The 55,691-nt window shown below is 47.3% G+C and carries 43 protein-coding genes and 4 tRNA genes (1 of these 47 cut by a window edge); 21 read left to right on the top strand and 26 right to left on the bottom strand.

The genetic code is table 11. The features are described 5' to 3' along the window. From CAP50_RS02665 to CAP50_RS02620, 10 genes are all read right to left on the bottom strand, one after another. Positions 1 to 519, bottom strand: a 519-nt coding sequence (locus CAP50_RS02665) for a GTP-binding protein (RefSeq protein WP_153045423.1), incomplete at its 3' end; no start/stop codon positions are given. A 520-nt stretch (positions 520 to 1,039) separates the two neighbouring features. Next, positions 1,040 to 1,114, bottom strand: a tRNA-Thr gene (locus CAP50_RS02660). Between the two features lie 116 nt (positions 1,115 to 1,230). Next, positions 1,231 to 1,304, bottom strand: a tRNA-Gly gene (locus CAP50_RS02655). Positions 1,305 to 1,384: 80 nt separating this feature from the next. Continuing rightward, positions 1,385 to 1,468: transfer RNA gene (locus CAP50_RS02650), tRNA-Tyr, on the bottom strand. A 67-nt stretch (positions 1,469 to 1,535) separates the two neighbouring features. Next, positions 1,536 to 1,611 (bottom strand) — tRNA-Thr (locus CAP50_RS02645). Positions 1,612 to 1,803: 192 nt separating this feature from the next. Further along, positions 1,804 to 3,300, bottom strand: coding sequence for an anthranilate synthase component I family protein (locus tag CAP50_RS02640; protein WP_100748944.1), 1,497 nt, complete (start codon positions 3,298 to 3,300; stop codon positions 1,804 to 1,806). A gap of 251 nt (positions 3,301 to 3,551) precedes the next feature. Then, positions 3,552 to 4,448: an FHA domain-containing protein gene (locus CAP50_RS02635; protein ID WP_241900613.1), complete on the bottom strand. Its 897-nt coding sequence runs from the start codon at positions 4,446 to 4,448 to the stop codon at positions 3,552 to 3,554. Positions 4,449 to 4,551: 103 nt separating this feature from the next. Further along, complete coding sequence (locus tag CAP50_RS02630; protein ID WP_100748943.1) at positions 4,552 to 5,454, bottom strand: RsiV family protein; 903 nt, start codon at positions 5,452 to 5,454, stop codon at positions 4,552 to 4,554. Between the two features lie 381 nt (positions 5,455 to 5,835). Next, positions 5,836 to 7,431: a peptide chain release factor 3 gene (locus CAP50_RS02625; RefSeq protein ID WP_075102055.1), complete on the bottom strand. Its 1,596-nt coding sequence runs from the start codon at positions 7,429 to 7,431 to the stop codon at positions 5,836 to 5,838. Between the two features lie 187 nt (positions 7,432 to 7,618). Further along, a complete protein-coding gene (locus tag CAP50_RS02620; protein ID WP_075102054.1) occupies positions 7,619 to 8,515 on the bottom strand; it encodes a hypothetical protein in 897 nt (298 codons plus the stop codon). Between the two features lie 375 nt (positions 8,516 to 8,890). On the opposite strand from CAP50_RS02620, the gene CAP50_RS02615 reads away from it, so the two are divergent. The 5 genes from CAP50_RS02615 (at position 8,891) to CAP50_RS02595 (ending at position 15,783) form a co-directional block, all read left to right on the top strand. Then, positions 8,891 to 9,304: an organic hydroperoxide resistance protein gene (locus tag CAP50_RS02615; RefSeq protein ID WP_075102053.1), complete on the top strand. Its 414-nt coding sequence runs from the start codon at positions 8,891 to 8,893 to the stop codon at positions 9,302 to 9,304. A gap of 257 nt (positions 9,305 to 9,561) precedes the next feature. Next, positions 9,562 to 12,516: a DNA polymerase I gene (polA, locus tag CAP50_RS02610; protein WP_100748942.1), complete on the top strand. Its 2,955-nt coding sequence runs from the start codon at positions 9,562 to 9,564 to the stop codon at positions 12,514 to 12,516. Positions 12,517 to 12,818: 302 nt separating this feature from the next. Continuing rightward, positions 12,819 to 13,985 carry a hypothetical protein gene (locus tag CAP50_RS02605; RefSeq protein ID WP_193833349.1) on the top strand — a complete coding sequence of 389 codons (1,167 nt, stop codon included), beginning with the start codon at positions 12,819 to 12,821 and terminating at the stop codon, positions 13,983 to 13,985. Positions 13,986 to 14,246: 261 nt separating this feature from the next. Next, complete coding sequence (locus tag CAP50_RS02600; protein WP_100748941.1) at positions 14,247 to 14,789, top strand: hypothetical protein; 543 nt, start codon at positions 14,247 to 14,249, stop codon at positions 14,787 to 14,789. 205 nt (positions 14,790 to 14,994) lie between these two features. Next, the gene (locus CAP50_RS02595; RefSeq protein ID WP_100748940.1) at positions 14,995 to 15,783 is read left to right on the top strand and encodes an SDR family NAD(P)-dependent oxidoreductase; all 789 of its coding nucleotides are present in this window, start codon (positions 14,995 to 14,997) and stop codon (positions 15,781 to 15,783) included. 43 nt (positions 15,784 to 15,826) lie between these two features. Here the strand turns inward: CAP50_RS02595 and CAP50_RS02590 are convergent, their stop codons facing one another. Beyond that, the gene (locus tag CAP50_RS02590) at positions 15,827 to 17,116 is read right to left on the bottom strand and encodes a right-handed parallel beta-helix repeat-containing protein (protein WP_100748939.1); all 1,290 of its coding nucleotides are present in this window, start codon (positions 17,114 to 17,116) and stop codon (positions 15,827 to 15,829) included. A gap of 273 nt (positions 17,117 to 17,389) precedes the next feature. On the opposite strand from CAP50_RS02590, the gene CAP50_RS02585 reads away from it, so the two are divergent. Continuing rightward, positions 17,390 to 17,707, top strand: coding sequence for a hypothetical protein (locus CAP50_RS02585; RefSeq protein ID WP_100748938.1), 318 nt, complete (start codon positions 17,390 to 17,392; stop codon positions 17,705 to 17,707). Between the two features lie 121 nt (positions 17,708 to 17,828). Here CAP50_RS02585 and hemH read toward each other — a convergent pair whose 3' ends face one another. Next, positions 17,829 to 18,848 (bottom strand): ferrochelatase, encoded by a 1,020-nt coding sequence (gene hemH / locus CAP50_RS02580; protein WP_100748937.1) that lies wholly within the window; start codon positions 18,846 to 18,848, stop codon positions 17,829 to 17,831. Positions 18,849 to 19,217: 369 nt separating this feature from the next. Here hemH and metX point away from each other — a divergent pair, with 369 nt between their 5' ends. The 4 genes from metX (at position 19,218) to trhO (ending at position 23,485) form a co-directional block, all read left to right on the top strand. Further along, positions 19,218 to 20,540, top strand: a complete 1,323-nt coding sequence (gene metX, locus CAP50_RS02575) for a homoserine O-acetyltransferase MetX (protein WP_100748981.1) — start codon at positions 19,218 to 19,220, stop codon at positions 20,538 to 20,540. After that, on the top strand, positions 20,537 to 21,154 hold the full coding sequence (gene metW, locus CAP50_RS02570; protein WP_100748936.1) for a methionine biosynthesis protein MetW: 618 nt from the start codon (positions 20,537 to 20,539) through the stop codon (positions 21,152 to 21,154). The genes metX and metW overlap by 4 nt, the downstream gene beginning before the upstream one ends. Before the next feature lie 389 nt (positions 21,155 to 21,543). Continuing rightward, positions 21,544 to 22,125 (top strand): tetratricopeptide repeat protein, encoded by a 582-nt coding sequence (locus CAP50_RS02565; protein WP_100748935.1) that lies wholly within the window; start codon positions 21,544 to 21,546, stop codon positions 22,123 to 22,125. A 277-nt stretch (positions 22,126 to 22,402) separates the two neighbouring features. Further along, complete coding sequence (trhO, locus tag CAP50_RS02560) at positions 22,403 to 23,485, top strand: oxygen-dependent tRNA uridine(34) hydroxylase TrhO (RefSeq protein ID WP_100748934.1); 1,083 nt, start codon at positions 22,403 to 22,405, stop codon at positions 23,483 to 23,485. Between the two features lie 126 nt (positions 23,486 to 23,611). On the opposite strand, the gene serA is transcribed toward trhO, so the two are convergent. Further along, entirely contained in the window at positions 23,612 to 24,838 is a 1,227-nt protein-coding gene (gene serA / locus CAP50_RS02555) for a phosphoglycerate dehydrogenase (RefSeq protein ID WP_100748933.1), read from the bottom strand. A 318-nt stretch (positions 24,839 to 25,156) separates the two neighbouring features. Between serA and CAP50_RS02550 the strand changes: the two genes are divergently transcribed. Beyond that, on the top strand, positions 25,157 to 26,599 hold the full coding sequence (locus tag CAP50_RS02550) for an FAD-binding oxidoreductase (protein WP_100748932.1): 1,443 nt from the start codon (positions 25,157 to 25,159) through the stop codon (positions 26,597 to 26,599). A gap of 102 nt (positions 26,600 to 26,701) precedes the next feature. On the opposite strand, the gene CAP50_RS02545 is transcribed toward CAP50_RS02550, so the two are convergent. Further along, positions 26,702 to 27,331 (bottom strand): BLUF domain-containing protein, encoded by a 630-nt coding sequence (locus CAP50_RS02545; protein WP_241900612.1) that lies wholly within the window; start codon positions 27,329 to 27,331, stop codon positions 26,702 to 26,704. Positions 27,332 to 27,797: 466 nt separating this feature from the next. Between CAP50_RS02545 and CAP50_RS02540 the strand changes: the two genes are divergently transcribed. From CAP50_RS02540 to lspA, 4 genes are all read left to right on the top strand, one after another. Then, positions 27,798 to 29,435, top strand: a complete 1,638-nt coding sequence (locus CAP50_RS02540; protein WP_075102040.1) for a carbon-nitrogen hydrolase family protein — start codon at positions 27,798 to 27,800, stop codon at positions 29,433 to 29,435. Between the two features lie 252 nt (positions 29,436 to 29,687). Continuing rightward, a complete protein-coding gene (locus CAP50_RS02535) occupies positions 29,688 to 30,239 on the top strand; it encodes a protein disulfide oxidoreductase (protein WP_100748931.1) in 552 nt (183 codons plus the stop codon). A 421-nt stretch (positions 30,240 to 30,660) separates the two neighbouring features. Continuing rightward, positions 30,661 to 33,522 carry an isoleucine--tRNA ligase gene (gene ileS / locus CAP50_RS02530; protein ID WP_100748930.1) on the top strand — a complete coding sequence of 954 codons (2,862 nt, stop codon included), beginning with the start codon at positions 30,661 to 30,663 and terminating at the stop codon, positions 33,520 to 33,522. Further along, the gene (gene lspA / locus CAP50_RS02525) at positions 33,515 to 34,159 is read left to right on the top strand and encodes a signal peptidase II (RefSeq protein ID WP_100748929.1); all 645 of its coding nucleotides are present in this window, start codon (positions 33,515 to 33,517) and stop codon (positions 34,157 to 34,159) included. Before ileS ends, lspA begins: the two co-directional genes overlap by 8 nt. Positions 34,160 to 34,585: 426 nt before the next feature. Here the strand turns inward: lspA and CAP50_RS02520 are convergent, their stop codons facing one another. Further along, positions 34,586 to 35,269: a DUF1294 domain-containing protein gene (locus CAP50_RS02520; protein WP_100748928.1), complete on the bottom strand. Its 684-nt coding sequence runs from the start codon at positions 35,267 to 35,269 to the stop codon at positions 34,586 to 34,588. 125 nt (positions 35,270 to 35,394) lie between these two features. Here CAP50_RS02520 and fkpB point away from each other — a divergent pair, with 125 nt between their 5' ends. Both fkpB and CAP50_RS02510 read left to right on the top strand, forming a co-directional pair. Beyond that, complete coding sequence (gene fkpB, locus CAP50_RS02515) at positions 35,395 to 35,892, top strand: FKBP-type peptidyl-prolyl cis-trans isomerase (protein WP_075102068.1); 498 nt, start codon at positions 35,395 to 35,397, stop codon at positions 35,890 to 35,892. Positions 35,893 to 35,955: 63 nt separating this feature from the next. After that, on the top strand, positions 35,956 to 36,996 hold the full coding sequence (locus tag CAP50_RS02510; protein WP_100748927.1) for an aldo/keto reductase: 1,041 nt from the start codon (positions 35,956 to 35,958) through the stop codon (positions 36,994 to 36,996). A 121-nt stretch (positions 36,997 to 37,117) separates the two neighbouring features. On the opposite strand, the gene CAP50_RS02505 is transcribed toward CAP50_RS02510, so the two are convergent. Beyond that, positions 37,118 to 37,918 carry a lysophospholipid acyltransferase family protein gene (locus CAP50_RS02505; protein WP_100748926.1) on the bottom strand — a complete coding sequence of 267 codons (801 nt, stop codon included), beginning with the start codon at positions 37,916 to 37,918 and terminating at the stop codon, positions 37,118 to 37,120. Between the two features lie 333 nt (positions 37,919 to 38,251). Here CAP50_RS02505 and hflX point away from each other — a divergent pair, with 333 nt between their 5' ends. From hflX to CAP50_RS02485, 4 genes are all read left to right on the top strand, one after another. Continuing rightward, entirely contained in the window at positions 38,252 to 39,694 is a 1,443-nt protein-coding gene (gene hflX / locus CAP50_RS02500; RefSeq protein ID WP_100748925.1) for a ribosome rescue GTPase HflX, read from the top strand. A gap of 551 nt (positions 39,695 to 40,245) precedes the next feature. Next, on the top strand, positions 40,246 to 40,704 hold the full coding sequence (locus CAP50_RS02495) for a CidA/LrgA family protein (protein WP_100748924.1): 459 nt from the start codon (positions 40,246 to 40,248) through the stop codon (positions 40,702 to 40,704). 34 nt (positions 40,705 to 40,738) lie between these two features. Next, positions 40,739 to 41,428: an LrgB family protein gene (locus CAP50_RS02490; protein WP_075102031.1), complete on the top strand. Its 690-nt coding sequence runs from the start codon at positions 40,739 to 40,741 to the stop codon at positions 41,426 to 41,428. A 442-nt stretch (positions 41,429 to 41,870) separates the two neighbouring features. After that, on the top strand, positions 41,871 to 42,698 hold the full coding sequence (locus tag CAP50_RS02485; protein ID WP_100748979.1) for a lytic transglycosylase domain-containing protein: 828 nt from the start codon (positions 41,871 to 41,873) through the stop codon (positions 42,696 to 42,698). A gap of 133 nt (positions 42,699 to 42,831) precedes the next feature. Here the strand turns inward: CAP50_RS02485 and tsf are convergent, their stop codons facing one another. From tsf to CAP50_RS02430, 10 genes are all read right to left on the bottom strand, one after another. After that, positions 42,832 to 43,713, bottom strand: coding sequence for a translation elongation factor Ts (gene tsf / locus CAP50_RS02480; protein ID WP_075102030.1), 882 nt, complete (start codon positions 43,711 to 43,713; stop codon positions 42,832 to 42,834). 428 nt (positions 43,714 to 44,141) lie between these two features. Then, positions 44,142 to 44,921 (bottom strand): 30S ribosomal protein S2, encoded by a 780-nt coding sequence (gene rpsB, locus CAP50_RS02475; RefSeq protein ID WP_100748923.1) that lies wholly within the window; start codon positions 44,919 to 44,921, stop codon positions 44,142 to 44,144. 468 nt (positions 44,922 to 45,389) lie between these two features. After that, a complete protein-coding gene (locus CAP50_RS02465; protein ID WP_083608603.1) occupies positions 45,390 to 45,839 on the bottom strand; it encodes a chemotaxis protein CheX in 450 nt (149 codons plus the stop codon). 39 nt (positions 45,840 to 45,878) lie between these two features. Beyond that, positions 45,879 to 46,328, bottom strand: a complete 450-nt coding sequence (locus CAP50_RS02460) for a chemotaxis protein CheX (protein ID WP_075102027.1) — start codon at positions 46,326 to 46,328, stop codon at positions 45,879 to 45,881. A 29-nt stretch (positions 46,329 to 46,357) separates the two neighbouring features. Further along, positions 46,358 to 46,720, bottom strand: a complete 363-nt coding sequence (locus tag CAP50_RS02455; protein ID WP_075102026.1) for a response regulator — start codon at positions 46,718 to 46,720, stop codon at positions 46,358 to 46,360. Positions 46,721 to 46,779: 59 nt separating this feature from the next. Continuing rightward, a complete protein-coding gene (locus CAP50_RS02450; protein ID WP_100748921.1) occupies positions 46,780 to 49,017 on the bottom strand; it encodes an ATP-binding protein in 2,238 nt (745 codons plus the stop codon). A 12-nt stretch (positions 49,018 to 49,029) separates the two neighbouring features. Continuing rightward, the gene (locus tag CAP50_RS02445; protein ID WP_100748920.1) at positions 49,030 to 49,905 is read right to left on the bottom strand and encodes a substrate-binding periplasmic protein; all 876 of its coding nucleotides are present in this window, start codon (positions 49,903 to 49,905) and stop codon (positions 49,030 to 49,032) included. Between the two features lie 324 nt (positions 49,906 to 50,229). Then, positions 50,230 to 51,489 carry a multidrug effflux MFS transporter gene (locus CAP50_RS02440; protein WP_100748919.1) on the bottom strand — a complete coding sequence of 420 codons (1,260 nt, stop codon included), beginning with the start codon at positions 51,487 to 51,489 and terminating at the stop codon, positions 50,230 to 50,232. A gap of 301 nt (positions 51,490 to 51,790) precedes the next feature. Beyond that, a complete protein-coding gene (locus CAP50_RS02435; RefSeq protein WP_100748918.1) occupies positions 51,791 to 52,603 on the bottom strand; it encodes a crotonase/enoyl-CoA hydratase family protein in 813 nt (270 codons plus the stop codon). A 334-nt stretch (positions 52,604 to 52,937) separates the two neighbouring features. Next, positions 52,938 to 55,691 carry the 3' portion of an ATP-binding protein gene (locus tag CAP50_RS02430; protein WP_100748917.1) on the bottom strand. 672 nt of this gene lie beyond the right edge of the window, so 2,754 of the gene's 3,426 nt are visible here — the last part of the coding sequence; its start codon lies beyond the right edge, outside the window; the stop codon is at positions 52,938 to 52,940.

Here is a 55,691-nt window from a genome sequence, read left to right as displayed (position 1 = left end):
ACCTTTCATGATTGGGGTGTCGTCGCCTGGGAAGTCGTAGTCGTTTAGGAGTTCACGTACTTCCATTTCGACGAGCTCTAGCAATTCTTCGTCGTCTACTAGGTCACATTTGTTCATGAAGACGATGATGTATGGTACGCCTACCTGACGTGAAAGCAAGATGTGCTCACGAGTCTGTGGCATTGGGCCGTCAGTTGCTGATACAACTAGGATGGCGCCGTCCATTTGTGCGGCACCGGTGATCATGTTTTTGACATAATCGGCGTGACCTGGGCAGTCAACGTGGGCGTAGTGACGGGTTTCGGTGTCATATTCTACGTGTGAGGTGTTGATGGTGATGCCACGTGCTTTTTCTTCAGGCGCGCTATCGATGGCTGCGTAGTCTTTGGCCTCGCCGCCTGAGGTTTTTGCTGCTACGGTTGCGATAGCGGCAGTTAGGGTTGTTTTACCGTGGTCAACGTGTCCGATGGTGCCGACGTTGACGTGTGGCTTGTTGCGTTCAAACTTGGCCTTTGCCATGGGTAATTCCTCTTTTTTTGGTGAATCTTTATCAATAAAAGATCAGTGAATAGCTGTTTGACGGCTTTTGATGCATATTCAACCATCAAACCGTTGACGCTATGGCTTAACTACCAAAACGACCTTGCTTAACGTGTTATCGCAAACATAAGACTTTTCATTTGCTTATAAACAAGGTACGTTTCAATGCTTTATTCAAACTTGTTTTTATTCAATCTTACTTTTGATCACACTTATATGCTTGGCTATTATACTTACTTTTTGCGCGATTGCCCATCAAACAAGGTATCGCGATATGGCGGTTAAGTTACGATATCTTACGAGCCCCTAACCAATCTGCCAGCTGAAGCTTTACTGCTTTGTTAACCAATTGACAGCACTAAAAGGCAACACCTCAGTGTCACCTTTGAATTATAATCTGCCACACTAATTTTATAGTTTTCAATATTCTATAATTTCGATATCGACGTAAAGCTGTGTATTAAAGCTCAAAGCAAACACAAAAAGCTAAAACAATAAATGGAGCTCATATCGAGAATTGAACTCGAGACCTCTCCCTTACCAAGGGAGTGCTCTACCGCTGAGCTATATGAGCATATTTTTAATAACTACAGCAGAAATCTGTAGATTTACTAAAAAAAATATCACGATGCAGCGATAATAGCTGACTGTCGTGATGTATTATTGATAGTCTTTGCGATGGTGTATAAATGGAGCGGGTGGCGGGAATCGAACCCGCGTCATTAGCTTGGAAGGCTAAGGTGTTACCATTATACCACACCCGCAATTACTCTTGTTTTGGCTGACTCTAATAGAGAGTCTATCATAATAAGAGCTTGCTTGGCGCTATGACAAACTTAAAATATGGTGGTGGGAGAAGGATTCGAACCTTCGAAGCTTTCGCGACAGATTTACAGTCTGTTGGGTTTGACCGCTCCCCAATCCCACCTTAGGGTGCTTTGAACAAAAATGACTTTAAAACAAGGCAATTTTATAAAAAGCGACTTTGAAAGAGATGGTGCCGACTGCCGGGATCGAACTGGCGACCTACTGATTACAAGTCAGTTGCTCTACCAACTGAGCTAAGTCGGCTTGTTCTCTCAAAGTGGTGGCTATTCTATCAAATATTTTGAGAGACGCAAGCCCTTTTTTATTTTTTTTGCGATTAATTTCACATTAATTGTCAAGCAGTTGATTATGTTACTGTTTTTTTTGGCCGTAAAACCGCTTTTATCGCAGTCATAGCGTTTGTGCTTGTTTTACCGTTCGCTGCAAGCCTAGCCATTAGCGAATACGTAATCCATTACAGGCCATTTTCACGGCTTTGATCAGTATTTGGGCTTTTTGGTTGGTCTCCTCCCACATCGCATCTGCAGTAGCACCGTCATTCACACTTGCGCCTACTTGGATATGTATCTTGCCGCGGCGCATCACTGCTGTGCGCACCGCAATCGCAGTATCCATATTGCCATGCCAGCCCAAATAACCAACACAGCCGCCAAAGACGCTACGACGCACCGGCTCAATCTCATCGAGGATTTGCATCGCGCGGATTTTGGGTGCACCTGACAGTGAGCCTGCGGGAAAAGTGGCACACAGTACATCGAGCGCATCTTTGTCAGCAGCTATCGCGCCCTCAACATGAGAGGCCATCTGCATCACTTGCGAATAACGCTCGACAGCCATTTTTTGGCTGACCTCAACGCTGCCATCTTCACTGACGCGGCTAAGATCATCACGTGCTAAGTCAACGAGCATGCAGTGCTCGGCAACCGCTTGCTGGTCAGCGAGCAGCGCCGTCTCAAGTGCTAAATCGGCGGCGGCATCTTGGCCACGTTTGCGCATGCCAGCCAGCGGACGCACGCTGACACGGCCGTCCTCTACGCGAGATAGCATCTCAGGAGAGGCACCGATGATATCAAAACGCTTATGATCATCTAACGTGTAGCCATGCACTAAAAACAAATACGGCGATGGGTTTAAAAATCGCAGCGCACGATACACTGCCAGCGAGTTGCCTTTATAATCCGCGGTCAAGCGCTGGGCTGGCACCACTTGCTGCACATCCCCTGCCACAATGTAGTCTTTGATTTTATTGACATCCGCACTGTATTTATCCATGCCAGTATGCGATTTGAACTTAGGTGTGGGCATGATAGGGGCGTACAAGCTTGGCATCTCTGTCAGCTTGTCTTCTATTTTTTCTAGCTCACGAATGGCGTGGCTATAGCCATCATCGCTTCTGCAGTCAGCATAGACGATGATAGATAGGGTGTTTTCTAGCCTATCAAAGACTATCACATTCATCGATAGCATGAGCCACATGTCAGGCATGGTCATTGGGTTGGGCGCTTCACACTCTCCCATACTCGGCTCGATCACCCGTACCATATCGTAGCCGAAATACCCAACCAGACCACCGCTAAAGCTCGGCAGTGCCGGCATGTCTGTTGAAGTTGGCATTTGATACTCTGCCATCAGGGTACGAATATACTCAAATGGTTGGTCTACCATCTCCACGTCGATATGATCATTTTTTTTGACCGTCATCACCCCATCTATATATTGCACGATCAGATCACTACCCAGACCAATCATCGAATACCGTGCCCAACGCTCACCGCCTGCCACCGACTCAAACAAGTAGGCCGAACCGCTCAAATCACGTACTTTGGAAAACACTGAGACTGGCGTTTGGGCATCCATCAAGCGTTTTTTGATCAGTGGCGCATGGCTAAAACCACGGTCTTGAAAAGCTTGATATTCTTCAAAGGTCATCATAATGAAACTCTCTTAGCAAACGATTGGCAAAAGATAAGCATAGTAAAAAACGATAGTCACAATACAAATGCAAGATAGCGTCAACACTCTACTGAATGTTGACGCTATAAAAATGGCAGATTGGTGGCTTATTTTATTATCAGTGGCGTAGTAAGGATAACTGGTAGCCGCTAATTATATCAAAGCTCGCTGGGGTTATAGCGGCCCAAACGGACTGGCCAGTACTGCATTAAAATTAAACGCCATTAAAATTAAGCGCCGCCCATATTAAACAACCATAACGCCAACCCGATAATCAAAATTGCGATAAACACCCATACAAACCAGCCGCCGCTGGGCTTTTTCTCTAGTTGGCCGGCATTGGCAGGATTATTGATGGCTTGCTCCATGGCATTATTGCCTTCGGTACCAAGGTCGCGCTCCTGACCGAGATTGGCAGTCCCAGAAAACTGAGCGGTCGCCGCTTGCTTGGCGCGCAGTACCTCAGGATCCGCTTCTTCTTGTAGCGCAGTTTTGGTGGTTTTGTCATGCTCGTCAAGCAATGCTTCATCGGCGGTCTTATCTGCTGTAGTGGACGCTTTATGAGCCACTGGCTGTTCTGTGACAGGCTCTGTGATGGCCTCTTCTTTGATATCCGTAGGTGCAGACTGCGTCACCGGTGTGTCGTTGACCGGCTCTGTCTGCTCGGCCGCTGATAGCATCTCATCGATACCCGTTTCTTTGATGACGGGCGCTTCAGGGGTGCTCGCTGCGGCCATTTCGTCAGTTGATGCTGCTTGCTCTATCGTCTGAGCGGTCTCTTGCGTTCGTACAGGTGCACTGACCTGAAAGCGAAAACTGGCAAATCCCAAGGTGTCTTCTACTTGTAGCGGCGTTGACTTATTGCCTTCCAAGCGCTGATCATTGACAAACGTACCGTTGGATGAATCCAAGTCTTTTACGTAGAGCTGGCCGTCCAATACGCTAAGCACAGCATGATTACGCGAGACTTGCTTGCTACCTAGCACCACGTCATTGTCACTGCCACGGCCAACAGAGAGGCTGTCTGTGACGGTCAATGTCAAATCGCCCAACGCTTCGGTTAGGGCCTTGAGACGCCAACTGTCTGCATCTGCGGTGGTATGTGCATTATCTATATGGTTCATCATGCTATGACTCCTTATTTTTTATGAAATTTTACATGTAATGTATTCAGGTATCTCTCAGATTTGATCGCTGAACAGGCAAATGTGCCAGACACATCAACTATAACTATTTATTCGACAGGCACGCTGGTAAAAACTGCGGTTTGATAACCCCCTGAAGCTGGCTATAAGGGATGCTCAGCACTGGCATGCCATAAGCATAAGGCCCGATAGAATAATGCTGATAGCGAATATCGATGCCCTGGTCTGTCAACGTGACATTATTACTTAGGGTAAACGGCCAGCTTTTCTCATAGCTGGCAACATCCTCATCGACTGTCTTGACCCACTCTTTATAAGCGCTATAGGCTAAGGCATTAAAGCGAGGTTTTTTGTTGGGCTGTAGCATGTCTGCCAGCTGGATTGATTTTTTGGTTTGGTGATCAAATATCAGGTACTCACTATAGGGCATGCCGTGAGCGCCGCCCGTAAAGACGTATGAGTTTATCTCAAACAGCTCAAAATCATTGACGTGACCTAAGTATTCTGGCGTGACCATAAGGCTGTAGACAAACACGCTGTCTGCTGGCACCTCCGCAAACTGTGAGGCCACAAATTCATCAAGCGCTGCCTTGACATCGTCAGGCGTTTTTACCACTCGTGCGCCTGACTCGCTAGATTTGCTATTGACCACCAGCGCATCAATACGGGCGTTGACAACATCATTTATCCAAGCATGGTTGCTTTGTAGATACTGGACCTCTATCGTTGGACAATTGTCACGCTTGGCGCACTTATCTTGTAGCGGTTTTGGTAACTGGTAATCCAGATAGTCACGCTCACTGATTAAGCTGGCAGCAAAGCTCGGCATGGCAAGCGACCCTACCAACACGCCCGTCGCTACTACACGCCACAAACTCGCTTGTAAAGGCTCTGTCTGCAAAGTTGTCTTTTGCAAAGGCAGCCGCGCCGCTATCAGCGAGCGAATGCTATGGGCGCAAGTTACGATAGAACCAGACACGGTGTTCATATAGCCTCTTTTTATACCTATTATTTTTATCTATCAAGCTTTGAAGATATCAGCTTTTACAGTGTCAGCTTTTAAAACATCCTAAAACTCAAGCTATCTAAAATAGCAGTATTCAAAACCAAGCTGCCAAAGCGCTCTGCTTCTCGGCAGGCTTTTATTAATGACATCTTATAAACTGACACGCTACTTGATATTTTATCGTAACCATACCGATATATTGTAGGAACACTGTTTGTGTTTTTGAGGTGTTAGCGCATGACCTGTGTGCTATGTCAGCCCGTTAGGTCAGAGGCAAATAAATAAAAAAGACACGAAAGTCGTGCCTTTTTATGATTGTCAGTCGCACCGCTTTAGATGGCAAGCGCGGTGCGACAGCGTGTATTAGTGCTCGCGGGTATTACTAAACGTCACCTCTGGATAGCGGTCTTGCATGAGCTGCAAATTTACGCGTGATGGCGCTAAATAGGTCAAATAACCACCGCCATCTATCGATAGCTGATCATGGGCTTTTTTCTTAAACTTCGCCAGCGCCGCCTCATCATCACAATGAATCCAGCGTACCGTCGCAATAGAGACAGGCTCAAAGATACATTGTACCTTGTATTCTTCTTTCAGACGATGGGCCACCACCTCAAACTGTAGGACACCGACCGCGCCCAAAATCAAATCGTTATTGATCTGCGGCATAAATACCTGCGTAGCACCTTCCTCGCTCAGCTGCTGCAGGCCTTTTTGTAGCGCTTTGGATTTGAGCGGATCTTTTAATACCACACGGCGAAACAGCTCAGGAGCAAAATGCGGAATCCCCGTAAAGTTCAACTCCTCGCCTTCGGTGAAGCTATCACCGATAGAGATCGTCCCGTGGTTGTGTAGACCGATAATATCACCCGGATACGCCTCTTCTAGCGCTTCACGGTCACCCGCTAAAAAGGTTAAGGCGTCAGCAATACGCACGTCTTTTCCTAGGCGCACGTGCTTCATTTTCATGCCTTTTTCGTATTTACCTGAGCAGACACGCAAAAACGCGATGCGGTCACGGTGGCGCGGGTCCATATTGGCCTGAATTTTAAAGACAAAACCACTAAACGCCGTTTCGGTCGCAGCCACTTCGCGCTCATGCGTCGGGTGCGCTTTGGGCGGCGGCGCATACTTCACCAAAGTATCAAGCACCATATTGACGCCAAAGTTGCCCAGCGCGGTACCAAACAACACAGGGGTCATCTCGCCTTTTAAAAACGCTGCAACATCGAAGTCTTCGAGCGCCATTTGTACCAGCTCAAGCGACTCCTCAAAAGCATCAAACATCAGCTTGCCCAAACGCTCACGGATATCAGGATAATCATAGCCTTCGCGGGTTTCTGCCACGCTCATATCACCGCCATGGCCTTTTTCGTACAGATAGGTTTTGTTTTCGGCCAGATGATAGACCCCAACAAAATCTTGTCCCATACCGATCGGCCAAGTAACAGGAATGCATTTAATTTTTAAAACGTCTTCGATTTCACTGAGCAGCTCAAGCGGCTCGCGAATCTGACGATCGAGCTTGTTGACAAATGAGATGATGGGGGTGTCGCGCATACGGCAGACTTCCATCAGCTTGATGGTACGCTCTTCGACACCCTTAGCACCATCGACCATCATCAGCGCGCTGTCTACGGCGGTCAGAGTACGATAAGTATCTTCTGAGAAGTCGGCGTGACCTGGGGTGTCTAGTAGATTGACCATATGGTCTTTGTAAGGAAACTGCATGACGGAGGTGGTGATAGAGATGCCACGCTCTTGCTCCATGCTCATCCAGTCAGAGGTCGCATGACGGTCGGTTTTACGGCCTTTGACCTCACCCACTACCTGAATGGCTTGTCCCCATAGGAGCAGCTTTTCGGTCATGGTGGTCTTACCCGCATCAGGGTGCGAGATAATGGCGAAGGTGCGTCGCTTGGCAACTTCTTGATTTAGTTTTTTTGGGTCTACGCTCATAATGTTCGGCTTCAGCAGTTGGGTCATTTAGAGATTAGTCTAAATAAATAGGGTAAATATGAGCGTATTGTAACGGATTTAGCGCCAGACTGCAGAATTAGCGCATAAAAAACACGCTCTATGATAGCCCAATAGAGCGTGCGACCTTGGAGGTTACGATGTTTTTGGCCTAAATTATGGGCTTTTTTTAATAATAGCGTTTGATTTCTTGCTCTAAAAAGTCAGCCGCTACGTCATTGACCAACGTGCAATCGACTACGCCGCTCAAAGGATCATTATTTGAGTCATTAACCCCACTCGCCACATGCTCAGCATTATACACCCGACCTTTATATTCTACACCGTTATAAGTCGCAACGATTTGCTGGTCATCATTATAAGCTTGCACGCTTGCTAAAGGGTATTGTTTATTAAACCCAAGGCTGGTTCTAGTGATCTTCTTGCTGTAGCCGTCACCAATTTGATTTTCAATAAACTCTATCCACGAGTCGATATTTTTATAACCTGTTATACCCTTTTCATTAAAATAGACAAACTCACGTTCACTATTTGTCATAGGTGTAAAGCATTGTGCGTTCTTAGGAAAAGAAACTTTACTGCTTATTCTCGAATAATTATATAAGTCTGTTAGTACGCCAGCTCGCTTACCTGTGACTTTATCCACACTGTAACTGTCCGCTCTGACACCATATAAATCATATTCTTTATAATCAATAGTAAACATTGATTTATTATTACTGTTTTTCTGGTAAATAGGACGACTAACTATATTACCATCAACACTAATGTCTTTATCGGCTATGGTACCTTCAAATCTATTGGCTAACACTATCGAGCTCTCTAAGTTATCGACGTCAGGCTGGGCAATACCAACAATATTGATTGGCTGTACCTGACGTTCGCCATTTCGGTAAGTTGTATCGATACGCGTAATCGCATTTGACTGACTCTCAAAACTACTCACTGTGAGGTTATTATTCCCCGAACCATACACACCATCGTCTTCGCCGCAGCCAGCCATCGTCAGCGCCAACACAGACAATACGCTGGGAATCACCATCCATTTTTTTATAGAGTTGCTCATTACATAGTATCCTTGTCATGGTCAGGTCGGTTGCCATTTGTTGTCATCTATACTGAGGACCAAACAGCGATATTGATGTGATCAGTTTACCTCAATACCCTCATTATTTATATATCAACGCTGTTTTGTTATGCGCACACTGTTTGTAGATTTACAAACTTGTTATATATGTTTACGCCTGACCCATTGTGCGCATCAAATAGCTTGCTACCATGGATAAAAACAATACGAGCTTACCAGCCTTTATTCGACGCTCGCACCTACAATCGTATTTATATAAGTCTTTAATACATAAGTTTCTAAATCAATTTTAATACAATAGTCTCTAAATCAATAAAGCTCACCACGAGCGACAAAACCAACAAAGGATGTGTTATGAAAACGTTATACTCTACCAAAGGTACCACCACTGGCGGCCGTGCAGGTTCAGCCAGTCTCGCTGATAGCGATCTGAGTATCAATATGGTGCCGCCCGGCTCTGGCAAAGACGGCAATAACCCAGAACAGCTATTTGCCATGGGTTACAGCGCTTGTTTTGATGGCGCATTAGGCGCGGTCAAACAAATGGAAAAAGCCAAATTTGACTCAACCACCGAAGTCGAAGTGGATCTTATGCAAGGCGAAGGGCACGACTATAAGCTGGCGGCAAAAATCCACGTGATTGGCAAAAACACTGAGTTATCTGCTGATGAGTTCCAAAAGCTGGTCGAAAAAGCCCACCAAGTCTGCCCATACTCAAAAGCCACGCGTGGCAATATCGACGTCGAGGTGACATCAGAGGTTCAATAAGTTCTCGGCTACTATAGTGTCACGAAGCATAAAAAAGAACGCAGCGAGTCTGGGTTCTTTTTTATTGTCTGGCGCTTTTGTTTGTACGCATCTTGTACGCATCGCGGCTTTTATTGGTTCGTCTTATTCGTTTGTCATTCATTCGGCAAGAAGGGTTTTTATCGTTATAATGAGGGTATCTTTTTACCTAATGCTTGTTTTTATCCCATATTTTATTATCCAATACCTGCTGCCAAATACTTGATAAGTGACCCTCTATGACTGACAACGACCACAACTCCCACTCGCCCATCAATCCAAATACCTTGCCAGATTTTGCCTGTATGCCCAACGTCGCAACGATGGACACCAGTCATGTGGATAAAGAGCAACCGCCTTTTATCTTGGTCGACGGCTCTTACTATCTGTTTCGCACTTATCATGCCTTGCCAAAGACCATGCAAAACTCGCAAGGCCTCATCACCAACGCCATACGCGGTACGTTAAATGCGCTATTAAAACTGATGCGCCGCTATCACCCAACCCATATGGCGGTGTGTTTTGATACCAAATCACCGACCTTTCGCCATGCGATGTCTGAGGAGTACAAAGCCAATCGCCCCAAAATGGACGTAGAGCTGGCTGAGCAGATTCCGTATATTCATAGCTTGGTTGCCGCGCTTGGGATTCCACTACTGCGTATCGAGGGCGCAGAAGCCGACGACATCATCGGTACGCTGGCCTATCGCGCCGTCGCTGAAGGGCATCACGTGGTCATCTCGACAGGTGACAAAGACATGATGCAGCTGATTAATGACTGCGTGATACTAGAAGACAGTTTTACGGGCAAGATTACTGATGGCGCAGGCGTGGTGGAAAAATTCGGGATTGAGCCGCATCAGATGATCGATTTTTTGACGTTGATGGGCGACTCATCAGATGGCATCAAAGGCGTACCGGGCATCGGCAAAAAAACCGCCAAAGATTTGCTCAATAAATACGGTAATATCGAGACCATGCTGGCCAATGTCGCCGATATCAAAGGCCGTGCTGGCAAAAACCTGGTCGAGTATGCCGATGACATTCCGTTCAACGCGCAGCTGGCCACTATCGTCACCGATTTAGAAATTGGCCAAGACTGGACCGATCTAAAAATCAATACCGACCCGTGCGCCCATATCGATGAGCTACGAGCGCTATATACTGAGCTTGAGTTTCGAAACGAGCTGGCCTCGCTTGATCATCCAAACCACCCTGCCAATGGCTCACAAAGTGTGGCGCACGCTCAGGCCGATAGTGAGTCACAAGCGCAAATCGCTAAATCCTTACAGTCAAGCACTATCGACAATATCACCGATAGCAACAGCCGCGATAGCGCATGGCACACGATTTTAGACGCGCCTGCTTTTGATAGCTTGGTCAAACGACTAGAAGCCGCACCGCACTTCGTCATCGATACCGAGACCACCAGCGTCTATTGGCGACAAGCCGAAATCGTCGGCCTGTCTTTTGCACTGCAAGCGCACGAAGCCTACTATGTACCGCTGACTCATAGCTTAGAAGGGGATGAGCTGACCGCCAAGCAGCTGGATCGCGACATGGTATTGGCGCGTTTGAAACCTATCTTAGAAAACCCAAATATCGGTAAAATCGGCCAGCACCTCAAATACGACGCTCATGTGTTAAGTCATTATGATATCGACTTGATCGGCGCGATTCACGCCAGCCCCAACAACTGGGCGATGGATACCATGCTAGCAAGCTACGTCATTAATGCTGCCATTACTCGCCACGGTATGGATGATCTGGCACGCCACTATCTACAGACGCAAACGATCAGTTTTGAAGATGTCGCGGGTAAAGGCGCCAAACAAGTCACCTTTGATCAAGTGGCCATCGATATCGCCAGCGACTATGCTTGTGAAGATGCCGATATCACTTATCAGCTGTTTGATATCTTTCATAAAAAACTGTCTGATGACGAAAATAACGCCAAACTGCTGCACGAGTTAGAGATTCCAACGGCCGAGATACTGTGCCAAATGGAAGCAAACGGTATCTTAATCAAGCGCTCGTTTTTAAATGAGCTATCAAAGCGGTTTGATGAAGAAATCATCGCGCTCGAAAAACACGCTTATGAAATTGCTGGCGAAGAATTTAACCTTGGCTCGCCAAAGCAGCTGGGTGAGATGCTGTTTGATAAGCTGGGCATCCCTGGCGGCAAAAAAACCAAGTCAGGCCAATACTCGACTGGCGAAGCGATACTGTCAAAGATTGATCACCCCTTGGTCGAGATTGTCCTTGAGTATCGCGGACTGTCTAAGCTGAAAAGCACCTATACCGATGCGCTGGCCAATGTGGCAGACGCCAAGAGCGACCGCGTACATACCAGCTATCATCAAGCGCTGACCAGTACCGGACGACTCTCATCGACGGATCCTAACTTACAAAACATCCCAATTCGCACCGCCACCGGCCGCTTGATTCGCCAAGCCTTTATCGCGCCAGCAGGTCGCGTTATCTTGGCGGCGGATTACTCACAGATTGAGCTGCGTCTGATGGCGCATTTCTCAGGCGACAAAAACTTGACGCAAGCCTTTAATGAAGGTCTGGACATTCACGCAGCCACCGCAGCAGAAGTGCTAGGTAAAGAAGTCGCTGAGGTAACTGCGACCGAGCGCCGCAACGCCAAAGCCATTAACTTTGGTCTGCTCTACGGCATGAGCGCCTTTGGCCTTGCCAAACAGCTACAGATGAGCCGCGGTGAGGCGCAAGAATATATCGACATGTACTTTGAGCGCTATCCTGGTGTCAAAGACTATATGATCAACACGCGAGCCAGCGCTTATGAGCAAGGCTATGTCGAGACGATATTGGGCCGTAAGCTCTATACTCCTGATATCACTCATAGCAACCGCATGGTCAAGCAAGGCGCTGAGCGAGCCGCGATCAACGCGCCACTACAAGGCTCTGCCGCTGATATCATCAAGCTTGCCATGATTGCTGTCGATAAGGTATTGCCCAAAGATCAAGCCAAAATGCTGCTGCAAGTCCATGATGAGTTGGTATTTGAAGTTGATAGCGATAAGGTCGATGACATTAGTCAGCTTATCACCGATGCGATGCAAGATGTGTTAACGACCACTGCGGCTGAAAAAGGCTGGCAAGTCGACTTTGCCGTACCATTGCTGGTAGAAACAGATAGCGGCGCTAATTGGGACGAGGCGCATTAATCGCCCAAAGAAGATATCGCAGCAGCTACGATAAATACTATCGAATTAGGGTGTGCTACTGTACTCTTTTTGTGGCGGATTGACTATAGCACCTATTACCATTGACCCATAAAAGGGCTGAGCGGCCTGCTTGGCCTCTTTGTGATTTGTTATTTGCTATCTTTTATTTGTCAGAATAGTTATCGCCGCTCTATAACCACATATCGATGCGCGTGACCGCATACGCCTTGTCAACTGTTGGGAAATCGGTCAATATGGCATGATTATTTTTCAATTTTGCCTACAGGCGACTATCTGCCCTCATGAAACCCTCAATCCTTACCACACCGACTCGTCATACTTTGACTTATGCTGCTTTAGCTGCGCTGAGTCTGTGCACGCCAGCGTTGGCGGATCATAGCGCCGCCATACCGGCAAAACATCAAAACACCGCCCACCCTTCATCCAGTCCTCAGGTCGGTGATGTCAACACAACAGACACAGCCTATCAACAGCTGGGCTATCAAGCACGCTCACCACTTGCCGCGCCGCAGTCCTTTGACTCCTCAGCACAATGGGGCTGGGCCGATGAGCGGCGACAAGACGCAAAAGCGCAGCTAGACGAATGGGCGCACGAAATGGACGGTTGGTTTGGTGAGCCTGACCCAAAAGCGCCTGCTACCGCGAGCCTACGGCTGGTACTAGACACGCGCTGGGCCAATGACCCACTATCAGGCAGTGATGTGAGCGTCGAGCCTCGGGTTCGTGGACGTCTACGCTTACCGGTCTTAGAGCGCCGCCTAAGCTTGATTATCGGTGATGAAGACTTGGATGACGATGATTTTTTACGACAAAGCTCGACAGGAGCGGCTTATCAAGCCAGTACCGAAAGCTCTGATAGATTAATCAATAGTAAAAAGACTCGTGAAGACAACGCCTCTATTGCGCTGCGCTGGTCACGCTTCAACGATGAGATCGAGGAGCAATTGGGCGTCAAAACAGATGTCGATGTCGGCGTACGCTCACTTGATGATCTGTATGTCAAAGTCAGTGTCGATCGAGACTGGTATCAAAACGAGAAGATACAAGTAACCACCGATAGCTTTTATCGTTATGGCCTCGATAGCGAACACTACGCCAAAGGCGGACTTACCTTGCGGTATGGCGCTGATCCAGCACGCTTTCTTAACAACCGTACTACCGTGCGCTACCGCAATCAAGACAGCAGGGAGGACACCGACTGGAGCCATGATCTAAGACAAGTCCATCAGCTCGGTGAAGAAAAGCAGCTGGCCTATGGTATTTCGACCAGTGGTTATTTTGATAAAAACAAATCACTGCTCAATAGCTATGGCCCAGCCATCACCTACCGTCAGCCGATTTGGCGGGAGTGGCTCTACGTGCAGACAGAGCTAAACTATTATAATGACAAAACAGAAAACAAAGACCACTACCCATCAGCACTATTACGCATGGAGGCACTGTTTTAGTCCGCGATAGCCCATTGCTGTCTCGCTTGGCAGCCGGCACAAGACAACTAACATGCTGCCATCTGTGAAACAGTATTGACTATTTTGTAAATATTAACAATCCATTATGACCAATTAGTTATGTTTCATAATGCCATTTATAGATAATCAAGCGTATAATAACGCTGTATCTCTATTTTATGTCTTTATTTTTCTATTACTTGTGATTGGAAGTGAGCCTTAGCGCTCGCTTTTTTTATTGCAAAATCTGGAGTCCTTATTTTGATTACAGATGGTCTTATCGAAGCCCCTGGCATTATTATATTGTTTGCTTGCTGGATACGCTGTCTACAGTATTTTCGGCGCAGTCATAGCAAAATAACTGAAGCGTTTTGGTTGGCGGCAGTGCTGGTGTTTTTTGCGGTCATACGCCGCGAGCTAAACTACTTACCCGATCTTTTTATCCCAGCTGATTTTTTATTGCTAAGCCAGCCCTATGACTGGTGGGAAGATTGTGTGCTAACCGTCGTCTACCTGATGATTGTTGGGCTGCTGGCTTACTCATGGCGCTATCTTTTGGCAGTATTAAAGCGTGTGCCCGTATCGTTATATTTGACGGTAGCGGTACTGGCACTAGTAGAATACATGGGCGAAAACATGATTGGCATACCTGAAGCCATTGGCATGGTAATCGAAGAGCTGTCAGAAACCGCCGTCTATGCCATTGCCTTGATATACCTATGGCGCTTTACGTTAAGCGACTATGACTGTCAATCAGCGCGCGCAGACCTATCGCACTCTCACGCAGTGTCGCATTCAGCATAGATATCTGATATAACCTTGGCCAAAGCCGCCGTGCCCGCGCCGCCTATCAATACTTGCCGTCAGATTTGCTATACTGGATCAACGTCCGAGCGCACATATCTCTGATATCCACTTGCTCTCGACTATCCATTACTGCTAGGGCGTGTCCTCATTTTGACAAGGGTAATAAAAATGGGGACACACCCAAATCACCGAGTCACTTATTATGAATATCTTAGTCACTGGCGCCTCACGCGGTATCGGTCTGGCCACCGCAAAAAAACTGGCAGAAAAAGGCCACAACGTCGGCCTGTTTGCGACCAATACGGCCACGCTTGAGGATGCCATCGGCGATAAAGCCTTTAAAAAAGCGCTGAAAAAAAACCGTGTCATTATCGGCAAATTAGATGTCATCCAACCTGAGCTATGGGACGACGCCATCACACAGATGATTGATCATTTTGGCAGTATCGATGCGCTAATCAATAACGCAGGCGTGTTGGTCAGTGGCACTTTGCCGACGACTGATTTGCAAGAGCAGCTGGCCTTAGTCGATGTCAATTGTAAAGGCGTGCTTATCGGCTGTCATAAGCTTGCGCCTTATTTGGCGGATAGCACCAATGGTAAAATCGTCAATGTCTCCTCGGCCTCGGCTATCTACGGCCAGCCCGAGGTTGCGGCGTATTCTGCCAGCAAGTTTTTTGTCCGTGGACTTACCGAAGGGTTAAATATCGAGTATGCTCGCCTTGGTATCAAGGTCATTGATGTCATGCCGCTGTGGGTAAAATCAGACATGACAGAGGATCTTAGTGTCACCAGTATTGAGCGCTTGGGCATCAATTTGACTGTCAATGATGTGGCAAAGACTCTGTGCAAACTGACCACCCGCCCCAATCGTAAACTCAAAAGCACGCACTACTCGGTCGGCATGCCAGCCAAAGTCTTTCAAACCCTCTCACAAGTCACGCCTGATCCTGTGATCCGCTGGGTAAATACCAAAGTGGGTGCCAAATAAAGCGCAGCCCATTTACCCATAGCTTATCGTATTATCCTGACGGCTACTCAATCTGAATGGCCGTTTTACTTGCCGCTCGAATGTCAATTGCTTGCTCTATGGCTTTATCGATAAAGGTATTGTTATAAATCAGTGTGTTTTTGATTGGCCCTGCGGCAGTGTCTTCGCGAATTTTTGAGCCAACCTGAATGGGCAAACGAACGTCGGCGGCGAATGTATTACCCCTAATCAGCGTGCCATCATCTTCTACGATGATACCTTGCTCGACTTGGGTAAACTGATTATCAATAATCTGATTGTCTTTAGCACTGTCTAAGTGATAGCTGGCAAACAGCGTTTGCTTGACTAAATACGCGCCGCATTCAAACCCTTTTAGGTTGCGTGATTGCCTTGACGCCACCCACACGCCCACTGGCTCATTTTGAAAGACATTACCGCGAATAATATTGTCACGACTCGACTCAGTACGCTTAAAGTGATTGCTGCGCGACGGGTCATCAGCATGCTCAAAGCAGTTGCGATAGAGCAAGATACTGCCTGCGCCATTGTGAAAAAATTGATTATTCTCGATACGATTGTTGCTCGATGAGTCCACCGCGATGGCTTCACGATTGGGCTTAAACGTGCGAAAACCATTACCGACAAACACAGAGTCTTTGATGACATTGTCGCGACTGCCAAACTCTAAATATAACCCAACAGTGCCAGCGTTTTGAATACGCACGTGCTCAAAGCTCACGCCGTGTGCGTGATCGCCGACGAACATGCCGCTGTTGATACTATTCTGACTGCTGACATTGATGACGCGGATATCTCTTGGGGCCAGCGCGCGATTGGCAGCAGGGTCGATAACGCCGCGCGTATAACGCTGATTGGGATGGCTATATTGGCGAATATGCAGCGCATGGCCGTAGCCTGTTATATGACAATTAGCAACGGTAATATTTTCAATAGCAGCATCCGTCTTTGGTTTAATCACGATAGCACTGGCCTTTGATGAATCATCAGCACTGGTGCTAAGCTGCGCCCCTTGACAGTCAAGCGAGCTATGAGAGTCACTGAGCTCAAAGCGTATCGACTGCCCTGTTAAGTCGCAGTTTTTACTCAGGATCTGGTGGCCTTTTATTATCACAGTTTGCTTGGGCGTCAGCTGCGCGCACTCTATCACGGCTGCGGTACTTGGTAGCTTAGCATCCATGACCAACGGCTTTTTTATAACGTCCGTTTGACTGACGGCTGGCTGATCGTCACAAGCGCTTAAACTCATCACGATTATCAGGCCGACCATGATCGATAGTACATTGACATATTTTAGGCGAGAAACAAAGGTCATATAGTCAATTCACTCTAAAAATGACATAGCGCTGCTGGGATGAATTTCGTGCAGCCTCTGTGATAACAGCACGCAAGTAAAATTTATACCAGTAGCGCGTTTAGATTTATAACAATTTTAATTTGAACTGACTATAAATAACGCTCACTGCGGGTTGTCTTACATTTTTTGAACATCCTGTGACACCTTACTACTAGTCGAGCTCGAGCTAACACGGCACACTAATCCTCATTATACAGATAAAAACCAATCATAATATAAAAGGAATGAAAGATGGATAATACAAAAACCCCGCTCCCAGAGGCGCAAGACCGTGTCGATGGCGATGACAACCAGCGAGTCGATTTAGACAATCCAATGCTGCATACGATTGATGACGATGACGTCATTGACAATAGCGCAGGGTTTGACAACTCACAAGCAGGCAGCGAGGCCACGCAAGGCCTCACACCGATGCATCGCCAAAATATCGATGAAGCCCGTGTCGATGAGGTATTGGTCGAGGACAATCTAGATGACAAGGATTATCCAGACATCGTCGATATCGCGGATACCGACGCTGCTGAGCGCAGTAACGATGATAACTTCTAACCCTATCTGCTCAGTACAGCATCAATGACATTAAACATTGATAAAAAAACACCGGACATCATGTCCGGTGTTTTATCATTCATTAAGACCAAAAGGCTTTCATTAAGATCAAAAAACTTAACTACGCCCAACCATCAAGCGTGCCCACCCAGCCTTTGACCAATGGTTTGCTAAGCGCTTCAAGTAAATCAATGTGCGCCTCATCAAGGTTAAGTGCAGGTATATAATGATACTCTTGCCCGCCAGCATTGAGGAAATTATCACGGTTTTCAATCGCCAGCTCTTCTAGCGTCTCTAGACAATCAGCAGAAAATGCAGGACTGATGACCTGCACCGAGCGCACGCCAGACTGACCCCACTCCTCTAGTACCACATCGGTATATGGCTTGACCCATTCTTGTTTGCCAAAACGCGACTGAAAGCTGATGATCCATTCATCATCTCTCAAACCTAGCGCATGGGCCACTTGGGCGGCAGTACACTTACAGCGCTTTGGATACGGATCTCCCTTGTCCGCATACGGCTGCGGGATACCGTGAAAACTAAACATCAGCTTATCAGGTTTGCCATGCTCTGCCTGAAAGCGACGAATCGAGTCTGCTAGTGCCTGAATATACAGCGGATGGGCAAAGTAGTCCTTCACAATGGTATAGTTGGGCAAATTGCGCTGCGTCAGCGTCCATTTGGTCAACGCATCATAGACAGCACCGCCTGAGGTGGCAGAGTACTGCGGAAACAATGGCAAAATGACAAAGTGATCCACGCCCTCATGGCGTAGATTGTCCATCACCTCAGGCAGACCAGGATTGCCATAGCTCATCGCCGCATGTACCGACACACGAAACGGCGCTGCGCTATCAGCCAGACGCGGCTCTAATAACGCCACTTGGCCGTTTAATATCTTGCGGATCGGCGAGTCGCCCTCCCAGATACTGGCATAAGCTTTTGCGACGCGCTTCGGCCGACTAGGCAAGACAAACAAGTTAAGAATAATGGCCCACAAAAACTTAGGGATTTCAATAACCCGAGGGTCTGATAAAAACTGTTTGAGATAACGACGGACAGCAGGCGCTGTCGGCTCATCAGGAGTCCCGAGGTTGACCAATAAGACGGCGATACGTGGCGGCAGTTTAGGTTTCATAAAAGTCGTGTGTGATTCATAAGTGATAAAAAGGATTGTGAAGGCATTATTCATTTAGCATCTGATTAGTGTAGCATTTTATCGCCAAAAAACGCATGATGAAGGCCGTCTTTATACAATTTGCTACGCAGGTCAAATAAAGACGGCGTACGGAGGTTGTACTCCTACGCCCATCGCCATACAATAGAGCCAACCATCACCAAAACCGTATAAAGACATACATGCTATTTTGCTTGTGTGGCTGGTGATTTTATTGACGCTTAATTGACGCTTATTTATAGATGATTGTTGTCTTGCGAGGTAGCTTTGAACGCACGCTCTGATAGTACCAGTGACCAACTCCCAACAGATACACTCGACCCACAAGGCTTGACCGATCAGGCAGGCTCAGTCGGAATCGTCACGCCCGAAAAAATCCATTTTGCCGAGCCGCTTACCCTTGAGTGCAATCGCACCTTGCCGTCTTTTGATTTGATGGTAGAGACTTACGGCACGCTCAATCAAGACAAATCAAATGCTATTTTGATTTGCCATGCCTTGTCTGGCAGCCATCATGCGGCAGGGTATTATAGTCATGATGATAAAAAAGCGGGCTGGTGGGACAATATGATCGGACCCAACAAAGCCATCGACACCAATCAGTTTTATGTGGTGTGCGTCAATAATATCGGCAGCTGCTTTGGCTCGACAGGCCCCACCACCATCAACCCTGATACCCTCGATCAAGCTGATGGCAGCGAGCCACAAGTCTATGGCCCTGACTTTCCACTGATTACCATCAAAGACTGGGTCAAAACCCAAGCGCTGCTTTCAGACCGCTTAGGCATCGATGTCTGGCATGCCATCGTCGGCGGCTCTATGGGCGGTATGCAAGCGCTGCAATGGTCGGTCGACTATCCAGACCGGCTAAAACGCTGCGTCATTATTGCCAGCACGCCCAAGCTATCGGCACAAAACATCGCCTTTAACGAAGTCGCTCGTCAGTCCATTCTCTCTGACCCAGACTTCAAAGACGGCCGCTATATACAAGCCGGCACTTATCCACGCCGCGGCCTGATATTGGCACGTATGGTCGGTCATATCACCTACTTAACCGATGATGCGATGAAGGCCAAATTTGGCCGAGATCTAAAATCGGGCAAGTTTATGTACGGCTATGATGTCGAGTTCCAAGTAGAAAGCTATCTGCGCTATCAAGGCGAGCGCTTTAGCAAAAACTTCGATGCCAATACCTATTTGCTCATGACCAAAGCCTTAGATTATTTTGATCCTACGCGCGACTATGCTAATTATGCGAATACTGCCGACGACACAGCCATCGATGATAGTCTGGCTACCAGCATCAATAACGAGCACACAGGTAGCACAGGTAGCGACCATACTGCTGAGCACAACGACGATACCGACAGCCAGCTTGAGCTGAGCGCCTTAAAAGCCGCCCTTGCCCATACCAAGTGCCAATATCTGGTGGTGTCGTTTACCACTGATTGGCGCTTTGCCCCTGAGCGCTCACAAGAAATCGTGGACGCCCTGATGGCCACAGGCAAGCCGGTCAGCTATATCAATGTCGACGCCCCACATGGTCATGATTCGTTTTTATTTGATATCCCCCGTTATATGGGCGCGGTCAAAGGCTTTTTGACCGCCCCTTTTATGACCACTAACGTGACCGGCACAGGAGAACGCTCATGAGAATGGACCATCAGTTGGCTGAGCGCTGGATCGCGCCGCAATCGCATGTACTGGATTTGGGCTGTGGTAATGGTGAGCTGCTCGCGCATTTACAGCAAAAACTGGGCGTGACAGGTTATGGCCTAGAGATTGATGAAGACAAAATCAATGAAGCCATCAGCAAGGGTCTCTCTATCGTCGAGCAAGATCTCAACGATGGGCTGGCGCGCTTTGCTGACGACAGCTTTGACACCGTCGTCATGGCACGGGCGCTCCAAGCGGTCAAAGCCCCCGACGTTTTGCTGCTCGATATGCTACGTGTGGCCCGTGAAGCGGTCATCACCTTTCCCAACTTTGCCCATTGGCAAAACCGTATTCACCTTGGACTAAAAGGCCTGATGCCTGTTTCAGAAGCCCTGCCTTATGAGTGGTACAACACCCCAAACATTCATTTGTGTACTTTTAAAGACTTTGAGCAGCTGTGTGCTGAGCATGATATTCATATCATCAACCGCTTTGCTGTTAGCGACTCAGAAAAAGGCCATTCACCGCTGATGACATCTTTAATCCGTCAAGCACCCAACCTCTTGGCAGATGTCGCTATCTATCGCGTCACCAAACGAAAGCCTGCATAATATTCAAAAACCAAACGGCCTAATACTCCCTGTCTGATTTTTATAAAATGATTGATTTATTCTTACACGCAAGTAACTCTATGATTTTATTGAAGACACTCAGGTATAATCGGCCATGATTTCTTGTAATTAGTATTTGAGTTTCGTAAGTGTGGGTGTTAAGCTAGAAAAATAATGTCACTGACACCCGTATTTGCACCGTTCGTCTGTGGGGCTTGACAGCAACTGCTGAACAGATGATTAGGTAAAGGGCTCACTATACTTGATGGATGGTTTGGGACGTTTGGATAATACGTCATTGATACGACGCTCCCTTATCATTAGCGCCGCCTAAGACACTTTAGCGGTACAATTTTTTTGCTTATTAACTGTCTAATTTTGGAGCTGCTATGAAACTATTAAAAGCTGCGTTGTTTACTGCCTTATTTTCTTACGCAGGTCTTGCCAATGCTGAGTTAATATCAAACGTACCGCTTGATACCTCACGTTTTGAGCTGATGCCTGTCAGTGAGCTGTCCAACCGTGCGGCGCAAGGGAATGACCATGCGCAGTTTTACTTAGCCAAGCGCCTACAAAAAGGCGAAGGCGTGGCGCAAAACACTCAGCAAGCCATTCAGTGGTATACCAAAGCCGCGCAGCAAGGTGTTGCCCCAGCCCAGCTAAATCTAGCCATCATGTATCTACGCGGTGAAGGCGTGAAACCCAATCTTCAGCAAGCACGCCACTGGTTAGAAAAAGCGGCCATGCGTGGTGACAATCGCGCCAGCTACACGCTAGCCTTGCTCGATGAAAAACAAAAGAATTTGGTCGATGCCTATAAATGGTATGATTTGGCTGCCCGTGACGGTATGCTCGATGAAAAAGTACGCAACAAAGCCCGTGGCAAAATCGGTCAGCTGGCGTTGAACCTATCCAGCTCAGATATCGCCAATGCTCGTAGCCAAGCGGATCGTTGGTTCCAAAGCAAATAGCTTTTACACCGATTCTCTCAGTGATTAAAATCCAGCCGATGCGCTGGATTTTTTGTTCTTTTTAGAGCGACTATCGAGCCGTTTCAGAGACAGATAACTCTCCTTAAAATCGTATCAATCACAACACAGCCCTTCTCACAAAACCTTCAAAACACCAGTAAAATTTGCTACACTACGCGCGCACCTGCCAATTCCACAATTGCGCTAGTGTTATCTATCTCACAAATACCTTAAACCACATGCACTAGGTTTGCGACCTAGCCCGCAGGAGACCACCATGAGTACCACTCAAGACAGCCATACCCAACACAACACCCAAAGCAGTACGGCAGCTGAAAACAACGCCGCACCGGCCTACGATAGCGTCACCAATAATATCGTCGTCGCTGCACTTTATAAATTTACCCGCTTTGCTGACTTTGCGCAGTACCGTGAGCCGATCTTAAACACCATGCTGGACAATGACGTCAAAGGCACTTTATTGCTGGCCAATGAAGGCATTAACGGTACGATTTCTGGTAGCCGTCAAGGCATTGATACGGTCCTTGATTATTTGCGTAGCATCGAAGCGATTGGTCGTTTTGAGTTTAAAGAGTCTTATACCGACGCCCAGCCTTTTTATCGTACCAAGGTCAAGCTCAAAAAAGAAATCGTCACCATGGGCGTAGAAGATATCGATCCACTGCAATCTGTCGGCCGCTACGTCAAGCCGAGCGAATGGAATGCGCTGATCTCTGATCCTGACGTGCTCCTAATCGACACCCGCAACGACTACGAAGTACAGATTGGCACCTTTCAAAACGCCGTCAACCCACATACCGAAACCTTCCGTGAGTTTCCAGAATATGTGGCAAAAGAGCTCGATCCAACCAAACACAAAAAAGTGGCGATGTTTTGTACCGGCGGTATTCGCTGTGAGAAGTCCACGGCCTATATGCGTGAGCAAGGCTTTGAGGAGGTCTATCATTTAGAAGGCGGTATCTTAAAATACCTAGAAGAAATCCCTGCCAGTGACTCTATGTGGCAAGGCGACTGCTTTGTCTTTGACAATCGTGTGTCAGTCAATCACAACTTAGAAAAAGGTAACTACGAGCAGTGCTTTGCTTGCCGTATGCCGATTACAGCCGAGGACATGCAAAGCGCCGCCTATATCAAAGGTGAGTCGTGCCCGCATTGTATCGACAAAGCGACTGAGGAACAAAAGGCTCGATTCCGTGAGCGCGAACATCAAATGCAGCTGGCCAAAAAACGTGGTGAAGCGCATATTGGTAGCGATGTGATGGACATCATCGAAAAGCGTAAAGCGGCTAAAATTGAAGCGCGCCGCCAAGCAGAAGCGGCCAATAAAGCCAAAGCCTAATCGGTTGACAACATACCCTGCTTTAAATGTTAGACGTTTAAACGATTAGCCATAAAAAAGAGATGCCCTATTCATAGAGCATCTCTTTTTTTGTATCAGTTTAACATCAAACGATCAGGGTTAATGTTAGAACAAGATACGCACGCGAATGGTCTCTTCAACGTCTTTTAGTTGATCAAGCGCAGCGGTTGAATCGTTATAATCCACATCCATCACGAGATAACCAACGTCGCCTTCTGTCATCAGGCTCTGCGCCAAGATGTTGATATGCGCCTCGGCGAACAGACGGTTGATCTGTGACAGTACGCCTGGCACGTTTTTATGGATATGTAGCAGACGATGTGAGCCTTCTTTAAACGGTATAGAAACCTCTGGGAAGTTCACCGCGGTCGCTGTATCACCTTGATCTGAGTATCTGACAAACTTATCGGCCACTTCAAGACCGATATTGGCCTGCGCTTCTTGGGTTGAGCCACCGATATGCGGTGTCAAGATCACATTGTCAAACTTACGTAGTGGTGATTCAAACTCTTCGTCCGCTGATTTTGGCTCTTTTGGAAACACATCAACCGCAGCGCCCAAAAGCTTACCAGACTCAAGCGCGGCTGCCAAATCATCAATCTCTACGCAAGTACCACGAGCGGCGTTGATAAAGTAGCTGCCGTCTTTCATGTGTGCAAACTGCTCAGCGCCCATCATGTAGCGGGTGCTTGGGACGTCAGGCACATGCAAGGTGACGATATCAGCAGTCGATAGCAGCTCTTCTAGGCTACCCACTTGTACGGCGTTGCCCAGTGGAAGTTTGGTCACGACATCATGATAGATGACTTTCATACCAAAGCTTTCGGCCAGTACAGACAACTGCGAGCCGATAGAGCCATAACCGACGATACCGATGGTTTTGCCGCGTACTTCATGCGAGTTGGTGGCAGACTTACCCCAGCCGCCGCGATGAACGGTGGCGTTTTTTTCTGGAATGCCGCGATATAGCATGATGGCTTCTGCCAATACCAGCTCAGCCACCGAGCGGGTGTTCGAGTATGGCGCGTTAAAGACGGGGATACCTAGGTCGCGAGCCGCGTCTAGATCGACTTGGTTGGTACCGATACAAAAACAGCCGATACCGATGAGCTTGTGCGCATGCTCCAGCACTTCACGGGTCAGCTGCGTACGCGAACGAATACCGATAAAATGCGCATCTTTGATTTTTTCGATCAGCTCATCTTGATCTAAGGCGTGACTGATATTTTCGATGTTGTGGTAGCCCGCGTCTTTTAATACTTTTAGGGCATTGTCGTGCAGACCTTCAAGCAATAAAAAACGAATTTTGTCTTTTTCTAATGATAACGCCATATGAGAACTGTCCTATGATTGTCTTATAAGATTATCTGCTCGATAATCTATGATGGGTGAAACGAAAACAGTCCAGATATCTTACACAAAATTCCGTCTCGATGTTAGCAGATTAGATGAATTATTGATTATCTAGCCTGAAAACTATTTATGCTATAGTAAACTCTGGTAGCGACACGCTGCCAAACTGGGTTGAACTGTTTTTTTTGAGGGACCTCCCCTTATATAAACATACTTATAACTGCCGCGTTATATCCATTTAGCGATATAATAATCCCCTTTATGCATAGTACTTACCGTTTATACCGAGAGTTGACCATGACTTCTTTATCTAGCCAAAGCCCGTCTAACCCTAGTACCGCCGCCGTCCAAAGCCTTTTAGACTGTTTGCTTACAAGCCATCAGTTTGACCCAGCCCAAATCAAAACCGACCCTGAAAGCCTTGAGTATTGGGGCAAAGACTGGACCAAACACTTCGCCCCAGCCGCCTCTGCCATCGTCTTTCCAAAGACCACCGAACAAGTACAAGCCATCGTCCTGCTTGCCAATGAGCACAACATCGTCCTCACCCCCAGTGGTGGCCGTACCGGTCTGTCGGCAGGTGCCGTTGCCGCCAATGGCGAAATCGTCGTCAGCATGGACAAAATGAACCAAATCGGCACCTTTTATCCTGCCGATCGTATGGTCGAGATTGAAGCCGGCGTCATCACCGAACAGCTGCAACAGTTCGCAGAGTCAAAAGACCTATACTACCCTGTCGACTTTGCCTCAGCAGGCTCCAGTCAAATCGGCGGCAACATCGGCACCAACGCCGGCGGCATCAAGGTCATCCGCTATGGCATGACCCGTCAGTGGATCATGGGGCTCACCGTCGTCACTGGTAAAGGGGATATCTTGCAGCTCAACCGCGGCATGATAAAAAACGCCACCGGCTATGACTTGCGTCAGCTGTTTATCGGTAGTGAAGGCACCCTAGGTTTTGTCACTCATGCCCAAATCAAGCTTGAGCGTCAGCCGCAAGACTTAAACGTCATGGTACTGGGCATGGACAGCTTTAATGATGTTATGAATGTGCTATCCGCCTTTCAAGCGCAGATTGATCTGACCGCCTTTGAATTCTTTGATGACGTCGCCATCGATAAACTCATGGCGCACGGTCAAGTACAAGAGCCTTTTGAATCTCGCACCAAGTTTTATACCTTACTTGAGTTTGAAGCGCCCTATGAGCCTATCATGGATAAAGCCATGGCCATCTTTGAGCATTGTATGACTGAAGGCTGGGTCGTCGATGGCGTCATGAGCCAAAGTCTGGCGCAAGCGGCAGAGCTGTGGAAGCTGCGTGAGTATATCTCTGAGACCATCTCAGTCTTTACCCCTTATAAGAACGATGTGTCAGTACTCATCAGCTATGTGCCAGAGTTTATCGCTGAGATTGATCATATCGTCGCCAGCAACTATCCAGACTTTGAGGTGTGCTGGTTTGGTCATATCGGCGATGGCAATTTGCATCTTAATATTCTAAAACCTGAAAACATGAGCAAAGATGATTTCTTTAGTGAGTGTCAAATTGTCAATAAATACGTGTTTGAGACGGTACAAAAATACGGCGGCTCGGTGTCTGCAGAGCATGGGGTGGGTATGACGAAAAAACCGTATCTACACTATAGCCGCAGTGAGACTGAGATTGCGTATTTACGTGAGATTAAGAAGGTGTTTGATCCCAATAATATTATGAATCGTGGTAAGGTGTTTGATGTGTAAGAGGTTTTTTATAAAAACAGCCCATCTATAACCATAAAAAATGACGCTAAACCTCAGAGTTTAGCATCATTTTTCTATTATCTTTTAGCACAATAGCACCGCTTATAAATATAACAGCACCAAACCAACGATTAATAGCACACTTAAAAACCCTTGCACCACTAAAAATGCTTGATGCGGGGCGGCGATATGACGCACTATATTGCCCAGCGCATTATAAGTAATACCAGCGGCTTTGATATGGGGCGGGCTATCAAAGGTTTTGATGAGTTGTAAAAACTGCTCGGTACGCTCAGGCGACCAGCCGTGCGGCGCAAATGGCAGATACGGTGACAACTGCGCCGCTTGCTGCTTGGTGGCAGGCGACCAAAGCCAGCGCTCCAAAAAAAGCAAACGCATGCGCCAGTCAGCAAAGCGGCGGCCACTTACCTGCCGTACCAGCAGCACCTCGACATGTTTGTGGCGATGATCGGCAAAGATACGCTGTGTCAGCGCCGCTACTTCGGCCTTCTCGCCTTCAATACATTGCAAAAAATGGCCATTGCCATAACAGAGCGTACCGGTGATACCATGCTGCTCATTAAAATCTTGCGCATGGCCTTCTACTTCATCAAATATCGAGGCGCTTAAGCGCGAGCGCAGCGTCAGACTACTGACATACACCAACTGTACCAACGCATCATCTGCGATGTTCTCTAGTTGGCTAAATGCAGTGGTATGAGTGAGGGGCATAATAAAAATCCTAAAGGGGCACTTGTGCCGATAACCGAAGCAAATAAGCCAAACAAGACGCTGCCTGAATGATAACAATAGATGAATGCACATGACTGACATCAAAGCCAGCTCACAAAAACGTAGCAAATAGTTACCACGTTAGACTGTCATTGCCCATGTGACTTGCTATCATAGCCAGCAATATAGTCTTTATGACGATAAAAACGCACCGCGATATCTACAACACTACTGGCAAATTCAGCAGGGCAGATGAGAGAGTATAATCGCACCCACATAAATCAGATACATGGCTATTAGTCGCTCAATAAAGCGTTGTATCTGATTTATATCAGATGGACTATATCACTCTAACTCATTGTAAATATGACAATAAATCATTGTAACGACAATATTCTCTAATGGGAATATTTTTATTGCCTTTGTTACACGAAAAGTTTTTATAAAAACAGCAGATAGGAACCTTATGAGCAAGATTGAAAAAACAGACGACTTTCATTTGACGATTGCCGAGATTAAGAAAAAAGACTACCCTCAGCTAAAAGCCTTGATGGATCGCGTCTACGTCAACCTAGGCGGCGCGTGGTCAAAAAACACCATTCATACGCTCATAGACGCCTTTCCTGAAGGGCAGATTGCGCTGTTTGACCACGATCAACTGATCGGCATCGTGCTGTCGATGCGCGTTGACTATGCCAAGTTTTCTAACCCGCATACCTATGACGATTTGATCGGTCACAAAGAGATCATCAAAGACAATCCAAAAGGCGATGCGATTTATGGTTTGGACGCACTGATCGACCCTGACTATCGCGGGTATCGCCTCGGACGCCGGCTGTATGATGCGCGCAAAGAGCTATGCCGTCAGCTTAACTTTCGCGCGATTTTGGCCGGTGGCCGTATTCCCAATTATCACAACCACCAAGACCTGACCCCTGGCGAGTATATCGATGCTGTCGAGTCTCGTGAGATTCACGACTCTGCGCTGTCATTTCAGCTGTCCAATGGCTTTATCGTCAAGCGTATTTTGACCGCGTACCTACCAGATGATGCCCAGTCCAAGGGCTTTGCTACGCTACTTGAGTGGGCCAATATCTATTATGAACCACAAGAATACAAGCCCAGCACCCGCAAGTCAGAGGTACGTATCGGCGGTATTCAGTGGCAGATGCGTGAGGTTGACTCGCCTGAAGAGCTACTACAGCAAGTGGAGTTTTTTGTCGATATCATGGCCGACTACAACTCTGACTTTGCTTGCCTGCCTGAGTTTTTTAATGCGCCGCTTATGGGGCTTTGTGAAGCCACCGACCAAAACGTCGCTATTCGATTTTTGGCCGGCTATACGGAGTGGTTTAAAAATGAGATCTCACATTTGGCAGTCAGTTACAACGTCAACGTCATCACAGGCTCGATGCCCTTACTGGATGAAGAAGACACCCTATATAATGTCAGCTACTTGTGTCGCCGTGACGGGACAGTAGAAGAGCAGCGCAAAATCCATATCACCCCGCATGAGCGCAGCGCGTGGGTCATCGAAGGCGGTGACGAGGTCAAAGTCTTTGATACGGATGCTGGACGTATCGGTATCTTGGTTTGTTATGATATCGAGTTCCCAGAGCTTGCCCGTTTGATGGCTCTAGATGACATGGATATTTTGTTTGTTCCATTTTGGACGGACACCCAAAACGGCTACCTGCGCGTACGCCACTGTGCGCAGGCGCGTGCCATCGAAAACGAATGCTACGTAATGATTTGCGGCTCTGTTGGCAACTTGCCGCAGGTTGAGAGCTTAGATATTCAGTACGCCCAGTCGTCTATCTTTTCGCCATCAGATTTTGCCTTCCCTCATGACGCAATTATGGCAGAAACCACCGCAAACACTGAGATGGTTTTTTTCTCTGACTTAGATTTGGATAAGCTGATCCACGTCCGTAACGAAGGCTCGGTACATAATTTGCTTGACCGCCGCGATGACTTGTTTAGCCTAAAATGGAAGAAAAAGTCGAAAGTACCAGCCAGCAAGCTCAGCACAAGCGAGCGCCGAGAAAACTCAGGCAGCGTGCTGACCGGTGACCCACTACAAGACCGCGCACAAAAACCTTAAGCGCTTATCGTCACTCCGACATAACATCGATACAGCAATAGCGATGGACGATATTTTGAAAGTGCTCTAAAGAATTAGTATTTTAAAGCATTTAGGAATCATACGGCTGAGCATTCAGCCGTTTATTTTTATCCAGAGCATGTCCTCATTCTAAAAATAGTGATAAAAATGAGGGCACAGCCTAGCACACGCGATAACAAACAGCGACCAGACACTTTTTGATACCATGACAAGCATAGAAAAGTAGCCCTTATGACAACTGATACTGATACCACAGTGGCAAAGCCTAAAAAAACGCCACAGCAAAAAGCGCTGTCGCTTATCAAGACGATACTGATATATGGCTTGATGTTTGCCGTCATTTATACCGCGGTTAATTGGTGGCGGCAGCCAGTCATGCCTGCCAACCCGCAATTGCAGCTCACCGATTATCAAGGACAAAGCATTGACTTGGCAGCGCTCAGTAACGATAGGCCCGCGCTAGTGTACTTTTGGGGAACGTGGTGCCCAGTTTGCCGTGTGACCTCGCCGACCATAGACACGCTCGCGGCGGCCAATGACTACCCGGTGGTGACCATTGCGATCCAGTCAGGCTCTGATCAAACGCTGCATAGCTACCTGAGCGAACACAACTACCGCTTTACCACCATCAATGATCAAGAAGGCGAGATATTTGCTGACTGGCAAGGACAAGTAACGCCCTCTTATGTCATCTTAAAAGAGGGTGAGATGGCGCAAGGTCTAACGGGCATTCAGCCATTGTGGTCACTAAAATTACGCTTATGGCTGTCATCAGTTTTTTAGTTCTTGTTTTTTAGCCTTGTTCTTTTTTAGTCTTGGTTTGATGGTTTGGTTTGATGGTATAAACTATTGGTTTTGGCTAAAAACAGGACGATACCGGCCAGCTCTTTTTACCCCACTGGTTTTGTCATATAATAGCTGTCATTATTATCGCCACTTTTCTTACTATTTTGATATCGCTATATGGTATTGCAATCATCTCATTAGTATTTATGATGTAGGCAGACGCTTTTATCTGTTTGTGACGACATAAAATGATTGTAGTTGGAAGCCGCTATATTACTAACTAGCGCCGCAACCAAATACCAGTATTAATAGTGACACAGTAAGCGTAGCGTTCACGTAACATCCACACGCTATTTTAGATCAGCATGTACTCGGCTCTTTTTCCCACTTCTAACCATCATTTTATAAGATACCTTCTATGACTGACAAAAGCACCGACACCCCAAGCCACGATTATAAAGATACATTAAACCTCGCCGACACTCCGTTTGCCATGCGTGCAAACCTCGCCAAACGCGAGCCTGACTGGCTAGCGGCGTGGGAAGCCGATGATGTCTATGGCAAAATTCGTAAGGCGCGCACAGGTGCGCCAAAGTATATTTTGCATGATGGCCCTCCTTATGCCAACGGTCAGATTCACTTAGGTCATGCGGTCAATAAAGTTTTAAAAGATATCATCGTTAAGTCAAAAACGCTGTCGGGGTTTGATGCACCTTATGTTCCTGGTTGGGATTGTCATGGCCTACCTATCGAACAAAAAGTCGAAGCCAAGGTCGGCAAAGTCGGTCAAAAAGTCTCGGCCACTGAGTTTCGTGGTCTGTGCCGCGAGTATGCCAGCACCCAGATTGAGCTACAAAAAGCCGACTTTAAACGTCTGGGCGTGTTTGGTGATTGGGACAACCCCTATCTCACCATGAACTTTGCGCAGGAAGCCAATATCGTCCGTGCACTTGCGAAAATCTATGACAATGGTCACGTAACCCGCGGTATGAAGCCTGTGAACTGGTGCTTGGACTGTAGCTCTGCCCTCGCCGAAGCCGAAGTAGAATACCAAGACAAAGTCTCTGACGCCATCTACGTCAGCTTTGATATAGTGGATACCGACAAGGTAGAATCGCTAAATGGCATCGGCGATGGCATTGCTGCCATCATTTGGACGACGACGCCATGGACGCTGCCTGCCAACCAAGCCATTGCTGTGCATCCTGAGCACGACTATAGCGTGGTAGCAACGGACAAAGGCCATTTTTTATTAGCGACAGACTTGGTCGAAACTGCGCTGACCGAGCTAAAGCTTGACCACAAAGGTATCTTGGCGACCGTATCAGGACGCAAGCTTGAAGGTCTGCACGCCCAGCACCCACTGATTGAAGGGCGTCAAGTGCCGCTTATCCTAGGCGATCACGTCACCACCGATAGCGGTACAGGCCTCGTCCATACCGCGCCAGGTCATGGTCTTGACGATTATATCGTCGGTCTAAAATACAACCTACCTGTAGAAAACCCTGTGGGCGGTACGGGTGTGTATTTAGACAGCGCCGCGGTATTTGCCGGAGAGCACATCTATAAAGCCAACCCAAAAATCATCGCCACCTTGCACGAAAACGGCCACCTCGTCAGCCATACCAAAATCGAGCACAGTTACCCGCATTGCTGGCGTCACAAATCACCGATTATCTTCCGCGCCACCCCGCAGTGGTTTATCAATATGGAAGCTAAAGGCTTACGCGAGCGAGCGCTTGCTGATATTCCAACGGTCAAATGGACGCCAGCTTGGGGACAAAACCGCATCGAGGCGATGATGACTGACCGTCCTGACTGGTGTATCTCACGCCAGCGTACTTGGGGCGTGCCAATTACTTTCTTTACGCATAAAGAAACCGGCGAGCTACATCCAAACACGCTGGAGCTGATGGAAGCTGCGGCACAAAAAATCGCTGATGGCGGCGTGGAAGCGTGGTTTGATGCCAGCTGTGAGGACTTTTTGGGTGATGAGGCTGCTGACTATGACAAAGCGACCGACACGCTAGACGTATGGTTTGACTCAGGGACCACGCATTTTGCTGTACTGGATCAACGCGATGAGCTGACCAACCCAGCGGATATGTATTTAGAGGGCTCAGATCAGCATCGCGGCTGGTTTCAGACCTCCTTGCTGACCTCAGAGGCGATGTACGAGCGTCCACCATTTAAGCAAGTATTGACCCATGGTTTTGTGGTAGATGAAAACGGCCGCAAGATGAGTAAGTCGCTTGGCAACATCATCACTCCGCAAGACGAGATCAATAAAACGGGCGCGGACATGCTGCGCTTATGGATTGCCTCAAGTGATTATCGTTATGAGATGAGCGCGGGTAAGACCGTGTTTAAGGGCGCGATCGACATGTATCGCCGTATCCGTAACACCTTGCGCTTTTTGCTTGCCAATACTGATGACTTTGATCCAGCGACCAACAGCGTGGCGATGGATGAGCTGGTCAGCCTTGATAAATTCATCATTGAGCGCGCGCAAACCGTGCAAGCACAAATCATCAGCGCTTATGATGCGATGGACTTTCACCAAGTCACCCAGCACGTCACCGCGTTTTGCTCGCAAGACTTGGGCAGCTTTTATTTAGATATCATCAAAGATCGCCAGTACACCACTCAGACCGATGGACAGCCGCGCCGCTCTGCCCAAACGGCGATTTATCATATCGCTCATGCGCTGATTCGCTGGATCACACCTATCTTGTCCTTTACGGCTCAAGAAGCGTGGGAAGTACTAGAAGGCAACAACGGACAAGACGCAGGTTATGTGTTTACCCAAGCGTGGTACACCTTCCCAGCATTTGAGCTGAGCGCCATCACAAGCGACGACTGGCAACGCATCATGCAGGCCAAAGACATCGTCAACAAACATATCGAAACAGCGCGTGGCGAAAAAATCATCAATGCCAACTTATCAGCGGGCGTCGATCTGTATGCCAGCGGCGCGATGCAAGAGAGCTTGGCCAAGCTTGGCGAAGAGCTACGTTTTGTCTTGATTACCAGTAGCGCAACCCTGCAGCCGATGAGTGAAGCCCCTGCTCAGAGCGCAGATTCTGGCTCAGTACCAGCAGAGAGCCATGCCGATGAGTCAAGCGACTTGCAGGTCAAAGTGAGTGCAGCCACAGGCACCAAGTGCGTACGCTGCTGGCATATCCGTGATGACATCGGCGTCGATAGCACCCATCCTGAGCTATGCGCGCGCTGCGTGACCAACGTGAGCGGTACAGGCGAGGTGCGCCACTATGCCTAATTCTGCGCCTAACCCGTCAGACTCATCTCACAAGTCGCCGCAGGTTGAGGCCGACGGCTCCCCCAAGCCGGCACATGCAACCACTGGCAGTTCATCGACGCCTAGAGGTCGCCTAACTAAGACCCCTAAGATGGTCGCCAATGGCAGTCGCGCCTTTATGTGGTATGCGTTATCGCTGGTGGTGATCATCATCGACCAGTGGAGCAAATGGCTGGCTGAGACCACGCTCAATTTTCTTGAGCCTGTGCCAGTGTTAGAGCCGTTTCTCAACTGGACACTGGCTTACAACTATGGCGCCGCGTTTAGCTTTTTGGCCGATGCAGGCGGCTGGCAAAAGTGGTTTTTTGCGGGACTGGCGCTGGTGATGTCGCTGTTTTTGATCGGCTATCTAATCAAAGCGCCGCGGCAAGCCAAGCTGCTATCGACAGGACTGGCGCTGGTGCTTGGCGGTGCCATTGGCAACCTGATTGATCGCTTACTACATGGCCATGTGATTGACTTTATTCATGTGCATTATGCTGATGTGTGGCATTATCCGATTTTTAATATTGCAGATATTGCTATCTGTATTGGCGTCGTGTTCATCGTCATCGACATGCTATTTTTGGAAAAAAAGCGTGAAATGCCGCGGTCATGATTGCGTGTAGTTAGATAGACCAGTTTAACTTATAAATCAAAAAGGTGGGTTACGCAGTCGTAGCCCACCTTTTTTGTTTACCCTAAACTCTACGTTTCTATTCTAAATTTTTGACTTATTGTAAAAAGACAAAACTCATTAAATTCTATTAAATTTTCTGCAACTTCCTTAGGGCGTGTCTTCAATTCACTCGCTAGTTATCTAAATGTGCTAAAAATGGCCAAATTTTGCCAAACATCGTCAAATAGCGGGTTTATATCCCGATATTAACGGCGCTATTTTCCTTGTTTGACCGCAATTTATCTCATTTTTATCACCATTTTTGAAATAAAGACATGCCCTAGTTTACATTGATAATTTGACTTGATGTGTTTCAAATCCCGTGGAAATATCATGTTTTATTTGTGCCTAATATTTTAGTTTTATTTACAGAAACCCTGATAATACATCTTTCAACGTCTCTAAGCCGCCGCCCATGATGACAAAGAGCAATCCTGCTAAGTTGATAATAACCGTTAAATAATAAACGATACGAAACTCAGGCTTTTGTGATTTGTGGCGCAAATACATCTGTGCCACCAATGCGCCGACCCAGCCGCCAAGCACGCTTAGCAGGTGCAGCGTCGACTCAGGCGTGCGCCAGTCGCCATTTTGGGCAGCGACTTTGTCTTTGGCATAGGTGAGATAAGTGACGATGCCTAGCACAGCGTACCATGCAACCACCAGCCAGCTGAGCTTTTGAGTTGCCGCCAATAAAATTACAACCCCATAAAAACCAATACCAAGGAACAAGCGTTGCTTTTGCCCTGCTGCAAATTCTGCTTGGGCATTACGTTTGCGATTACGCTGACGAATTTGGCGGTTTTTTTCTGCCATTTTTTGTTGGACAAAGCTCAGCTCTTGGACTTGTCTGGCTTGCAGGCGGCCTTGGCTATCTTGTCCGACATTAAAAACCACCGCCTCACCAACCTCAGGGCGGCGCTGCGCTCTAAACTCACTAATGTGAAAAAACAGCGATGCCCCGCTTGTCGTTTCGATAAAGCCAAAGCCTTTGTCGTCTTGCCATTTATGCACGTGTCCCTGTTGTTTGCTGGGTGGTTGAGTTGCCATAATCCTGCCCTATTTATAGATATGGCAGATATATTACACCATTTGCGTTACACTATTTGCGCTTACACACCCAGCAAAATGACTTATCATTTCTCTATTATATTTATGACAACTGGCTTTTGATTATGACTGAATCACAATTTATTAATCCCAACGAAGACACGCGCATCACCTTTGGTAGCCTTGTTAGCCTACACTTTGAAGTTTCATTAGAAAACGGCACGGTGATTGACTCGACCTTTGGCCGTGAGGCACCAGTGACGCTGACGGTCGGCGATGAAAGCTTGTTGCCAGGGTTTGAGCAGGTACTTATGAATCTACGCGCAGGCGACACGCGCACAGCTCACCTTGAGCCAGAGCAGGCTTTTGGTGAATGGAACCCTGACAACGTCCAGCACTTTAGCCGTCCGCAGTTTGCTCTTATCGCCGATCATCCAGAAGTCGGCATGATGGTTGAGTTTGAGGATAAAGGCAAAAACACCTTGCCCGGTATTATTAGTGCGATTAATGAGGATGAGATTGAGGTCGACTTTAACCATCCGCTGGCCGGCCAATCGGTATTGTTTAAGGTCAAAGTCTTTAAAGTAACCCCGCCTGGGGTGACTGGCATCCAAATCATGTAAGGCTCTGACAACGATCAATACTCAACGCTCAACCCTAAAATCAAAGTCCACAAGGAGACTGACATGCAATATACAACGTTGCCGCAACTCGATGAACAGGTTTCTAAAATCTGTCTGGGCACCATGACATGGGCGCAGCAAAACACCGAGTCCGAGGCACACGCCCAGATGGATATGGCACTGAGCGAAGGCGTCAACTTTTGGGATACGGCAGAGATGTATCCATCACCACCAGATAAAGACAAGCAAGGCGATACCGAGCGTTATATCGGTACTTGGTTTGCCAAAACCCAGCAGCGTGACAAGGTCATACTGGCCAGTAAAATGTCACCCATGAGCTTTTTGCGTGATGGTAAAACGCGCTTTAATGCTGAGCAAATCAGCAGCGCCATCGATAGCAACCTTGAGCGTCTACAAACCGATTATATCGATATTTATCAGCTGCATTGGCCTGAGCGACAAGCCAACTTCTTTGGGCAGCGCGGCTATGATGCCGATATGGCAGCACAGTCTTTAGAAGACTTAACGCCATTTTTGGAGACCATCCAAGCGCTGAATGATGAGATTAAAAAAGGCCGTATTCGTGCTTATGGGCTGTCGAATGATACCGCGTGGGGACTGATGCGCTATCTGTGGGAAGCGGACAAAAACGGCCTAATCGCGCCGCTGACGGTGCAAAACCCGTATAGCCTCCTCAACCGTCTCTATGAGGTCGGCATGGCGGAGATTGCCCATCGTGAAAACGTCGGCTTGCTTGCCTACTCGCCGCTTGGGTTTGGCGTACTATCAGGTAAGTACTTGGACGGCAAACGCCCAGCTGGCGCGCGCCTGACCATGTATGATCGCTTTAGCCGTTATATCAATGAGCAGGCCATTGCCGCCACCGCTGAGTATGCCAACATAGCGGCCGATGCTGGCTTGGATATGGCGCAGATGGCGCTGGCCTTTGTCAATTCACGCCCATTTGTCACCAGCAACATCATTGGCGCGACCACACTTACGCAGTTAAAGTCCAATATCGATAGTATTGATTTAACGCTCACTGACGATGTCTTGGATGCCATTGAAGCAGTGCACACGCGCCAGCCCAATCCGTCACCTTAATAAGCGGCGCCCAATGTGTCACTGACAAAGCACTAAAAAAAGCGCCAATCGCGGTAAATATTGCTGCGATTGGCGCCTTTTTTATTCAGCGACTTTTCATTTGACTGTACAGCTCAACTGATTATTGACTAGGTGGCACACTCAGTACCCGCGCATGCAGATCGGCCAACCCTTCTTGCATTTTTCTTTGCAGCAAGTCGGTCAGCTCGCTTTTGCTATAGCCTTTAGGGTCTATCGGCTCTAATGGTAGCACATAAGCCGTCACGTCTTTACTATCTAGCACCTTTTTTAGGCTCTCTTTCATGGTGATCTTGCCATAATACGGCAATGCCTCACTGAGCGCTCCGTCTTTGTCGACATAAGCGATAAGGATCGGTCGCACAGGGACATCTGCATCTATCGCAGCTTGTAGCAGGGTACCGTGGATACGCTTGACTTTTTTGCCATCGGTAGTGGTCGCTTCAGGGAAGAAGATAACCGAAAACCCTTTGGTCAAAAACTCAGCAATCTGCGTGGCCACTGAGCCTGCATCACCGGAGCCGCGCTCAATAAAGAGCGTGCCGGCAGCATGCGCTAATTTACCAAACACAGGCCATTCACCAATCTCCGCCTTGGATAAGAAAAACGCGGGGCTTACTGTCCCCACGACAGGAATATCCATCCATGACACATGATTGGACACCCACAGGCCATGATGCTGCTGTACTGGCTCGACCTCGATGACTTTGACACCAAAAGAGCCTGCCATCTTACGACAAAACGCCTGAATATAACGGGGTAGCTTTTCGCGTGGCGGCTGCTTAAAGGCACCAAGACGCTGAGCGGCCCGCAGTCCACCGACCATCGTTGTGGTCATACCAGCGATTTGCTTGCCGCGTCCTAGCTGTTGTCTGAGTGAAAAGTTTGACTTAGCTTGGCTCATCTTCGCCCTCATGATTAAATAACTGCTGTTTATATCAACAAAAAAACGAGCTAAGTATAGCAAAGTTATGCGACTCAGTGATAGCCTGTTCACTGAGTCAGTGCTGAGTTTTATACAAACGCGCAATAAAGCCGCTTATAAACGCGCTAACTTACCAGCCGCTCTTCGCGCTAGGAAACACAAACCTGTGTAACATAAATCTATCGCTAATTGTGCCGTTACGCTTTAATATCAACAGATAAGACCACATATAGAAGGTCATATGAACGCCGCCTCGATAGTTGACAGACAAATGGCAGCGATTTATTTACTTTATTAAATAGGTGATATTTTTTGGATTATTTTGAAAGACATGAAGGTGGCGAGCGTGCCATCATTGTACATTTAGACATTCGTCAAATCCAAGACCCTGACGATCTTAGCGAGTTTGAGCTATTGGCAGACTCAGCAGGTGCCGATCGTTTGGCATTGGTGACAGGCTCACGTTTAAAGCCTGATGCCAAGTTTTTTGTGGGTAGCGGCAAAGCAGAAGAGATTGCAGCGCTAGTGCGTGAGCACGACGCCGATATCGTTCTTTTTAATCACAGCTTATCGCCCTCGCAGGAGCGTAATATCGAGTCGGTGGTCAAATGCCGCGTGCTGGATCGCACCGGACTGATTTTGGATATTTTTGCTCAGCGCGCCCGCACTTATGAAGGTAAGCTACAAGTGGAGCTGGCACAGCTCAACCATTTATCGACACGGCTGGTACGTGGCTGGACGCATTTGGAGCGGCAAAAAGGCGGTATCGGTCTGCGCGGGCCGGGTGAGACCCAGCTTGAGACCGATCGCCGCTTACTACAAACGCGAGTCAATCAGCTCAAAAACAAACTCGAAAAAGTACGGCAAACCCGCGCACAAGGCCGCGCCCGACGACAAAAGTCTGACGTGCCGACCATCTCGCTAGTCGGCTATACCAACGCTGGTAAATCGACCCTGTTTAACCGCTTGGTTGACGAAAATATCTATGCCGCCGACCAGCTGTTTGCCACTCTAGACCCGACGCTACGTCGCCTCGACTGGCAAGGCGTGGGACGTGTGGTACTGGTCGATACTGTCGGTTTTGTGCGTCATTTGCCGCACGAGCTGGTCGAGTCGTTTCACGCGACACTAGAAGAGACGCTAGAGGCGGACTTGCTACTACACGTCATCGACTCCTCTAGCGAAGACATGCACGAGCAAATCGAAGCGGTAAAAAATGTCTTGGCCGAAATTGATAACGACGTGCCCGTGCTCAATGTGTACAACAAAATCGATATCACAGGCGAGCCTGCTCATATTGGTTATGCCAGCGAAGGCCAGCCAAACCGCGTTTACGTCTCATCAAAAGAAAACCTCGGAATAGAAGCGCTGTCGCTTGCCGTACAGCAGCTGCTCACTGGCGCATTGACCACCTTTGATTTGACGTTGCCTTATGGCGCGGGTCAATTTAAAAACACCTTGTATGAGCTAGGCGTCATCTTAGAAGAAAGCTATGATGACACAGGCCACGAGTGCCTAACCATTCGCTTGCCAAGCGAGCGGCTCAAACAGCTGCTTGGACAAGCCAATCTCGATCCTGTAGATGTCCTACCGCTGGCGCAAGCGACGCTACTGATGCCGACGCTTGAGGAGTTTGAAAAGCCAGATGAAAACATAGAGCCTACCTTGACTGCGGCCGAAGAAAAAGCCTTTGATGAGTTTGAGACAAACACAGCACCGTCCTCGCCTCAAAAAAGCAGCCTGCCTGACTCATAACTTATAAGAGCAGGCGGCTCAGCTTTTATTTGCAAACCGCTTTGCTCTGCCTACAGACAAAGCCCTACACACAGACGGTATCGCTGATATCGTCTGTTTTTTATTGCTTCTCTTAAAGCCGTCTCTCTCAAAGCCACCTTTCCTAAAACCTGTTTTCACAATATCATCTCCCATAAGACCATAAGACAGAATAGTGCGATGATACTAGGGCGGTTATCCCTATAGTCAGGTCCATAAAAAAAGGATACCGCGAGACTGAAATAAATTTTTCGTAGCATCTGTCGGCGCAAGCACAGCACGCAAAAAAATTTTGTACCAGTCTAGCGAATGTATGCAGTGTATCTCTTTATCTTATCTCTCTTTATCTCTCTTTTATTTAGTCACGACGATAGGCTTTATTAGTTACGTGACTCTCTATATAATCGCCTATACGATATGCCATATACAAAATACCATAACGACACAATGTACTTATAAGGATGCAGCTGCCATAGCCATGCGCCAACCGTTATCGCTGCGCCTACCCATCTCCGATTTGGCCAAAACTGCTTATGAAGTCCACTCACTCCTCCAACCTACCGCTATGGCTGGCGCTGATATTAACATTAGCGATGGTTATTTTTGTCCGTGAAACAGCGGTGCTGGTCTGTCAATGGGCAGGTATCGAAAAAGCGGCCAATATCGTCGGTTTGGTGGCGATGTTTGTGGTATTGATGGCGTGGCGTTTGCTAAAAGGCCTACCTAGCTGGCTCACTCAAGCCAGCAATACGTTATTGGTTGATAGCGGTTTTGCTTTTTTGCCCGTTTCTGCTGGTGCAGGTTTATTGTTATTTGCCTTAGGAGACGAGCTGTGGGGCGTGATGCTGACGATGCTTATCAGCACCTTGATACCGCTTTGGGGGTTAGCATTATTGGCCAATCGCTGGCTCAATCAAGACTCTGAGTCTGACTCTAATAGTGATAGTGACTCGCAAGCTGGCGACACCGGCAGCATCACCAGCAAGCAATAAGGGCAGCGCTCAGCTGAATGAACAAGGCAGACTTATGACTTTTGATAGCGTATTGACAGCAACCCTTGCGGCGATATTATTGACCTTGGTCGCCCACGTCATTGCCCGTATCTTAGCGCGTAAGCTATCGTGGCTACCGATGGTCATCACGGCCTTAGCGCTGGTTTTGCTGTTTTTGTTTGTGCTGCAGTGGGACTACAATCACTACTATAGCGTCGCAAAGCCTGTGTTTGACCATCTCTTAGGATACGTCACGGTTTTATTGGCAGTGCCACTCGCCGCCATGAACTTTAAAGGCTTACCTGTCAAAAAACTCACCCTTATCGTCATGATTGCAAGCGTGGTCGGTGCTTTGCTGCCAATGTCGCTCGCCTATCTGCTGTCACTCAGTCACGAGACGATACTGGCATTTGCCACCCGCTCAGTGACCACCCCTATCGGTCTTAGTGTGGCGGATTTGATCAAAGCGCCGCTGGCGATGGCCAACCTTATCATCATTGTCTCAGGTATCGTTGGGGGTACTTTGGCGCGCTTTTTATTTCGCCGTGTCGATGATGACCGTGCCAAAGGCTTAGCACTTGGCTTGGCCGCTCACGCTTTTGGTACAGTCGAAGCGTGGCAGATCAGTCATACCGCCGGACGCTATGCAGCCTTTGGACTGGCAGTCAATGGGCTGGTCACCGCGATTTGGGTACCGATATTCATCAGTGCCGTTGCGTTATAACTACTCCCTGACCTCTCATCAATTAAGGACAAACTCAAAGCATTGGCCGCTCTTATCCTCTTGCTCTTATCCCACCGCTCCTACTCACTTATCATAGCCACTTACTACCACCATCAGCCCTTACAGCAGCTGAGCTGGCACTGATATACGTACACTGTAAATGATAGCCTATTGATTTATTTCGTATTATTTACAAAATAACGCTCACTTTTGCATATTATTTTGACAATCCTATGCGTCAAAAATTTATTATATGTTATAGTAAACAACTATTATTTTTTGTATCTATTGCAAATGATTTTAACAAAACATGAAAACGTCAGGGTTGTTGCTAGGTAGCTGGCGACAAAACACAGCAAATAAAATAAGCACTTGCCTTTATAAGCTGGCCGACTCATCAGCGACAGTCATTTGCGACTACTCGATAAAAAGTGATATCTCTATGATAAATACGACTACCATCAAGACTCGCTGTTTGTCTCCGTTTTTATTAAATACCATCACTGGTATTGCCAGTATCCTTGCTATCTCAAGCTTGAGTGTGAGTGCTCATGCGGGCAATATGTATATCTACAAAGACCAAGGCGGTCAGGTGCTCTTGACCAACGTTAGCCCCAGTGGCAACTTTGATAAGTTCACCAAAAAAGTCAAAGTCACTTATTATAAAGACTCTAAGATGTATGACGGCAGCAGCAATGGCTATGGCAGCAGTCCGGCGAGTAGTAGTGCCAGTCGCAACGCCTATGATAGCTATATTCGCGCGTCCGCGGCACGTCATGGCGTCGATCCTGCCTTGATGAAAGCCATGATGCATACTGAGTCGGCTTTTAATCCAAATGCTCGCTCACCAGTCGGCGCTCAAGGGCTGATGCAGCTGATGCCTGCTACCGCACGGCGATTTAATGTGGGTAATCCTTGGAACCCTGCCGACAACATCGAAGGCTCAGCCAAATACATCGCCTGGCTGATGCGCCGTTTTAATAACAACGTCGAGCACGCTGTGGCAGGCTATAACGCAGGCGAAGGCAATGTCGATAAATACGGCGGCATCCCGCCTTTTAAAGAGACGCGCAACTATGTCAAAAGAGTGATGAGCCGCTATCATAGCTTATACAAAAATGACGCCGGTCTGTCTGACGCCAGTATCAATGCCAGCAATCAAGTCAATATGAGTAGTACAAACAATGGGCTACAAAATGTCAGCTATGGCACGAGCAGTAATAGCAATAGCCCAAGTTATATCAAATCTGCCTACGAGGCCTTACGCTAGTAAGTCCATAAAGGGGTCAAGCTCAGACACAAAAAAGCCCGTTATCGAGTAACGGGCTTTTTTGTGTCTGACGGCAAAACCAATGGCTTAACCGTCCTCATCAGTGCAAGTGCACAGAGATGTTACTTGGATATTACTTGCTAGCCGCCTGAGCTGCTGCAACTTCAGCTGCGAAGTCTTCTTGCTTTTTCTCGATACCTTCACCCACTTCTAGACGTTTGAAGCTTAGTACTTTTACGCCTTCCGCTTTTAGGACATCGCCAACTTTTTTGTCGTTGTCCATGACGTATGGCTGACGTAGTAGAGTTACTTCGTCTAGGTACTTACGTAGGCCACCTTCGATCATTTTTTCAACGATGTTGTCAGGCTTGCCAGACTCTTTGGCTTTGGCTTCGATGATGTCTTTTTCGCGAGCCAACACATCAGCATCAACGCTTTCGTCGTCGACTGCTACAGGGTTGAACGCCGCGATATGCATCGCTAGGTTTTTGCCAGTCTCTTCGCTGCCGCCTTCATACGATACCACAACACCGATACGTAGACCGTGGCGATATGATGCTAGGTTGGCACCTTCTAGAGTTTCTACACGGCGAACCTGAATGTTTTCGCCGATTTTTTGTACCAAAGCCACGCGTGCTTCTTCAACGGTTTGGCCATCGCCATATGGTAGCTCAGAGATAGCAGCAACGTCTGTGACGTTATTTTCTAGCGCGATGTTGGCTACTTTTTCTGCAAAAGCAGTAAAGTTGGCGTCTTTTGCCACAAAGTCAGTTTGGCAGTTTACTTCTAACAAAAACGCTTTGTTGTCGCCTTGAGCGATGATGATAGCGCCGTCAGCTGCGATGTTACCTGCTTTTTTGGCCGCTTTTGCTTGACCAGACTTACGCAAGTTATCGATGGCAACTTCAACATCACCATTGGCTTCTTGTAGGGCTTTTTTACATTCCATCATGCCAAGACCAGTACGGTCGCGCAATTCTTTTACCATTTTGGCAGATACTTTTACTTCTGTCATAAGAGTCACCTTAGTATAGTTATGTATAGGAGGGCTTAATGTCTATTTTTCTCAAGGCTGCTGATGACTTAAGAAAAACGCTCGTATTATCTGCTTATTAATAAAAACAAATCATGACATCGAGCGACTCTACCCACTGGAATAAACGATAATACTCGTTTGGCCAGTTTATGATAGATGACGATCATGTCATCAGCATGTATTTAATATATTTTATGTAATAGCAGTGGTTGATTGAGGGCGTTTGACAGCCATCATTTCATCACGTTATGTAATAGCCATGGTTTCAGCGCTATTATTTAACAACAAGGCATGACGAGTAAAACTGCATCATGCCTACTACGAGCTTATCATTAATGACTTTATATGGATGCTGCTAGCGGTGCTATCAAGACATCCTTACAAAGTAACACTTTTAATGCAGCGAATTATTCAGCTGGCGTTGCTGCTTCTTCTGCATTGGCTTCTTCGGCAGGTGCTTGCTCAGCTTTGCCGCCCGCTTGAGTCTGTGCGTATTCTTTACCAGCGATGATCGCATCAGCCATAGACGTGACGTATAGAGTCACAGCACGGATAGCATCATCGTTAGCTGGGATGATGTAGTCAACGTTGTCTGGGCTAGAGTTGGTATCAACGATACCGATTACTGGGATACCAAGGTTTTTGGCTTCTTTGATAGCGATCGCTTCGTGATCTACGTCTACCACAAAGATAGCGTCAGGTAGGCCACCCATGTCTTTGATACCGCCTAGTGAACGCTCAAGTTTTTCCATATCGCGAGTACGCTCAAGCGCTTCACGTTTGGTCAACTTAGCAAAAGTACCGTCTTCTGATTGCTTCTCAAGCTCTTTTAGACGGCTGATTGACTGACGTAGCGTTTTCCAGTTGGTCAACATACCACCCAACCAGCGATGGTCGACGTATGGCATGCCAGCGCGCTGGGCTTGCTCACGGATAATACCGCTAGCGGCGCGTTTGGTACCAACAAACAATACTTTGTTTTTCTTGGCAGCTAGGCCGTTTACGTAAGTCAACGCTTCGTTGAACGCTTTTACGGTGTGCTCTAGGTTGATGATATGAATTTTGTTACGTGCACCAAAGATATAAGGACCCATTTTTGGGTTCCAAAAACGTGTTTGGTGACCAAAGTGAGCGCCGGCTTGTAGTAAGTCGCGCATTTCGATTTTGGTTGGGTTGTTTGTAGCCATGTGAAATATCCTGTTGGTTGGGTTATGCCTCCACATCACAAAAACTGCCTATCTAGCAACACGCATCTGCCTGTGGGTCATGCCTATAATCATGGCACTGACCTAACTTGCAAATTAATCAAGTCGCCAAACACCCAGCAATTTTTTGCCATGATGTGTGTGTCATTGGTTGGTGTAAAAAAGAAGCCATGTTGGGTTTTAGCAAAAAACTCAAACCCCTCCTATAAAGCAAATTATAGAAATAGCTGCGCCGTATTTTATCATACAACGCCTCACAACCTCCAGCGCTTTATGAGGACAAACCGCGATTTAACAACTCGTGAGCCTCACACCTCAAATCGTCGTATCAACAAAAAAGCGATACCATCGTATCGCTTTTTATTGTTGTCGCTTTTTTGTCGCTTTTCGTTGAAGCAAAGCGATAAACGATAGGCTGTCAGTTGATTGTCGTTGATCAGTTAATTGTCATTAAGTGATGCAGATACCGATGACGGCCTTGTGACCACGCCAGGTAAAGGGCGTGATATAGCTTTGCCGATCTTTGGGTAGATACGATACGTTGGGCGCGCTCTCGACGATGTGCGGCGGCGAGATAATAAACTCTGACCCAAACTCCGTCCGAGCGTTACCAGAGATGGTGTTGGCCATCTCTCCGAGCAAATCCTTCAGCATCGTAATAGAGGAGTCGGTCTCGCCCATCGCCTGAACCACCGCACGCAGCATCGCGCTTGGCGCACTGACATAGACGCAGCCTTGTAGCGGACCTGAGATTTTGATAACGCCGCTGTAGTCATAGCCTACCGCTGTCTTATTGTTATTTAAATAAGGCGTATCGATGTCTACTTCTGTTCCATCAATCTGCGTAAAAAACGCATTAATCGAACTTAAAAATACGCCCAATTTTTCTACTTTAATCATAATAACGAACATCCGTATTAGAACGTAATAGCGAGATCATCAGTCCTGCAAACAGACCACAATCTCACCGACTTGCGAATGCCAAGTGATCGGGATGATAAAAGAACGCTCATCGTTTGGTAGGACGATACTTTTGGGCGCTCCTTTAAACACAAACGGTACCGAGATATGAAACTCTGAGCCAAACTCAGTACGGGCGTTGCCTGCGATGGTATTGGCAACCTCGCCTGCTAGATCAATATAATTGTCATCACTTTTATCAGTCTCACCCATGCTATCTAGTAGCGAGGACAACAACTTGTGAGTCGCCGAAAAATACACCACGCCTTTTTGACCACCAGAGATACCAATCACACCAGTGTAGTCATGCACTTTGGGCTGTTTGTTTTCTAGCAAATACGGCGTGTCAGCGACGAGCTCTTCTCCACCAAACTGATCAAAATAATTGCTAATGATGTTTAAAAAAATCTGTAGCTTTTGTTCTTTCATATAGACATTACTCAAGTCGTTGAATGGTATTAATCTTGCACCAGCTCGTGCAAAGACTCTACAAGCTCTTCTTCTGAAAACGGCTTGCACAAAAACCCACTGGCACCAAGCGATAGCGCCTCAATCCCCGTGGCTTTATCAGACAAGGCAGATACGACTAAAATACGGACATCAGGATCCGTGGCGATGATTTTTTCGATACACTCCAAACCATCCATTTGCGGCATGGTCAGATCCATGGTGATCACATCAGGACGATGGATATTAAACTTCTCTAGCGCCTGCACACCACTGGTCGCAGTAGCGACCAGCATAAACTCACCTGAGTCATACGCACGCTGAATACGGTTTCTAATGATATTAGAATCATCAACAATCATTAATTTATGCATAACCTATTACCTGTAATGAGGCACATCGTTGTGGTGAACAATATGCCTAACCTCTCTTATTAAGCTTTTGGTAGTGTAATGACAAATCTTGTCATTTTGCCCCGTTCACTATTTACATTCAGCTTGCCGTCGTAGTCCTTGACCAGTGATTTGATGATATCCAAACCCACGCCGCGGCCACCGTCTTCATCAGCGTCTTCTTTGGTAGAAAAACCTGAAGAAAACAGCTGCTTGAGCAAGTCGTTATGCGTCAGCTGACTTGCGGCTTCATTATCGACGTGGTTTTCTGCCACCAATTTATGACGGATACTGTCGTAATCGATGCCTTGACCGTCGTCCTGCACGATGAGCATGACCTCTTGGCCGTTGTCTTGTACTTCTAGATCAATCTTGCCTGCTGTTTCTTTACCGAGCGAATGACGGACGCTTGGCGCTTCAACACCATGTACCACAGCGTTGCGTAGTAACTGAATACCAATCTCTTTGATAGGCTTGGCAAGATGCTCTGGGATATTGACTTGCGCTAATGTATGGCTGTTTAGCTGTATCTGCTTGCCTTGTCTTGCGGCGATATCCTTGGCAAAATCTCGATAAAATGAGAGCTGATCATTCTCTGGCTCATCATTCAGGTCGATATCCTGACCACCAGCAATAGTGATGCCACCAATCGATAGGCTGGCTGGCTGATGATTAATAGCAACATCAGGCGTTGCTGTTTTTACTGCGCTCTCTTTCGCCATCGCATCATTTAACGCAGTCGTTTTTTTCGTGGTAGCAGGCTTGGTAGGTGTCGGTGCGGAGCGGTTGATACGCTCACCGAGCGTTGCAATGGTATTGGACAAGCTCAACAAATCATCTAAATGCACGGCTAATGGCAAAAAGTCATTACCTGATAGCTGACCTTGGTTTTGTAAGGCATGCAACTTGTCTTCGGCATCTGAGGCAATCTTGGTAAAGCTGTGCAGTTTTAGCGCTGATGCTTCGCCTTTTAGACTATGCATTTCGCGATAAATGGCTTTTAGTTTGTTTTCCAGCTCGTATTGTGAGCTACCAGGATTTTTTAAGATGTTGTTCATCTTATTGATATGCGCATCAGTGTTGGCGATAAACTCATTAATGATCTTAGGATTTACATTTAAGATGGTGGTGAGCATCTCGATTTGCATGTCATTTTGCGAGCGCTCTTTTTCTAAGCGCTGCTCTAGGTAGACGGCATCAGAGACATCATTGACGTTGACCAAAATACGGGCGATGTCTTTTTTGTCATAAACGCGTGAGAATTTAAAATCCAAGAAGCGGCTATCAGCGCCTTTATTTTCGCCGGCGTCATGTAGCATTACCTTATGTAAAGGGTTTAATGAATCCACCAACTTTTCTTTGACGCGCGGGTTGTATAACTGCTCGATAAACTGCTTGGTGGTGTTTAGGTCTTTATCAGAGATACGACCACGTAAGACACTGGTAAAGTTCTCACCTGCCAAATTGTCAGCACCGATGATGCCATTGAGGGCACGAGAGTGCTGTTGACCAATCTTTAGGTCTTTATCTAGCAAGAATAGACCAGTATTGACCGTTTCCATAATTTCTTGTGTTTCGCGGCGCGCAGCAGCAGCTTCGGCATCGGTCTCACGTAAGCGGCGCACAAAGAAGAATACGAAAATCAAAAAGTAAGCAAAAATCGCCGCAACACCCAACACCTGAATCAGACGAATGGTGGTGGCTTGGCGCTCTGCATTACTAAATACGTCGCGTGTCAGATTATCTAGCGAGTCGTTGATCAGCAAACTGGAGGTTTTGGCTTGCTCAACCGCTCGAGTCAAGTCATCTGCCGACGGCACCATGATGTTATCAGCGTCTTTTAGGTAGGTCTGAATTTTGGGTTCAAGTGCCTGCCACTGCTCTTTGGCAGCGGCAATATTGGCTTGGGCACTATCATCAACCTTGGGTAGATTATAACTTTCGCCTGTACTGTCAGTGATCTTGCCGCCTTGCTCAATAGCAGAAAGAGAGTTAGTAATCAGTGATGTGTTTTCTTCTAAACGGTTCAATACTCGCTGAATATGCGGCGAGCTTGTGTCTTCACCATAACTGTTATCTAAGTCAAAAAGATCTTTGATGACCGACTGCGCACTGTTGGCGACTTGGTTGGTCTGGTCGATCAAAGCGGTGTTTCTTTCTAAGAGGCTGGAGGTATAAAAGGTAAAGGCTAGCAAGGCACCGATGAGTGATAAAAACAGTGCAATAGAGATGATCAGACCTTGATAGCGTTTATTGTCGATATTTGGTGTGGTGGCCATGTTTGAAAATCCTTAATTCGCTTGAGTAGAAGTCGGTTCACTGTTGGTGTCTGGCTCCGTTGAACCCAACCACTTTTCTTCAATCTCTTTAAAAGTCCCTTTTTCTTTTAGCTTAGTAATACCTTCATTGACATTTTTAATAAGCTCGTTATTACCTTTAGCCATCAGTATGACTTGTTGCGCCGATGGATTGTCTTCACTTTCGTAGGGAACGATAGTGACGCCGTATTCTGGATGATTTTTCGCTGTGTACTGCAAAATAGGCATATCATGCAGAATTACATCAACCCTGTCTTGAACCAAATCTTCATACAATAAAAAAGCAGTTGTGTTAGTGGTCAGGTTGTCCTCATACCCACCTAGTTCATTTAACTGATCGACAGGTTTAGCACCTTCCATTGCCCCGATTCTTACATTCTTTAAATCTTGTAAGCTTTTGGCATTGAGCTTTCCCTCTGCATACATCATTGCAGAAGGGTTAAAGAAATATGACTTAGATAGTCCGTAACGAGTATTACGATCATCCTTGTATGAAATACCTGAAATGGCGATATCCCTTGATCCTGACTCCACGCTATCAAACATGTTTTGCCACGTTTCTTTATAAAACTCGACTTTGAACCCTTGCTCTTCACCGATAGCACGGATCGAGTCAATATCAATACCCTGCATATTTCCATAATCATCTTGCAATGAAAAAGGGGGCATCGTACCTGTTGTAGCTACTTTTAGTGTCGGTGCTGTATCCGGCAAGCTGCTCACAAAGTTATCTTTGCTTTCCGTCACTGGTGTGCCAGCTGCATTGGTATTTTCTGTGGTAGAAGAATTACCACAACCAAATAAACCAACGCTTAATATAACTGGCAATACTCGATATAACTGCATCATGTTTTGTCCTTAAAATCGCAAAGCTTATTATCTTAACATCACTGGACAGCAATCTATAATTTCAAAAAGTATCACAGTGTAAACATAAAGTTACAATCTACACTAATTTTTTTCTAATTGAAATACTTCTGATAAATTTGTTTGGTAACAACAAACTATTTATTTTCAATCAACTACGATTAAATATGACACCTCAGTCATTATAAGGCGTGTCTTATAAAATCATCAGGCTCTACATTAACCACGCGTAACGCCCATGTATCAAAGCCCTTTTATTAAGACAAAAAAACACCCAATATTGGGTGTCTCAAAAACTTGCAGCCGCTACTCTGCGTCATCGAGGTCTAAATTACGATCTATCTGCCAGATTAAAAACGCACCCAAGCTCATCAGGACAAAAAGAGCAATACCGATTTTTAACACTGGATTAAGAGGGAATAAGTTTAATAATAAACCACCAAAAATACCCACTGAAAACATCAGCGAGCCTTGCAGCGCGCTTGCCATACCCGCACGCTGCTTTTGAAAAGCCAGCGCAATCGCCGAGGCGTTTGGCTGGGTCAATCCCAAGCCTGCAATACAAAAGAAAATACACGCCAGCACCAGTGGCAACCAAGCATCGGTCCCTAAAAATATACCGACAAAAAACAACGTGCCTGCAGAGAGCACCTGCATCATCGCCCCGAAACGTAATATGCTCAAGATACGAAAGCGATTGGTCAACCACTGATTCAGCTGAGTCAAACCCACAAACCCTGCCGCATTCATTCCAAACAACCAGCCAAAATGCGTGGCCGAGACGCCATAAGTGTCCATGATTAATTCAGAAGCTGAGCTGATATAGACAAACATCGCACCCATCAACAGCCCGCCACCGATCGCAGGGTAATTAAAGCTGGGATCTTTTAACAAATCCCAATACTGGCTCAGCACTTCTCTGGCAGGGCGTATGTTACGGTTCTCTTCGGTAAGGGTTTCAAAAAAGAAGAATTTGGTGAGCAGTAAGTTCAGCACCCCAAAGGCGGCCAAAAACCAAAAGATAGAGTGCCAATTAAAAAACTGTAAAAACAGTGCGCCCAAAGACGGCGCGAGTATCGGTGCCAGTCCCATCACCAATATCATGATAGAAAAAGCTTTTGCGGTTTGCTTAGCCGTTAGCCGATCACGAATCGCAGCTCGAGTTACCACTGCCCCGACGCAGGCACCAAGAGCCTGCATGGTACGGCCGACAAACAACACATACTCATTATCCGTGGTGGCACAGATAACAGAAGCAATCACATAAAGCGTCATGCCCATATACAGCGGCTTGACTCGACCAACGCGATCGCTAAAGGGGCCGTAAAACAACTGACCAAATACCAAACCCACAAAATACGCTGGGACTGAGTTGGCCATAAAGGCGGTTGACACACCAAAATCATCTGCCATCGACGGTAGTGCTGGCAAATACATATCAATGGATAAAGGCCCTACCGCGACGATCAGCCCGAGCATCATAATCCAAGCAACGGGCAAATCAGCCGAGCGAACGCGCTCGGCGGCGATGGGTTTGGGAGGTGGGGAGGATTTTGGAGCAGACATATTTAGACCAGATTATATAGTGATTATTGTTTTATATCTTATGGCTTTACGATAGCGTTTTTGGTTTGCTGCCGTCATAAAATGGCAGCTTATAGCAATAGTGCATATTTACTAACGTCTATGCAAGCGGACAATGTTATATGGTGGTTATATCGTGATTTTGACCGCTATTGCAATAGACGCCTAACGCGAATAAAACAACCCTTAACCACTAAAAACACTCAATATAAAACATAAGACTCTGTCTAAATTTTTCTACCTCTGATGTAAACCCTTATGATTTATGACTCATTATAGAAGACTAGCGAAACTGTCGCTTGGCAAAGGTGGTGCTGGCTTGCTTGGCTTTTCTCAGTGCAAGCTTGCGATTGCGGCCCAGCATCATTTTTAGCTGCCACATCTTTTCTTTATAGAGCGTGGTTGCAGGCTGATGATGCATGGCATTGATCACACGCTTACTGGCAAGTACCGCATCTGGTGAGCGCTCGGCAAGCTCAGCGGCGAGATGCTTTGCTTGCTCAAGCGGCGTCTCGCTGCAATGGCTGACCAGTCCCAGCGCTTTGCCTTCGCTGGCATCGACGATGCGTGCTGTCATCGCCAGCTCTTTTAGCACGTCTTCTCGTACCACGCCATACGCCGATTGCGTCAGACCCATGTCTGGCACCAGCCCCCACTTGGCTTCCATGATAGACAGTTTACACTCAGGATGGCTGATGCGTACATCACATGCCAGCGCCAATTGTAGCCCAGCGCCGATACAGTAGCCTTCTAAGACCGCAATGACCGGTACTGGCACATCACGCCAGACCAAGCAAACACGCTGAAACGAGCTTTGCCACGGCTTCACCAGCTCCCACACTGCAAACGCTTGATTTTTGGGATGGTTCAAATCGCCCAAATCGATACCGGCACAAAACGTCCCTTCCGCACCGTTTAAGATGACTGCTCGTATTGTCTTATCTTTACTCACTCGGCCTGCCACAGCGATTAGCTCTTCTACGACCTTAAAGCTCATGGCGTTTTTTTTGTGCGGACGATTTAGCGTCACAGTGAGTATATTATCAGTGACACTCACTTGTAGCGTTTCGTATTGGTAAGTTGCAATGGCGTTCATAACGATCCTTATTTATGAATGGGTAAAAGATAGACTGATAGCGATAATATTAGCAGGCTTATCCATATCCTACCTTAGCAATAACTGACTGCCACGATACTTTATAGCGAGACTGTATTGTCAATCTCAAATAAAAGAAGTACGTGATTTTTCGCACGCGACTGGTATCAGTTTTGCTTGCTGTACGATGCAGACAGATGCTGCACAAAACCACTCTCTGTCGCACGGTATTTATTTTATGGTGGATCGACTATACGGGCATGGCAACATGAAGTCGCGCTTTTTACTGTTTCTCAATCACTATTACTCAGTCACTATTTCTACATCGTTATGCCTAAATCATTTTCCACGTCATGTCGTTTTCGCTGAGACGATGGTAGTTGAGCTGCGGATAAGCGGACAAATCCAGCGTTTGCAAATTATTTAATGCTGTCAGTAGCGCTTCGTAATAAGGCTGGAGCATAGCAAACTGCGCAGGCGTGGTATGCTGGATATTCAATAAACACTTATCTTCTAAGTCTTGACTGGCCTGACGCAGCTGCGGCACGCCAGTATAGCGGCTACCGCCCAATATACGATGGGCAATCTGCGCCAACATACTACGGTCGCGCGCCTCCCATGCTTGAGTCAACGCTTGCTTTTCATCATTGATGGTGTCGAGCATCATGATGATCAGCTTGGCTGCCAGATCAGGCTTGTTGGCTGAGCGAGTCAGCGCATCTTGCCAGTCCAAAATTTCTGAGTTCGGGCTATCTATCGCTGTATCCTTGTGCTCATTCTGACGTGCGGCTAGATCAGTATTTGGTTTGCTGGCATGATCCATCGACCCTGACGGCGGGCTCAGCAACGGCGCCTGTCCTTGCTTTTGTAAGCGTAAGCTATCGTAGCGCGGCTGAGTCTCTCGCGGTGTCTCTCGTCTATAGTCTTCGCGCGGCTGACTGTCACGTAAATAGTCATCACGGATTTTTTTGAGTGATAATGGTCGCGTTATTTTTGGCGGCTCGCTAGCATCGGTAGTGCGCTCGCTTTTACTGACAGGATACGTGCTGGTCGTCGCGCCCAGCGGCCATTCAGAGAAGGTTTGCGTGTCGATGTCTGTTGATGCGTCGATGTGACTAGAGGCCGCATCCGTGTCTTGCAAGCCCAGTCCATGTAGATTGGCTTCAGATAGCGCGGTTAGTTGCGGCGTGGTCGAGGTGCGGCTCAGCCATTTTTGTAGCACTTGCAGCAACTGCGGCTGACTAATGGGTTTACCGACATAGTCGTTGATACCACTGGCTATCAGCTTGTCACGCTCATCAGCCAGCCCATGCGCGGTCAAGGCGATGATAGGAATGTGACTGTCATCGCTTTCGATACTGCGGATTTGCTTGGCCGCTTCATGCCCAGACATACGCGGCATTTGGATATCCATAAATATCAAGTCGATGTTGTTTTTATGGGTGTCTTTATCTTCATTGGCAGTCTCCTCTGCATACAGCGCAGAGTTTGACTTTTTGCTCATGTCATCTCGCGCTTCGGCTTTAGAGAGCTGGGTTTTGTTTGACAGACTTTGCTTTTGGCTTTTAGCAGTTTTTAGATTTTTGGTTTGCTGCTTACTGATAATCTCTATCGCATCAAAGCCGCTACTGGCGGTGACGACATGAATACCCAGCTCGCTAAGCAGCGCATCGAGTACCAAGAGATTGGGCAGATGATCATCCACCGCCAACACCGTCACCCCTTTCCAGCGCGGCTCTTGCAGACTCGTTGGCTGGCGGCGATTTTGTGTATCGAGCATGGCATACAGCTGCCTTTTATCCAAAGGCTCATATAAGATATTGGCATGATAACGATTGAGCAGAGCCTGATCGGCGGCCACTTGATAGCCAAAAACAGCAAGCTTACCCTGATAGTGCAGACGAATTTGTTTTAATAGCGCCATCATATCGTCTTGGGTATCATCATCGACGATAACCCAGTCCCAGTAATTACCATGCTCTTTTAACGATTCAAGCACACCTGGCAATGAGTTGGCTTGGGTCAGCTGAATTGGTAGATATTGCAGACTGGCTTTGAGCACTTGTATCGAGGCTGGATGGTTGATCCACACCAGCACATTAAACTCATCAGTTTCGCTAGCAAGCGGCGCGAGCACAGGCAGCTCAATGGTCTGCCCTGTCGCCGCCTCGAGCACATCGACGTGCGCTGGCATGCGAAACCAAAACGTCGCGCCTTGATTGGCAATGTTTTCTTGCGCATTGTCATAAAACCCAATATCACCGCCCATCAGTCGCGTCAGCTGCTTGGAGATGACCAAACCCAGCCCAGTCCCGCCATACTGACGCGTGATAGAAGGATCGCCTTGACTAAAGCTTTGAAACAGCATTTTTTGATCAGCAAGCGAGATGCCCTTACCGCTGTCTTGCACACTTATCATCAGATAATTATCACGGTGATCATCAAGGCTGACCCGCACCACCACATCACCACTGTCGGTAAACTTAATCGCATTGCCAACGATATTGGTCAGTACTTGCTTGAGGCGTAAGGCATCGCCATTGATACGCATCGGCACATCGTTATAAAACAGCACTGCCATGCGTAGGCCTTTTTCGGCGGCGACTGGCGAGAGCATATCAACCACATCATAAATGGTGTCATAAAGATCGAACTCATGACGATCAAGCACCAGCTTGCCCGCCTCGATTTTAGAAAAATCCAAGACATCGTTGACCAGCGCCAGCAGATGCGCTGAGGATTTACGAATGGTCTGTACGTACAAATCTTGTTCAGGATTTAGCTCGCCGTGACGCGCCAGCAGGTTGATAAAACCATCGATACTGTTGAGCGGGGTGCGTAGCTCGTGGCTGATATTGGCCAAAAACGCCGATTTGGCTTGGCTGGTTGAGATGGCGGCATCACGCGCGTTTCTGATCGAGATGTTTTGCATTTCCATCTCATCAAACGCCAAACGCAAATCGTCCTCAGTTTGCTCGGCATGGTCTTTGAGGTCTTGAAAGCTTCTGTGCAAGCGGCGCAAGGTATTGACCAAATCTTGCTGTAATAAGTTTAGCTCGCCATCCGACTCCACCGGAATCGGCTGATA

The sequence above is a fragment of the Psychrobacter sp. L7 genome, assembly GCF_002810365.1.
Taxonomy (GTDB): domain Bacteria; phylum Pseudomonadota; class Gammaproteobacteria; order Pseudomonadales; family Moraxellaceae; genus Psychrobacter; species Psychrobacter celer.
Note: the sequence above shows the minus strand (reverse complement) of the source record. Positions and strands in the feature narration are given on the sequence as shown.

Excerpts from the sequence above, each read along its gene's own strand:
- CAP50_RS02640 (WP_100748944.1), bottom strand. The coding sequence starts at position 3,300 with ATGATGACCTTTGAAGAATATCAAGCTTTTCAAGACCGTGGTTTTAGC.
- CAP50_RS02635 (WP_241900613.1), bottom strand. The coding sequence starts at position 4,448 with ATGATGAACCATATAGATAATGCACATACCACCGCAGATGCAGACAGT.
- CAP50_RS02630 (WP_100748943.1), bottom strand. The coding sequence starts at position 5,454 with ATGAACACCGTGTCTGGTTCTATCGTAACTTGCGCCCATAGCATTCGC.
- CAP50_RS02625 (WP_075102055.1), bottom strand. The coding sequence starts at position 7,431 with ATGAGCGTAGACCCAAAAAAACTAAATCAAGAAGTTGCCAAGCGACGC.
- CAP50_RS02620 (WP_075102054.1), bottom strand. The coding sequence starts at position 8,515 with ATGAGCAACTCTATAAAAAAATGGATGGTGATTCCCAGCGTATTGTCT.
- CAP50_RS02615 (WP_075102053.1), top strand. The coding sequence starts at position 8,891 with ATGAAAACGTTATACTCTACCAAAGGTACCACCACTGGCGGCCGTGCA.
- polA (WP_100748942.1), top strand. The coding sequence starts at position 9,562 with ATGACTGACAACGACCACAACTCCCACTCGCCCATCAATCCAAATACC.
- CAP50_RS02605 (WP_193833349.1), top strand. The coding sequence starts at position 12,819 with ATGAAACCCTCAATCCTTACCACACCGACTCGTCATACTTTGACTTAT.
- CAP50_RS02595 (WP_100748940.1), top strand. The coding sequence starts at position 14,995 with ATGAATATCTTAGTCACTGGCGCCTCACGCGGTATCGGTCTGGCCACC.
- CAP50_RS02590 (WP_100748939.1), bottom strand. The coding sequence starts at position 17,116 with ATGACCTTTGTTTCTCGCCTAAAATATGTCAATGTACTATCGATCATG.
- CAP50_RS02585 (WP_100748938.1), top strand. The coding sequence starts at position 17,390 with ATGGATAATACAAAAACCCCGCTCCCAGAGGCGCAAGACCGTGTCGAT.
- hemH (WP_100748937.1), bottom strand. The coding sequence starts at position 18,848 with ATGAAACCTAAACTGCCGCCACGTATCGCCGTCTTATTGGTCAACCTC.
- metW (WP_100748936.1), top strand. The coding sequence starts at position 20,537 with ATGAGAATGGACCATCAGTTGGCTGAGCGCTGGATCGCGCCGCAATCG.
- CAP50_RS02565 (WP_100748935.1), top strand. The coding sequence starts at position 21,544 with ATGAAACTATTAAAAGCTGCGTTGTTTACTGCCTTATTTTCTTACGCA.
- trhO (WP_100748934.1), top strand. The coding sequence starts at position 22,403 with ATGAGTACCACTCAAGACAGCCATACCCAACACAACACCCAAAGCAGT.
- serA (WP_100748933.1), bottom strand. The coding sequence starts at position 24,838 with ATGGCGTTATCATTAGAAAAAGACAAAATTCGTTTTTTATTGCTTGAA.
- CAP50_RS02550 (WP_100748932.1), top strand. The coding sequence starts at position 25,157 with ATGACTTCTTTATCTAGCCAAAGCCCGTCTAACCCTAGTACCGCCGCC.
- CAP50_RS02545 (WP_241900612.1), bottom strand. The coding sequence starts at position 27,331 with ATGCCCCTCACTCATACCACTGCATTTAGCCAACTAGAGAACATCGCA.
- CAP50_RS02540 (WP_075102040.1), top strand. The coding sequence starts at position 27,798 with ATGAGCAAGATTGAAAAAACAGACGACTTTCATTTGACGATTGCCGAG.
- CAP50_RS02535 (WP_100748931.1), top strand. The coding sequence starts at position 29,688 with ATGACAACTGATACTGATACCACAGTGGCAAAGCCTAAAAAAACGCCA.
- ileS (WP_100748930.1), top strand. The coding sequence starts at position 30,661 with ATGACTGACAAAAGCACCGACACCCCAAGCCACGATTATAAAGATACA.
- lspA (WP_100748929.1), top strand. The coding sequence starts at position 33,515 with ATGCCTAATTCTGCGCCTAACCCGTCAGACTCATCTCACAAGTCGCCG.
- CAP50_RS02520 (WP_100748928.1), bottom strand. The coding sequence starts at position 35,269 with ATGGCAACTCAACCACCCAGCAAACAACAGGGACACGTGCATAAATGG.
- fkpB (WP_075102068.1), top strand. The coding sequence starts at position 35,395 with ATGACTGAATCACAATTTATTAATCCCAACGAAGACACGCGCATCACC.
- CAP50_RS02510 (WP_100748927.1), top strand. The coding sequence starts at position 35,956 with ATGCAATATACAACGTTGCCGCAACTCGATGAACAGGTTTCTAAAATC.
- CAP50_RS02505 (WP_100748926.1), bottom strand. The coding sequence starts at position 37,918 with ATGAGCCAAGCTAAGTCAAACTTTTCACTCAGACAACAGCTAGGACGC.
- CAP50_RS02495 (WP_100748924.1), top strand. The coding sequence starts at position 40,246 with ATGAAGTCCACTCACTCCTCCAACCTACCGCTATGGCTGGCGCTGATA.
- CAP50_RS02490 (WP_075102031.1), top strand. The coding sequence starts at position 40,739 with ATGACTTTTGATAGCGTATTGACAGCAACCCTTGCGGCGATATTATTG.
- CAP50_RS02485 (WP_100748979.1), top strand. The coding sequence starts at position 41,871 with ATGATAAATACGACTACCATCAAGACTCGCTGTTTGTCTCCGTTTTTA.
- tsf (WP_075102030.1), bottom strand. The coding sequence starts at position 43,713 with ATGACAGAAGTAAAAGTATCTGCCAAAATGGTAAAAGAATTGCGCGAC.
- rpsB (WP_100748923.1), bottom strand. The coding sequence starts at position 44,921 with ATGGCTACAAACAACCCAACCAAAATCGAAATGCGCGACTTACTACAA.
- CAP50_RS02465 (WP_083608603.1), bottom strand. The coding sequence starts at position 45,839 with ATGATTAAAGTAGAAAAATTGGGCGTATTTTTAAGTTCGATTAATGCG.
- CAP50_RS02460 (WP_075102027.1), bottom strand. The coding sequence starts at position 46,328 with ATGAAAGAACAAAAGCTACAGATTTTTTTAAACATCATTAGCAATTAT.
- CAP50_RS02455 (WP_075102026.1), bottom strand. The coding sequence starts at position 46,720 with ATGCATAAATTAATGATTGTTGATGATTCTAATATCATTAGAAACCGT.
- CAP50_RS02450 (WP_100748921.1), bottom strand. The coding sequence starts at position 49,017 with ATGGCCACCACACCAAATATCGACAATAAACGCTATCAAGGTCTGATC.
- CAP50_RS02445 (WP_100748920.1), bottom strand. The coding sequence starts at position 49,905 with ATGATGCAGTTATATCGAGTATTGCCAGTTATATTAAGCGTTGGTTTA.
- CAP50_RS02440 (WP_100748919.1), bottom strand. The coding sequence starts at position 51,489 with ATGTCTGCTCCAAAATCCTCCCCACCTCCCAAACCCATCGCCGCCGAG.
- CAP50_RS02435 (WP_100748918.1), bottom strand. The coding sequence starts at position 52,603 with ATGAACGCCATTGCAACTTACCAATACGAAACGCTACAAGTGAGTGTC.